The 54658-nt window shown below is 67.8% G+C and carries 56 protein-coding genes and 1 pseudogene (2 of these 57 running past the window's edge); 27 read left to right on the top strand and 30 right to left on the bottom strand.

Annotation, left to right across the window (positions count from 1 at the left end; all coding sequences use genetic code 11):
• Positions 1 to 1197 carry the 5' portion of an amidase gene (locus tag G6N32_RS14075; protein ID WP_115320120.1) on the bottom strand. The gene continues 273 nt to the left of window position 1, outside the view, so only the first 1197 of its 1470 coding nucleotides appear in the window; it begins with the start codon at positions 1195 to 1197; its stop codon lies beyond the left edge, outside the window.
• Positions 1198 to 1248: 51 nt separating this feature from the next.
• Entirely contained in the window at positions 1249 to 1686 is a 438-nt protein-coding gene (locus G6N32_RS14070) for a hypothetical protein (RefSeq protein ID WP_115320119.1), read from the bottom strand.
• 218 nt (positions 1687 to 1904) lie between these two features.
• On the opposite strand from G6N32_RS14070, the gene G6N32_RS14065 reads away from it, so the two are divergent.
• The gene (locus G6N32_RS14065) at positions 1905 to 2531 is read left to right on the top strand and encodes a hypothetical protein (protein ID WP_115320118.1); all 627 of its coding nucleotides are present in this window, start codon (positions 1905 to 1907) and stop codon (positions 2529 to 2531) included.
• Between the two features lie 203 nt (positions 2532 to 2734).
• Here G6N32_RS14065 and G6N32_RS14060 read toward each other — a convergent pair whose 3' ends face one another.
• Complete coding sequence (locus tag G6N32_RS14060; RefSeq protein WP_115320117.1) at positions 2735 to 3622, bottom strand: AraC family transcriptional regulator; 888 nt, start codon at positions 3620 to 3622, stop codon at positions 2735 to 2737.
• Positions 3623 to 3647: 25 nt separating this feature from the next.
• Between G6N32_RS14060 and G6N32_RS14055 the strand changes: the two genes are divergently transcribed.
• Positions 3648 to 4910: an amidohydrolase family protein gene (locus G6N32_RS14055; protein WP_115320116.1), complete on the top strand. Its 1263-nt coding sequence runs from the start codon at positions 3648 to 3650 to the stop codon at positions 4908 to 4910.
• Between the two features lie 47 nt (positions 4911 to 4957).
• Here the strand turns inward: G6N32_RS14055 and G6N32_RS14050 are convergent, their stop codons facing one another.
• Complete coding sequence (locus G6N32_RS14050) at positions 4958 to 5815, bottom strand: type IV toxin-antitoxin system AbiEi family antitoxin (RefSeq protein WP_115320115.1); 858 nt, start codon at positions 5813 to 5815, stop codon at positions 4958 to 4960.
• A 184-nt stretch (positions 5816 to 5999) separates the two neighbouring features.
• Between G6N32_RS14050 and G6N32_RS14045 the strand changes: the two genes are divergently transcribed.
• The 3 genes from G6N32_RS14045 (at position 6000) to G6N32_RS14035 (ending at position 9635) form a co-directional block, all read left to right on the top strand.
• On the top strand, positions 6000 to 6497 hold the full coding sequence (locus tag G6N32_RS14045; RefSeq protein ID WP_115320114.1) for a lipoprotein LpqH: 498 nt from the start codon (positions 6000 to 6002) through the stop codon (positions 6495 to 6497).
• Positions 6498 to 6597: 100 nt separating this feature from the next.
• Positions 6598 to 8280: a hypothetical protein gene (locus G6N32_RS14040; protein ID WP_163789263.1), complete on the top strand. Its 1683-nt coding sequence runs from the start codon at positions 6598 to 6600 to the stop codon at positions 8278 to 8280.
• Positions 8277 to 9635, top strand: a complete 1359-nt coding sequence (locus tag G6N32_RS14035; protein ID WP_115321177.1) for a CHAT domain-containing protein — start codon at positions 8277 to 8279, stop codon at positions 9633 to 9635. The genes G6N32_RS14040 and G6N32_RS14035 overlap by 4 nt, the downstream gene beginning before the upstream one ends.
• 62 nt (positions 9636 to 9697) lie before the next feature.
• On the opposite strand, the gene G6N32_RS14030 is transcribed toward G6N32_RS14035, so the two are convergent.
• A complete protein-coding gene (locus tag G6N32_RS14030; RefSeq protein ID WP_115320112.1) occupies positions 9698 to 10357 on the bottom strand; it encodes a hypothetical protein in 660 nt (219 codons plus the stop codon).
• 66 nt (positions 10358 to 10423) lie between these two features.
• Between G6N32_RS14030 and G6N32_RS14025 the strand changes: the two genes are divergently transcribed.
• Positions 10424 to 11743: a hypothetical protein gene (locus G6N32_RS14025; protein ID WP_115320111.1), complete on the top strand. Its 1320-nt coding sequence runs from the start codon at positions 10424 to 10426 to the stop codon at positions 11741 to 11743.
• The gene (locus G6N32_RS14020; protein ID WP_115320110.1) at positions 11740 to 12870 is read left to right on the top strand and encodes a hypothetical protein; all 1131 of its coding nucleotides are present in this window, start codon (positions 11740 to 11742) and stop codon (positions 12868 to 12870) included. The genes G6N32_RS14025 and G6N32_RS14020 overlap by 4 nt, the downstream gene beginning before the upstream one ends.
• On the opposite strand, the gene speB is transcribed toward G6N32_RS14020, so the two are convergent.
• Complete coding sequence (speB, locus tag G6N32_RS14015) at positions 12867 to 13862, bottom strand: agmatinase (RefSeq protein WP_115321176.1); 996 nt, start codon at positions 13860 to 13862, stop codon at positions 12867 to 12869. The genes G6N32_RS14020 and speB overlap by 4 nt on opposite strands.
• A gap of 118 nt (positions 13863 to 13980) precedes the next feature.
• Here speB and G6N32_RS14010 point away from each other — a divergent pair, with 118 nt between their 5' ends.
• Positions 13981 to 14376, top strand: a complete 396-nt coding sequence (locus G6N32_RS14010) for a nuclear transport factor 2 family protein (protein ID WP_115320109.1) — start codon at positions 13981 to 13983, stop codon at positions 14374 to 14376.
• A 3-nt stretch (positions 14377 to 14379) separates the two neighbouring features.
• On the opposite strand, the gene G6N32_RS14005 is transcribed toward G6N32_RS14010, so the two are convergent.
• Complete coding sequence (locus G6N32_RS14005; RefSeq protein ID WP_115320108.1) at positions 14380 to 15504, bottom strand: diguanylate cyclase domain-containing protein; 1125 nt, start codon at positions 15502 to 15504, stop codon at positions 14380 to 14382.
• 176 nt (positions 15505 to 15680) lie between these two features.
• Positions 15681 to 16427: a peroxide stress protein YaaA gene (gene yaaA, locus G6N32_RS14000; RefSeq protein WP_115320107.1), complete on the bottom strand. Its 747-nt coding sequence runs from the start codon at positions 16425 to 16427 to the stop codon at positions 15681 to 15683.
• 126 nt (positions 16428 to 16553) lie between these two features.
• Between yaaA and G6N32_RS13995 the strand changes: the two genes are divergently transcribed.
• Complete coding sequence (locus tag G6N32_RS13995) at positions 16554 to 17834, top strand: diguanylate cyclase domain-containing protein (RefSeq protein ID WP_115320106.1); 1281 nt, start codon at positions 16554 to 16556, stop codon at positions 17832 to 17834.
• A 9-nt stretch (positions 17835 to 17843) separates the two neighbouring features.
• Here G6N32_RS13995 and G6N32_RS13990 read toward each other — a convergent pair whose 3' ends face one another.
• From G6N32_RS13990 to G6N32_RS13980, 3 genes are read right to left on the bottom strand one after another with little or no spacing between them, the layout of a single operon-like run.
• Positions 17844 to 18980, bottom strand: a complete 1137-nt coding sequence (locus tag G6N32_RS13990) for an alkaline phosphatase family protein (RefSeq protein ID WP_115320105.1) — start codon at positions 18978 to 18980, stop codon at positions 17844 to 17846.
• A gap of 21 nt (positions 18981 to 19001) precedes the next feature.
• Entirely contained in the window at positions 19002 to 19772 is a 771-nt protein-coding gene (gene modA / locus G6N32_RS13985; protein WP_115321175.1) for a molybdate ABC transporter substrate-binding protein, read from the bottom strand.
• Positions 19772 to 20176 (bottom strand): TOBE domain-containing protein, encoded by a 405-nt coding sequence (locus tag G6N32_RS13980; RefSeq protein WP_115320104.1) that lies wholly within the window; start codon positions 20174 to 20176, stop codon positions 19772 to 19774. The genes modA and G6N32_RS13980 overlap by 1 nt, the downstream gene beginning before the upstream one ends.
• Positions 20177 to 20302: 126 nt before the next feature.
• Between G6N32_RS13980 and G6N32_RS13975 the strand changes: the two genes are divergently transcribed.
• On the top strand, positions 20303 to 21082 hold the full coding sequence (locus tag G6N32_RS13975) for a CDP-diacylglycerol diphosphatase (protein WP_115321174.1): 780 nt from the start codon (positions 20303 to 20305) through the stop codon (positions 21080 to 21082).
• A gap of 10 nt (positions 21083 to 21092) precedes the next feature.
• Here the strand turns inward: G6N32_RS13975 and G6N32_RS13970 are convergent, their stop codons facing one another.
• A complete protein-coding gene (locus G6N32_RS13970) occupies positions 21093 to 21689 on the bottom strand; it encodes an Rv1352/Rv1906c domain-containing protein (protein ID WP_115320103.1) in 597 nt (198 codons plus the stop codon).
• A gap of 59 nt (positions 21690 to 21748) precedes the next feature.
• Here G6N32_RS13970 and G6N32_RS13965 point away from each other — a divergent pair, with 59 nt between their 5' ends.
• The gene (locus G6N32_RS13965) at positions 21749 to 22675 is read left to right on the top strand and encodes a homocysteine S-methyltransferase family protein (protein WP_115320102.1); all 927 of its coding nucleotides are present in this window, start codon (positions 21749 to 21751) and stop codon (positions 22673 to 22675) included.
• A 10-nt stretch (positions 22676 to 22685) separates the two neighbouring features.
• On the opposite strand, the gene G6N32_RS13960 is transcribed toward G6N32_RS13965, so the two are convergent.
• Together G6N32_RS13960 and G6N32_RS13955 are read right to left on the bottom strand one after the other, a co-directional pair.
• Entirely contained in the window at positions 22686 to 23117 is a 432-nt protein-coding gene (locus tag G6N32_RS13960) for an STAS domain-containing protein (protein ID WP_115320101.1), read from the bottom strand.
• A 172-nt stretch (positions 23118 to 23289) separates the two neighbouring features.
• Complete coding sequence (locus G6N32_RS13955; protein ID WP_115320100.1) at positions 23290 to 24252, bottom strand: LLM class flavin-dependent oxidoreductase; 963 nt, start codon at positions 24250 to 24252, stop codon at positions 23290 to 23292.
• Between the two features lie 112 nt (positions 24253 to 24364).
• On the opposite strand from G6N32_RS13955, the gene G6N32_RS13950 reads away from it, so the two are divergent.
• Positions 24365 to 24940 (top strand): restriction endonuclease, encoded by a 576-nt coding sequence (locus G6N32_RS13950; RefSeq protein WP_147292028.1) that lies wholly within the window; start codon positions 24365 to 24367, stop codon positions 24938 to 24940.
• Positions 24941 to 24943: 3 nt separating this feature from the next.
• Here the strand turns inward: G6N32_RS13950 and G6N32_RS13945 are convergent, their stop codons facing one another.
• A complete protein-coding gene (locus G6N32_RS13945; RefSeq protein ID WP_115320098.1) occupies positions 24944 to 25813 on the bottom strand; it encodes an aldo/keto reductase in 870 nt (289 codons plus the stop codon).
• A gap of 94 nt (positions 25814 to 25907) precedes the next feature.
• On the opposite strand from G6N32_RS13945, the gene mug reads away from it, so the two are divergent.
• Positions 25908 to 26486: a G/U mismatch-specific DNA glycosylase gene (gene mug / locus G6N32_RS13940; RefSeq protein WP_115320097.1), complete on the top strand. Its 579-nt coding sequence runs from the start codon at positions 25908 to 25910 to the stop codon at positions 26484 to 26486.
• On the opposite strand, the gene G6N32_RS13935 is transcribed toward mug, so the two are convergent.
• Genes G6N32_RS13935 through G6N32_RS13925 form a run of 3 tightly spaced genes read right to left on the bottom strand, consistent with a single transcriptional unit; the run spans position 26402 to position 29351 of the window.
• Positions 26402 to 27649, bottom strand: a complete 1248-nt coding sequence (locus G6N32_RS13935) for a sulfotransferase family protein (RefSeq protein WP_115320096.1) — start codon at positions 27647 to 27649, stop codon at positions 26402 to 26404. The genes mug and G6N32_RS13935 overlap by 85 nt on opposite strands.
• Positions 27646 to 28725: a DUF1214 domain-containing protein gene (locus G6N32_RS13930; protein WP_115321173.1), complete on the bottom strand. Its 1080-nt coding sequence runs from the start codon at positions 28723 to 28725 to the stop codon at positions 27646 to 27648. The genes G6N32_RS13935 and G6N32_RS13930 overlap by 4 nt, the downstream gene beginning before the upstream one ends.
• A gap of 2 nt (positions 28726 to 28727) precedes the next feature.
• Positions 28728 to 29351, bottom strand: a complete 624-nt coding sequence (locus G6N32_RS13925; protein ID WP_115320095.1) for a TetR/AcrR family transcriptional regulator — start codon at positions 29349 to 29351, stop codon at positions 28728 to 28730.
• Between the two features lie 133 nt (positions 29352 to 29484).
• Here G6N32_RS13925 and G6N32_RS13920 point away from each other — a divergent pair, with 133 nt between their 5' ends.
• The 3 genes from G6N32_RS13920 to G6N32_RS13910 all read left to right on the top strand — a co-directional run bounded on the left by G6N32_RS13920 (position 29485) and on the right by G6N32_RS13910 (position 31215).
• Positions 29485 to 29964, top strand: coding sequence for a protein disulfide oxidoreductase (locus G6N32_RS13920; protein ID WP_232077776.1), 480 nt, complete (start codon positions 29485 to 29487; stop codon positions 29962 to 29964).
• A 9-nt stretch (positions 29965 to 29973) separates the two neighbouring features.
• Positions 29974 to 30831 (top strand): cytochrome c biogenesis CcdA family protein, encoded by an 858-nt coding sequence (locus tag G6N32_RS13915; protein ID WP_115320093.1) that lies wholly within the window; start codon positions 29974 to 29976, stop codon positions 30829 to 30831.
• A gap of 69 nt (positions 30832 to 30900) precedes the next feature.
• The gene (locus G6N32_RS13910; protein WP_115320092.1) at positions 30901 to 31215 is read left to right on the top strand and encodes a hypothetical protein; all 315 of its coding nucleotides are present in this window, start codon (positions 30901 to 30903) and stop codon (positions 31213 to 31215) included.
• A gap of 70 nt (positions 31216 to 31285) precedes the next feature.
• On the opposite strand, the gene katG is transcribed toward G6N32_RS13910, so the two are convergent.
• The 3 genes from katG to G6N32_RS13895 all read right to left on the bottom strand — a co-directional run bounded on the left by katG (position 31286) and on the right by G6N32_RS13895 (position 34246).
• Positions 31286 to 33484, bottom strand: coding sequence for a catalase/peroxidase HPI (gene katG, locus G6N32_RS13905; RefSeq protein WP_115320091.1), 2199 nt, complete (start codon positions 33482 to 33484; stop codon positions 31286 to 31288).
• A 23-nt stretch (positions 33485 to 33507) separates the two neighbouring features.
• Positions 33508 to 33948 (bottom strand): Fur family transcriptional regulator, encoded by a 441-nt coding sequence (locus tag G6N32_RS13900; protein ID WP_036345178.1) that lies wholly within the window; start codon positions 33946 to 33948, stop codon positions 33508 to 33510.
• Positions 33949 to 34015: 67 nt separating this feature from the next.
• Positions 34016 to 34246, bottom strand: a complete 231-nt coding sequence (locus G6N32_RS13895) for a hypothetical protein (protein WP_147292027.1) — start codon at positions 34244 to 34246, stop codon at positions 34016 to 34018.
• Positions 34247 to 34377: 131 nt separating this feature from the next.
• Between G6N32_RS13895 and G6N32_RS13890 the strand changes: the two genes are divergently transcribed.
• Both G6N32_RS13890 and G6N32_RS13885 read left to right on the top strand, forming a co-directional pair.
• Positions 34378 to 35277: a mycobacterial-type methylenetetrahydrofolate reductase gene (locus G6N32_RS13890; protein ID WP_115320089.1), complete on the top strand. Its 900-nt coding sequence runs from the start codon at positions 34378 to 34380 to the stop codon at positions 35275 to 35277.
• 12 nt (positions 35278 to 35289) lie between these two features.
• The gene (locus G6N32_RS13885; protein WP_115320088.1) at positions 35290 to 36246 is read left to right on the top strand and encodes an enolase C-terminal domain-like protein; all 957 of its coding nucleotides are present in this window, start codon (positions 35290 to 35292) and stop codon (positions 36244 to 36246) included.
• Between the two features lie 9 nt (positions 36247 to 36255).
• Here the strand turns inward: G6N32_RS13885 and G6N32_RS13880 are convergent, their stop codons facing one another.
• Genes G6N32_RS13880 through G6N32_RS13870 form a run of 3 tightly spaced genes read right to left on the bottom strand, consistent with a single transcriptional unit; the run spans position 36256 to position 38449 of the window.
• The gene (locus G6N32_RS13880) at positions 36256 to 36441 is read right to left on the bottom strand and encodes a hypothetical protein (protein WP_115321172.1); all 186 of its coding nucleotides are present in this window, start codon (positions 36439 to 36441) and stop codon (positions 36256 to 36258) included.
• A 2-nt stretch (positions 36442 to 36443) separates the two neighbouring features.
• Positions 36444 to 37424: an MOSC domain-containing protein gene (locus tag G6N32_RS13875; protein WP_115320087.1), complete on the bottom strand. Its 981-nt coding sequence runs from the start codon at positions 37422 to 37424 to the stop codon at positions 36444 to 36446.
• A 17-nt stretch (positions 37425 to 37441) separates the two neighbouring features.
• A complete protein-coding gene (locus G6N32_RS13870) occupies positions 37442 to 38449 on the bottom strand; it encodes a DUF3533 domain-containing protein (protein ID WP_232077656.1) in 1008 nt (335 codons plus the stop codon).
• A gap of 179 nt (positions 38450 to 38628) precedes the next feature.
• Between G6N32_RS13870 and qcrB the strand changes: the two genes are divergently transcribed.
• Entirely contained in the window at positions 38629 to 40251 is a 1623-nt protein-coding gene (gene qcrB / locus G6N32_RS13865) for a cytochrome bc1 complex cytochrome b subunit (protein ID WP_115320086.1), read from the top strand.
• 34 nt (positions 40252 to 40285) lie between these two features.
• Positions 40286 to 41236, top strand: a complete 951-nt coding sequence (locus G6N32_RS13860) for a zinc-dependent alcohol dehydrogenase (protein ID WP_197935837.1) — start codon at positions 40286 to 40288, stop codon at positions 41234 to 41236.
• Here G6N32_RS13860 and G6N32_RS13855 read toward each other — a convergent pair.
• Complete coding sequence (locus G6N32_RS13855) at positions 41233 to 43761, bottom strand: glycogen/starch/alpha-glucan phosphorylase (protein WP_115321169.1); 2529 nt, start codon at positions 43759 to 43761, stop codon at positions 41233 to 41235. The two genes, G6N32_RS13860 and G6N32_RS13855, sit on opposite strands and share 4 nt — an antisense overlap.
• 132 nt (positions 43762 to 43893) lie before the next feature.
• On the opposite strand from G6N32_RS13855, the gene G6N32_RS13850 reads away from it, so the two are divergent.
• From G6N32_RS13850 to G6N32_RS13840, 3 genes are all read left to right on the top strand, one after another.
• A complete protein-coding gene (locus G6N32_RS13850) occupies positions 43894 to 44442 on the top strand; it encodes a cysteine hydrolase family protein (RefSeq protein WP_115320085.1) in 549 nt (182 codons plus the stop codon).
• Positions 44443 to 44522: 80 nt separating this feature from the next.
• The gene (locus tag G6N32_RS13845) at positions 44523 to 45707 is read left to right on the top strand and encodes an acyl-CoA dehydrogenase family protein (RefSeq protein WP_115321168.1); all 1185 of its coding nucleotides are present in this window, start codon (positions 44523 to 44525) and stop codon (positions 45705 to 45707) included.
• Between the two features lie 54 nt (positions 45708 to 45761).
• Positions 45762 to 46106, top strand: a complete 345-nt coding sequence (locus G6N32_RS13840; RefSeq protein WP_115320084.1) for a hypothetical protein — start codon at positions 45762 to 45764, stop codon at positions 46104 to 46106.
• Between the two features lie 20 nt (positions 46107 to 46126).
• Here G6N32_RS13840 and G6N32_RS13835 read toward each other — a convergent pair whose 3' ends face one another.
• Both G6N32_RS13835 and G6N32_RS13830 read right to left on the bottom strand, forming a co-directional pair.
• Complete coding sequence (locus tag G6N32_RS13835) at positions 46127 to 47512, bottom strand: aspartate aminotransferase family protein (protein WP_115320083.1); 1386 nt, start codon at positions 47510 to 47512, stop codon at positions 46127 to 46129.
• A gap of 27 nt (positions 47513 to 47539) precedes the next feature.
• Positions 47540 to 49057: a CoA-acylating methylmalonate-semialdehyde dehydrogenase gene (locus G6N32_RS13830; protein ID WP_115320082.1), complete on the bottom strand. Its 1518-nt coding sequence runs from the start codon at positions 49055 to 49057 to the stop codon at positions 47540 to 47542.
• A gap of 81 nt (positions 49058 to 49138) precedes the next feature.
• Here G6N32_RS13830 and G6N32_RS13825 point away from each other — a divergent pair, with 81 nt between their 5' ends.
• Positions 49139 to 50725, top strand: coding sequence for a PucR family transcriptional regulator (locus G6N32_RS13825; RefSeq protein ID WP_115320081.1), 1587 nt, complete (start codon positions 49139 to 49141; stop codon positions 50723 to 50725).
• On the opposite strand, the gene G6N32_RS13820 is transcribed toward G6N32_RS13825, so the two are convergent.
• Complete coding sequence (locus G6N32_RS13820; protein WP_115320080.1) at positions 50722 to 51549, bottom strand: formate/nitrite transporter family protein; 828 nt, start codon at positions 51547 to 51549, stop codon at positions 50722 to 50724. The genes G6N32_RS13825 and G6N32_RS13820 overlap by 4 nt on opposite strands.
• 82 nt (positions 51550 to 51631) lie before the next feature.
• On the opposite strand from G6N32_RS13820, the gene G6N32_RS13815 reads away from it, so the two are divergent.
• Both G6N32_RS13815 and ripD read left to right on the top strand, forming a co-directional pair.
• Positions 51632 to 52411 carry a hypothetical protein gene (locus tag G6N32_RS13815; RefSeq protein ID WP_115320079.1) on the top strand — a complete coding sequence of 260 codons (780 nt, stop codon included), beginning with the start codon at positions 51632 to 51634 and terminating at the stop codon, positions 52409 to 52411.
• Between the two features lie 222 nt (positions 52412 to 52633).
• A pseudogene (gene ripD / locus G6N32_RS13810) lies at positions 52634 to 53119 on the top strand (NlpC/P60 family peptidoglycan-binding protein RipD); the annotation flags it as partial.
• Between the two features lie 102 nt (positions 53120 to 53221).
• Here the strand turns inward: ripD and G6N32_RS13805 are convergent.
• Both G6N32_RS13805 and G6N32_RS13800 read right to left on the bottom strand, forming a co-directional pair.
• Positions 53222 to 53512 carry a DUF4193 domain-containing protein gene (locus tag G6N32_RS13805; RefSeq protein ID WP_115321166.1) on the bottom strand — a complete coding sequence of 97 codons (291 nt, stop codon included), beginning with the start codon at positions 53510 to 53512 and terminating at the stop codon, positions 53222 to 53224.
• A 170-nt stretch (positions 53513 to 53682) separates the two neighbouring features.
• Positions 53683 to 54468 (bottom strand): acyl-CoA thioesterase, encoded by a 786-nt coding sequence (locus G6N32_RS13800; protein ID WP_115320078.1) that lies wholly within the window; start codon positions 54466 to 54468, stop codon positions 53683 to 53685.
• A gap of 59 nt (positions 54469 to 54527) precedes the next feature.
• On the opposite strand from G6N32_RS13800, the gene G6N32_RS13795 reads away from it, so the two are divergent.
• Positions 54528 to 54658 carry the start of a fatty acyl-AMP ligase gene (locus G6N32_RS13795; RefSeq protein ID WP_115320077.1) on the top strand. Its footprint extends 1723 nt past the window's final position, so only the first 131 of its 1854 coding nucleotides appear in the window; the start codon lies at positions 54528 to 54530; the stop codon falls past the right edge of the window.

Below are 54658 nucleotides of genomic sequence, written 5' to 3'. Positions count from 1 at the left end.
CGGCGGTGCCAGCAACGTCGGTACCAGTAACACGTCGTGGGCGCCCATTCCCGCGACGAACCGGCGGGTCTGGGCGTGGATGGCCTCGATCGCGTCGGCGTAGTCGACGCCGGCGGTGGTGAATCCCTCGCGCATCATCACCCAGCTGCTGGGCTCGAACTCGTCCTCGCGGGGATCGCGGCTCAGATGGGCCTTCGCGAAGTTGTACAGCTGCACGTTGCTGACGTTGTGCAGCACGGCGATCGCGTCGGCGACCACATCGGGGTCGAACGACGGCGCCCCCGGTTCGATGTGGTGACCGGCCGATTCCAATGCGCGCCCGGCAGATTCGACGGCGGCGGCGACGAGCGGGTCGGTCGGCGGAGCCGGGAAAGGGGAGTGCGTGGCGATCAGGATGCGCTGGCGCGGCGGCGGCTCACCGATGGCGCGCAGATAGGCCTGGGCGGGCGGTGCGGCGTTGTACGGATCGCCGGGAGCGCCACCGGTGACCGCGTCGAGGAGAGCGGCGCTGTCGCGCACCGTGCGCGTCAGTGCGTGTTCGACGGCCAATCCCTCCAGCAGCTGCCCGGACGGCGCGAACGAGGTGCGGGCACGTCGCGGTTTGAGCCCGACCAGGCCGCAGCACGACGCAGGCACCCGGATCGACCCGGTGCCATCCCCGCCCGAGGCCGCCGGGACGACACCGGCGGCCACCGCCGAGGCAGACCCGCCACTGGAACCACCGGGGGTGATGTCCGGCGACCACGGATTGCCGGTGCGGCCGAACAGGGACGGCTCGGTGGTGCAGTGATTGCCCCACTCCGGGGTGTTGGTCTTGCCGAACACCACCAGTCCCGCGGCCAGATAACGCTCCACGATCCACGCGGTCTCCGGCGCGATGTGGTCGCGCAATGCCCGCGAACCCATCGCCTCGCGGGCGCCGGCCAGCGAGGCACCAAGATCCTTGAGCAGGAAGGGAACCCCGGCCACCGGCCCGGCGGTCCCGCCGCGTAGCGCACCGCTTCGGTCGAGGGCGACGGCCTGGTCGCGTCCCCGCTCGAACAGGTCGGTGATGACGGCGTTGAGCCCGCGGGCCGCGTCGAGTCGCAGGATCGCCGCGTCGAGCAGCTCGGCGGCGGACACGTCTCCGGAAGCGGCTAACGCGGCCTGCCCGATGGCATCGAGGTCGGCGAGCTCAGCGGCGAATGTGGGATCCATTGTCACGGATCCTCGCCGCCGGACCCGGCACCGGCAAGTTGGCGCGCGGAACTACCCGTTACCGCCGGGGGTGGCCAGCTCGCTCGATTGGCTCTGCTGGGCGGCGGCGTCCTTGGCCGCCTGCTCCTCTTCGGCCGCCTTTTCCGCCTGGCCCTCCGGGCTCGCCAGCGAGTTGCCGGGCTTGCCCGCGGTGGCAAGCTTGGCGTTGCAGTTCAAGTAGAGAAGCACGGTGTCGGTGACGGGGGAGAAGTTGTCGCCCTTGAGCCAGTCGGCCTTCTGTGACCGCGTCACCACACAGTCGCCCTGGTCGGTGGAATCGCCGACGGATGTCGCGATGACAGCCTTCTGCCCGGCATCGCCGATCGCCTTGGAGGCGTCGGAGTAGGACTGACCGGCGTAGTCGTCGGCCAGCGCCACCCCGGATCCGAGCGTGAGTGACATCGCACCGAGCGTGAGTGCCCCGAGTCCGAACCGAACAAGCTTGGTCATCTGTGTTCCTCCACGGCAGGTCCCCGAACAAGGCAGCGTCACAGGCGCCGGGACGCGGAAATTGAGAATAAGACGACTTACTGGCAACTAACTGGGTGACAGCTGGTGGCATGCTGGCAGCCGCCAGGGGTCGTGCCGCACCGTCTCTTTGCCTTCCGGAGCCCGGCCTGTCACGTCGCCGATATCGTCCGGTCGGCCCGGACTAGTTGACTGGCCGCATGTCTGAGACCACGACCGAGCCCGAAACAGCCGCCGTGCAGGCCGCCGCCGAGCAGCCACAGGAGCGGACCACCATCGTCGTCCGCCATGTCCTCGAGCGGCAGATCGCCGCGGGTCAGGCGCTGAGCAGCCAATTGCTCGATGTCGCAACAGATGTCACCACCGCGATCGCGCACGCCCCCGCTGCCTTCGCGGGTGCCATCCAAGACGGGGAGACCATCGCCGCGGCCTGGGAACGCACCGGCACCGGCGTGCAGGATGTGGTCGACGACGCTCGCGGCCGGTTGCGCGCCGCGGTCGTCAGTTACGTCGGTCATCAGGCCACCTTGCCGGTGGCCGTCCTGGGCTACGCCGGTGAGGTCGCCGGTTCGGTGGCCTCCGCGCAGGGCACCCTCGCTGGGTCCGCACTCGACGGTGCGTTCGCCGTCGCAGCCGCCGCAACCCAGGGCGATGACGTGCGGGCAGCACTCGGCCGCAACATCGAGGAACTGCGGGCCACCGCGACCGCGGCCCGGGGCGACGTCAACGAGTCGGTCAAGCGGGCCGGCCGCGAGGTTCGCGAGGCCGTCGGCGGCGATGTCGAACCGCTGGTTGCCGCGATCACCGGTGCCGGCGAGGATTCTTGACAGACAACGAACTTCAGGTGACAAGCCGCACACTGCGACGTGTGTCGCGGCGGCCGGCGCCGATCGGCTGGCACAGTGGTGGTGTGGCACAAACACGGCGGACACGATCGGGCTCCTGGCGGCATCCGTTGTCGCTGGGGTTCGAAGCGCACCGCGGCCTGCTGTTGCTGCGCCTGCGCTGGCACGAGCGGCGCGCGCCCACCTCACATACCGGTGCTGGTGACCCGTCGTCGGTATGACGACGGGGTTTCCCCGCAGAACTGGCTGAAGGCCCTGGTGAACGACCCGACGCTGTCGAAGCCCACCGCGGTGGCGGTTTGCTGCACGCTCTGGGCGGGGGCGGCCAACAAAGCCATTGCCCGCAGCATCCTGGCGTGCAAAAGGTAAGTGCGCCAAGGCATCTGCGCCTCGCTATGGAACTGCCTGCGTAGCGTTCGCTCCGACACGGCCACCGCGCGGCAGACGTCGGCGAGCGTCACCGACTGCAGGTGCTCCTTGGTGTAGGCCATCGCGGCGGCGACCACCGGATCGTGGGAGCTCGGAAGGCTCAGCGGCGCTTCGTGATCCAGCGCCTCGGCCACCAGATTGGCCAGTGTGCGGAAAAACCCGTCGGACGTGTCGTCGCCGGCGTCGCGGTAGATGGGCCAGCGCAGGGCGTAGAGCATCATCTCCCGGATCAGTGGGGAGACCGCCAAGATCCGGGCACGGTTACCGGCGCTCGGAATCAGTGCCGGGTCGAACATCACCGCCAGAGTCTTGACGGCGGGATTCATGGTGGCCTGATGCTCCAGCCCGGCCGGAATCCAGGCGGCCTGCTGGGGTGGCAGCAAATAGTGCGCCGACGCGGTCTCGACCTCGACCACCCCGCCGATCGCATATTCGATCTGATGCACGTCGTGGAAATGCCAGCCGGTGACCAGTAGCTCGCCCTCGTACAGATAGCTGCCGGCCAGAACGCGTCCACCACGGCGCAGCTCGACCTGGCCGATAGTGGCCGGTCGAGGCTCCGGTCTGGATTTGGCCGGTCCGGCGCTCAGTCCATTGTTGGCCGTTCCGGCCAAGTGTCTGGCCGAATGTGCGGAGACGGTCATGATTATCGAGGGTACAACTGAGGCCATGAATGTCGACGACCTCATCCTGGTGAGCATTGACGATCACGTCGTGGAGCCCCCCGACATGTTTCTCAATCATGTTCCGGCCAAGTACAAGCCCGAGGCCCCGATCGTCGTCACCGACGACAAAGGCGTGGACCAGTGGATGTACCAGGGCCGCCCGCAGGGTGTCAGCGGCCTGAACGCCGTCGTCTCGTGGCCGGCCGAGGAGTGGGGCCGCGACCCGGCGGGCTTCGCCGAGATGCGCCCCGGCGTCTACGACGTCCACGAGCGGGTGCGCGACATGAACCGCAACGGCATCCTCGCCTCGATGTGCTTCCCGACCTTCACCGGTTTCTCCGCCCGGCACCTCAACATGACTCGTGAAGACGTCACGTTGGTGATGGTGTCGGCTTATAACGACTGGCACATCGACGAGTGGGCCGGGACGTACCCGGACCGCTTCATCCCGATCGCGATCCTGCCGACGTGGACGCCGGAAGGGATGTGCAACGAGATTCGCCGCGTCGCGGCCAAGGGCTGCCGGGCCGTCACCATGCCCGAGCTGCCGCACCTGGAGGGCCTGCCCAGCTACCACGACGAGGACTACTGGGGTCCGGTCTTCCGGACGCTGTCCGAGGAGAACGTGGTGATGTGCCTGCACATCGGCACCGGATTCGGGGCGATCAGCATGGCGCCCAACGCTCCGATCGACAACATGATCATCCTGGCCACCCAGGTATCGGCGATGTGTGCCCAGGATCTGTTGTGGGGACCGGCGATGCGCAACTACCCGGATCTGAAGTTCGCGTTCTCCGAGGGTGGTATCGGCTGGATTCCGTTCTACCTGGATCGCAGCGACCGGCACTACACCAACCAGAAGTGGCTTCGCCGCGACTTCGGCTCTCAGCTGCCCAGTGAGGTGTTCCGGGACCACTCGCTGGCCTGCTACGTCACCGACAAGACGTCGCTGAAACTGCGGCACGAGATCGGCATCGACATCATCGCCTGGGAGTGCGACTACCCGCATTCGGATTGCTTCTGGCCGGACGCACCCGAGCAGGTGCTGGCCGAGCTGAATGCGGCGGGCGCGTCGGATTCCGACATCAACAAGATCACCTGGGAGAACTCCTGCCGGTTCTTCAGCTGGGATCCGTTCGCGCGCACCACAAGGGACGAGGCGACGGTGAAGAGCCTGCGCGCCAAGGGCGCTGACGTCGATGTGTCCATCCGGTCGCGAGCGGAGTGGGCCGCCCGCTTCGCCGAGAAGCAGCTCGCGCAGACCTAAGCCACGTCATCGAGATCGACGCCAGCGTGCGAAAGTGCGAGTAACCCTCACGCCACCGTCGATCTCGGTGACGTTCGACGCCGGATTGCCTCGCGCACCTGCCGGACGACATCCTCAGGGCGGTCCTCTGCGATCACCCGGATGACGATCCAACCCAGCTGTTCGAGTCTGCGTATCCGGCGTTGGTCCTTGACGTATTGGGCTCGGTTCGTCCGGTGATGATCGCCGTCGTACTCGACGGCCACTTTGATGTCGTCCCAACCCATATCGAGGACGGCCAGTATCCGCCAGCCATCCGTGACGGGTATCTGTGTGGTCGGCGGCGGAAAACCCGCATCGATCAACAGCATTCGTAGCCAGGTCTCCTTGGGGGACGCCGCTCCGCCATCGACGAGCGGAAGAATCGCTGTGAGCTGCCGCAGGCCGCGTGCGCCCGGGTGCGCGCGCGCCAGCTGCACGACGTCGTCGATCGAGAAGAAGGTGGCCCACTTGAGCGCGTCAAGGCGGGCAATCGCCGTCTCGGCGGGCAGGTGACGACCAAGATCGAATGCGGTTCGCACCGGGGTGGTCACCGGCAGACCTGAGACCTGCCCAACCTCGCCGGCTCTGAGTGTTTCGTTTCGGACGATCAGCCCGTCGTGCGGGCGGGAGTTGCGGCCGATCAATTCGATCGGCTCGTGGACGTCGACCCACTGCGAGCCGTGCAACGCGGCGGCCGCCACACCCGATATCACGGCCCGTCGCCTGGACCACAACCACGCCGCCCAGGTCCGATCGGCCAATGACGGGTCGACGGACGCCGCGACGTAAACATCGCGATAGATGGGCCGGTACCAGCGGCGTAACTCGTGCTCGGTCAGCTGCTCGGCGGCGAGCGCTTCACTACCGATGAACACGCGATTCATCCCCGCATGCTGGCGTATGCCACCGACAATCCATCGAGATCGACGCTGGCGCGCGAAAGTGCGGGAGGCGGGCACGCTGGCGTCGATCTCGGCGGGAGAAGTTTGGGATCGGTAGCCGCGAGCCCCAGTTGTACTTCCCTCGTGACGGCGCCACCGAGGCGCCGCGCGAACGAAGGGAACACAGGTGAAGCGAATCCTCGCGGTCGGTGTCGGCGTGCTCGGCTGCAGCATGCTGCTCATGGCTTGCTCCGACAACAACAGCAGCAGCAAGGGCTCCAGCTCGGCGACGGGCGCCGCGCCCACCAGTGTCTCGGTGGCCTCCAGCGGGAAGACGTCGGTGAAGGTCGAGGGGAATGACCTCCAGGGCCTGGACCTGAACTCCGTGACATGCGTGAAGCAGGGCGGCACGATCAACATCGCCAGCGGCGCGGTGGGCGGTCAGCAAGGGCTCGGTGTGGTCATGAAAGACGGCCAGCCGCCGACCGTGCAGTCTCTCGGGATGGTCGTCGACGGCAACGCGCTCGCGGTCAGCGACAACATGGGCATGAAGACCGGTTCTGCCGATGTGAAGGTGGACGGCAGCACCTACACCATCACCGGTGAGGCGGCCGGCGCCGACATGAAGAACCCGATGGCCGGCATGATCAGCAAGAAGTTCGAAATCTCCGTCACCTGCAAGTGACGTGACCAACCGTTCGGGCGACGGACGGCGGACGTGCCGAGCACGTCCGCCGTCTCGCCGTTATCCGTATCGGCGGCGGTGGCCGACTTATGATCCAGCCGTGTCCATCACCGGCGATCTGCAACGGGCTCGCCAGCTCGCCCTCGCCGCTCAGGAGGAGAAGGCCAAGGACCTCCTGCTGTCGCTGATGCCGCAGATCGAGAGCGAGGACCGCGACGACCTCGCACTTGAGGCCTTCGCCCAGCTCGGCGAAATCTATCTCACCCGAACGGCTTACGACGGCACGCGGGAATGCCTCAAGCGCATGACCGACTGCCTCGCCGCCTACCCCGCCCGCGGGGCAGGCACCGACCGGATGGTCGCGCGCTACACCCTGCGAGCACGTTTCCTGCGCACCGGTCTGGCGGCAGCAGCCGGGGAACACGAACACGCCGCGGCCGAGCTCACCGGACTGCGCGACGACGACAGCGGGCAGCGGTTCGCCGACCTCGATCCCGAGCAGCGCCATCTCGCGACGTTGGCCGGGGTGCTGTGCGCAACCGCGCTGTGCGACGACGACCTGCATGTGCCGGCAGCGCAGTTGTGGCAGGACATCATTCCGGTCATCGACGAGCTGGCCGACGGCACTGACGACGCCGACCAGCTGTTGGTCGCCGCCGGGCTGGCGTACGGCCGGTTCTGCGTGGAGACCGGCAGGGTCGACGAAGGGGAGCAGTGGTTGCGTCGGGCCGGTGCCCGTGCGCAGCGCCGCGAGTGGAAACTGTATTGGGCCAGAGCCGAACTGGAGACCGCCGCGGCCATGTGGATGCGCGGCGACCATGAATCCACCGAACGTCTCGTCGGGTCGGCCTACCCGGTGATCGCCGAGCATTCCCGCGCTCACGATGTCGCCCGCTGCTGGCTGTATTTCGGGCTGACCCGGCTCGGTGTCGGCTGGCTCAAAGAGGCCGACGAATCCTGGGGCCACGCCGAGACGCAGTGGCGCGAGTTGGGCCGTCCGCTGTTCGTCCACCGCATTCTGTTGCAGCGCAGCTGGATATCGGTGTTCCGCGGCCGGTTCGATGAGGCTGTCGAACAGGTGGCGGAGGCACGACGGTTCCTCGACGGCTGGCCGCGATCGAGTTGGCTGCAGTATGCGCGGCTCGACGACCACCTCGGTTCGATCTGGCGGGCCGACGCGTTGGCCGATCTGAACTTCGACGGGATCGGCGATCCCTCGGATAGCTGGCAGGCGCACAAGGAGCGCCAGGTCGCCTCCCACGGAGTCACGCGGTTCGACTCCGGGAGCGACCGCCACCGCAGTGCGCTGGCCAAGCTGGAGAAGGCCGCCGAACTCAAGATTCCGGCAGCGCTCGCGGTCGACTCGGTGCGCTACGCCATGACCGATGCGGACGCACGATGGCGGTGGGCCTCTCAGGTGTCGGCGCGCATGCTGGCCGGTGCCTTCTCGGTGGCCTGGGAATGGGAGAACGACGAACTGCTCAGTGAGCTCATCGAATACCACTGCGCACGTGGAACTTTCGCCAGTCAGCCGCGGGGCGAAGCCGGCGGCTGGGAAGCGTCGGCCACGGTGACGGTCCCCGTCGAGACGTTCGACGAGGAAGCCCTGGCCGCCGGCGGCTATTCGGTCGACGCCCTGACACAGACGACGCTCGGGGCGCTGCCGCCACTGCAGATGGATCCCGACGGCTCACCGATCCTGGCGCGCTATCGGCTTCTTGCGCAGAACCGCTACGGCCAAGCCGTGACCTCCGACGGCCCCGTCTGGTCGACGTGGCCATGACCACGACCCTGGTGCTGCGCTACGCCGACGTCGGCGTGGCGACCTATGCCAGCCTGCGCGTGGTCAGCCAACCGCAGCGCACGGTGACGTGGGTGGTGCACGAGCCGATCGTGCTGGCCGCGCTGGAGGAACTGCGCGCGGCACTGCCCGATCCCGACGGTGACGAGAGTTTGGCCGACGCGCTCGACCGGGCGTTGACCCGCGGCCCGTTCGCCACGCAGACCGGCGAGTTGACCCTCGCGTACATCCTCGGTGTGTTGCTGATCTCCGGGCCGGGGTGGCAGCTGATCGCCGATGCGACCCGGGACGCGGCATCTGCCGCCGGTCCGCGCCCGGTCCTGTTCGTCTCACCGAGCGCGCGCCTGGCCCGCATCCCGTGGGCGGCCATGGCTGTCCCGCTGACCGGGCCGAGTCCCGAGGAACTGGTCGCCGCCCGCAAGGAGGCGGTCACCTTCACCGGGACCACTGCGGCGCGAATTCCGTGGCAGCTCGCCGACATCGATGCCGTCACCGAGGGTGTGCGACTGATGGAGCTGGTCGACGTGGTCATGGCGGTACCGCCCAACATCGCGCATGCCCCGCGCACACCGGCGCGATGGAACGAAAGACGAGGTGCGCCAGCACTTCTCGTGGTCGATCCCCGCGTACCGGGCCAGCGGCCCGATTCCGCCCTGGGGTCGGTGCTGGGCCGGCCGTCGAGCGAGGGCGCTTTGTCCCGCCATTTCGGCGAGCTGTTCGCGCACCGCGCGGTGCTGCCCGACGTCAGCGCCCCCGTGGAGTTGTTCCGCCGAAGCGACGCCGACCGGAGCTGGCTGGCTGCACATCTGCAGCGGGCTCCGAGCCGGATGCTGTTCGTCGGTCATGCCAGTGCCGCCGACCGTGCGCACGGGTACGCCGACCGTGCTGCGCTGCACCTGGCATGCACGTCCGCGGCGGAGGGCGGGGCCGAGCCGGTCGGCGATCACCGCCCGCTGCTGGCCTCGGACCTGATGGCCGCGCATCTGCCGCTGCCTCCACGGGTGGCGCTGCTCGCATGCGGTTCCGGCGGTGACTATCAGTTCGACGAAGCGACCGGGCTGGTCGCCGCGATGGTTCTCTGCGGCAGTGAGCTGGTGACTGCCACGCTGTGGTCGCTGCCGACGACCGCCGGCTATCGCCGGTTCACCGGGCGTGCCGAGGATCCGATGGCCGAGGTGGTGATGGCCGTCGACGACGCCCACGAGACCGACGACGCGGTGGCGAGCGTGAATCGCTGGCAGCGGTCCCAGATGCGCCGGTGGCGCGACGGCGATGCCGGAGCGAGCCCGTTGTATTGGGCTGCGGTGGTCACCTTCGCGGTCGGGGGCGCCCGGTGAGCGGCGGCGGCCGCGACAGAGCGGAGGTGATCAGCTGCGGTGTCGATGAACGCGCCGAGCGCTTAGGCAGGGGGCACGCACACCGCGATCGCGGACTCGTCCTCCGGCAGGTAGTAGGTGTCGATGATGCTGCCGGGGGAGACCTTGGCGAGCGCGGTCTGCGGCACCAGGGTGATCTCCCGGGCCGGGAACTGGCCGCCGCCCCGTCGGGTGACGATCAGATCCAGTTCGACCTCACAGAGCTCCTCGCGCTGACGACCGGTGGCCCGCATGCCGGTCACCACACCGCAGGAGCGGGTGCCGAACCGGATCAGATCGAGCTGGTCATGGGTGAGCACGCCCTGGCGCAGCAGTGTGTGGTCGGCGGTGGCCCGGACTGCGACCGCGTCGTCGGCCAGCGAGAGCTGCTTGCGGCTGGCCGGGTCGAAGGACACCAGCACGATCACCCCGGGGCGCAGCGCAGAGAGCACCTCGTCGTCGGCGCCGTGGCACAGTCGACCGGTGAAGCGCTGGCCGGCAACACTTTCCACTTCGATCACGATCACGGGATCGTCGGATCCCGCCACCATCTGCACGGTGCCAACGCCGATCGAGCGCGGGCAGCGGGTGCTGCGTGGGCGCCGCCTGCGCGGCGGCTGTCCGGAGAGGCCGGCGGCGACGATGATCGAGGCGAGTGCGATGGCGGAGACGACGGCGATGGCGCCCAGGAGTGCATCAGACATGGTGTGCAGCGTGCCGACCGTCGGCGGCTACCGAACCCAACTTTGCGCTGGCCTTATTCTGTCCCGATGAGCGCCGGCTCGGACACGGTCGCAGGTGTCGGCACGTCGCAACCGCGACGGGCCGTGATCGACCGTGCGTGGCGGATGATCGGCCCCGGCGTGGAGGTTCTCAGCGGTGACGACGGTGGCCCGCTGCGCAGGACGGTGAAGCGGATCATCGATCCGCTGGTGCTGCGGCTGCGCAGCAATCCCGGCTACTCCGCACCGTTCGTCGACGCCGAGGTGGCGGCTGAGATGGCCGACGTGATCGGCGACCATGCGGACCGGCTGCGGTGGGCCGCGGCATGGTTCGAGTTGATGAAGCAGGAACGCCGCCGTCTTCGAATCACCACCGGAAACGCCCAAGACCTCTATTTCCCAGTGTGTTTCGAGCTCGCCGTCACCGACGGGGCGCCCGGCGGGGATGGGCCCGACGTGGCGTCGGCGGCGCTGCGTGCCGTTCACGACGACCGCGACCGTACCGCCGTCGAGGTGCTCAACGCGCACGTCGCCTCACCGCAGGTGATGGCTCGCCTGTCGGCCCAATTGCACCGCAGCTGGGCCGATGTTCGCGCCGACGACAGCATCAGCGGACCGTTCCTGGCCGGCCTGACAACGGTGCTGGGTCCAGCCGAGGGGCATCGTGGCGCCGTTGCGCGCCAACGGGTGTGGTCGGCGCTGATTGCCGACGCAACGCCGCACAACCTCGGCGCCCGCGCTCGCAGTCAACCGTCATCATTGCCGTGGTCGCTGGTCGACCTCGGTCTGACCGCGGCACTGCCGCTGGCGCCGCCGCCGTTGACCGGCGGGCCGGAGCGTGACCGCCCGCTGGACCGCAGCGTGGTGGACCGGGTGCGGGCCACGCTGCGCCGCGCGCTGGATCGTGACGAGTTGCCAGACGTGCCGCTGCTGTGCGCCGAGGAGGTCGACCGCGCCTGTGCCCCATGGGGTTTCCTGGGGGAGGACAAGCAGGCTGCGCTGGTGGCGGGTATCGAGGTGGCCGGCCAGCTGGCACCGCTGGACGAACGGGCCGCGACCACCTATCAGGTGGCGACGATCATCCAGGCCCGGCTGCGCAAGGAGGCGTACGTACTGCATGCACGCCGGGTACTGGCCGGGGCCGATCCGGTGCACCCGCGTCAGCTCCGGGTCATCGAGGACCTCGCATGCTTCGCCCAGCCCTACCTGAGCCGGCTGTGGGCGCGGCTGCATGGCCGCGACGTGTGGCAGGAACCTTGTGCCGATGTCGACGACCTGCGCGCCCTGCTCGAGGGGGTCGCCCGTTCGGTGAGCCTCGACCACCGGCAGCGGATCAAGGCGATGCTGGAAGTGCAGGTGCTCCAATGAGACTCGTAGCCGACTCGGGATTGTGGCGGATCGGGCCCGCGGTGGCTGCGGTGCCGCTGGTCGCGGTCCTCGAGGTCGACGGCGCGGTGCTGGCCTGGACCGTCGACGAGTCCGTGGATGCATCCGGTGCACAGATCACCCTGACCGACGCCGCCCGTGCGGACTGGCTGTGGCGGGTTCTCGGCGAAGACGGCCATCAGGCGCTGGCCGCCGCCACCGCGGTTGCGCCGGATCACGAAGCCGCAGTGGATCTTTCGGGCATCGAGCTGCGGCCCGGCGCGGTGGACGGGTTGCGCAGGCTGGCGGTTGGGCATTGGCTGCGCCGGTGGTGGCCTGCCAGTGTGCGCGACGGCATCCTCGGCCTCGATCCGGCGCTGCTGGATGCCGAGATCGCGCTGCTGACCTCCGATGCCGAGGACTTCGTCGGAGAGGACAGCCTGGACGCCGACATCGGTGCGCTGCTGGCCCCGCACGCCGGAGCCCTCGCGATGCATCTGCTCGTCGGTGACCCGCGGGTGGTCGAGCTGGTCCGCAAGTCCGTCCGGCTGGCCGAGGACATCGGTGTCGACGCACCGGGCTGGGCCGACCTGAGCGATGCCGTCGACAACCTCCAGCTGCAGCCGGCGGCGGTGCACCAGGACGACTATGCGCTGGCCGCCGGTCGCGACACCGGACCGGCTCCACCGGGACTCATCGCCCGCGGGGCGGCGTCGATCGCCTGGTCGGGGGTACCCGGTGGCGTGTTCGACGCCGCGGAGGACACCGTGGGCTGGGCGGTGGCCGCCGACGGCGACGCGGCGACCGCGACGCTACACACCGCGGTGATCGGACCCGGCTCACCCGCCGGTGTCCCGGTGGCGCTGCGCTGCGGGGACATCACCGGTGTGGGCGTACTCGACGCATCGGGCCGCGCGACGATCCCGCTGCTCGATCGGTCGAACGCTGCGCTGACCGCCGCCGGCGGGTGGGACCAGGACTGGTCGGCGACCGCCGTCACCGTGGGGGCGGAGGTGGCGGAGACCGCCGACGCGCGGGAACGGGTTCGGCGGTTCGCCCGGCGGCGACTCGCGTTACCGGGGCCCGACGCGTTCCTCGCCGAGACCCTGGCCGCGGAGTCCGACTACTAGGCCAGCGGCGACGGCGGCCCGGGCTTGGCGTTTGCCGCGTCGCGGCGGCGGGCCGCCATCCCGGCCAGCGCCTCGAACACCACCCGGTGGGCGGCATTGACGGTCAACTCGGCGTGGTCGTAGGCGGGGGCGACCTCCACCACGTCGACGCCGGCGACGTCGTGCTCGTAACAGAGTTGGCGGACCATGCGCAGCAGGTCGGCACTGGTGATCCCGCCCGGCTCAGGTGTGCCGGTTCCGGGTGCATGGGCGGGATCCAGAACGTCGATATCGACTGACACATAAAGCTTGTCGGCCTTGTCGAGGGCTTCGGAGACGGCGCGCCGCATCACTTCCTTGAAGCCGTGGTCCCAGATCTCCTGCATGGTGTGCCAGGTCATGCCCTGTTCCTGCATCCATTCGAAGGTGTCCTGGGGCGGCCAGTACCCGCGCAACCCGACCTGAACGAAATGCGTTCCGGGAACGGCCCCCGACTCGATCAGCCGTCGCATCGGGGTGCCGTGGCTGGCCAGGTTGCCGTCGATGATGTCAGCGGTGTCGGCGTGGGCATCGAAATGCACGATCCCGACATTGCCGTACCCGTGCACGTCGGCGACCGCGGTGGCCGACGGCCAGGTGATCGAGTGGTCGCCGCCCAGCACCACCGGCACGATGCCCCGCGATGCGACGGTGTGCACCCGCTCGCGGATGTTGGCATGCGACACCTCGGTCAGCCCATGCGGGCAATGGGCGTCACCGAAGTCGACGACCTCGAGCCAGTCGAAGATCTCCAGCCCGAGATCCATGTGATACGTGCCCGGTTCGTAAGCGGTGGCCCGGATGGCGCGCGGGCCGAACCGGGCACCCGGACGGTTGGTGGTGGCGATATCGAACGGGGCGCCGACGATCGCCACGTCCGGGCGCCAGCTGTCCAACTGCTCCGGCTCGGTCAGGAACGGGCGATGCCCGAACGAGGCCAGGCCCGCATAGGGCAGATCCAGTTGCCCGGCCATGCCGGGAGGCAGATCACGCGCGGGCTGGTGGTCATGACCGGAACTCATTGGCCAGACATTACCGCCGTCGAGCCGGCCGGGTTAGCCTCAACGGAAGAGCATCAGATGGGAGTTGGCCGTGGGTGAATCGACCCGAGCCGAGATTGCCCGCGCGTTCGCCCAGCACCGATTCGACGACGCGCTCGGGCACCTGGCCCGCGATGTCGTATGGACGATCGTCGGCTACTCGGTGCTCGAGGGCGCCGACGCCGTCGCCTCGACGTGCCGTGACACCGCGGGCGGTCTCGCCGCGACCGTGGCCACCTGGGACCGGTGCCTCACGGTGGAACAGGACGACACCGTCGTCGTCGAGGTGCTGGGCCGGTACCGGCGCCAGGATGGCGTCACGATCGTGTCGAGTTGCCACATCATCGAATTCGCCGACGCCGAGATCGCCTCGATCACCTCCTACGGCGTTGAAGTCGACCCGGACTCGGTGGGCGCGCCCAGCGGCGTCCGGCAGGCCAGCCGCTGAGGGTCAGAGCATCGGGGTGTCGTGCTCGTCGTTGTCGCCATCGGAGATGCTGAGGTTCGGGCTCACCACATAGCGGGCCTGATTGCCGCCGGCCCGCCGTGCCTCGTACATCGCGGTGGTGGCCAACGCCACGATTTCGTCGAGGATCTCGTGGGGCGGGTGCTCCACGAGTGGCTGAAGCGGGGTGCTCACCACACCGATACTGGCCGTCATCCCGGCCGGCGAGGAGGCCACCGCACCGCGGATCCGCTCGATCAGCGGTGACGAATCGGGCGTCGTGAAGCAGTCGGCGACAAGGAATTCCGCTTCGCTGACATGTCCGAGGATCGCGTCACGGCGTACCGTCTCACGCAGAGCCTGACCCGCGGCCACCCGTGCCCGGTTGGCGCCGCGGTTGCCTGCGACGGCGACCATCGCCGCGAAGCTGTCGATGTTGACGACCGCGATCACCAGATAGCGGTCGTCGCCGCGGTTGCGCGAGGCCAGAAGCGTGGCCGTCTGGAGATAGAACGCGTCGCGGTTGAGCAGTCCGGTGAGCGGCTCGACGGCGTCGGCGCCGTCCTCGGCGCCGGTCAGCCACACCACCATCCGGCAGGAGAACGCCGCGAAGACATACAGCAGCAGGATCAGCGCGACACCGGCCAGCGTCAGCGGCAGGTCGTCGCCGGCCATCTGTACCGCCAGGTAGAGCAGGGTGCCCAGAGCGATCGCCAGGACCGTCGCCAACAAACGCGGCCCGTGAAAGAGCGCCGTGTATCCGACGATCAACGCGAACGACGATGCACCCAGCAGTCCGTAGAGCGGCACCACCGGAATGATGGATCCGATCGCGATGGACACCGCCGCGACGGCGACCAGCAACGCCGACTCGTTACGAGTCGGCCACCGGTGCCGCAACCAGATGAACGTCGATGTGAAGCACAGAGCCGACACCACGATCAGCAGCGCTCGGCTGAACGGCCACTGCAGCGTCGCCGAGCTGCCGATGGTCGACAACGTGATCAGGCCCAGCGTGAAGACGCAGCCGGCGATCACCCGGGAGGTGTAGGTCTGTGCGCCACGGGCGGCCAGCAGGGCGGTCAAGGTGTAGTACTGATTTGCGGATCGAGGGGACAGCGCCAGACGCATTACCCCACCCTTCGTGATCGCACCGCTGCTGCACGACGTGTCAGCAACGAAATCGCGCGTGCGCTACCGATGCCGGGTTCCGAGCCTAGCGAACGCTTTCTGCACTGGCCACCCCCGGTTTTCTCAGTTTTTCCGCATACGACAATTCGACCGGTGTGGCGAATGGCCGGATTCGGTCACGCCGGGACGACGACGGTGAGCTCGTTGCCTGCCCGCTCGACATGCATCCCGGCGCGGCGGGCCACCGCGGCGACCGCGGCCGCGTCGCCGGGTTCGGACCGCGATGTCGCGAGGGCCCTGGCGAACCGGCCCTTGTGCGCCTTGTTGAAATGCGTGACGACGGTTCGGCGGCCATCCGGATGTTCGGCGAGAACGTCGACCCGTACCGCGTCGGGCAGCCGGCCCAGCGCGGCGTACGAGCCCGAGCGCAGGTCGACGATCAGCTCGGCGGCGGCCATCTCCGCCAGGACGGGCTCCAGGACCGGACGCCACCGGGCCGCGAGCGTCGCGCTGCCGGGAAGTTTGGAGCCGGCCGACAGCCGGTAGGCCGGAATCGGGTCGTCGGCACGCAGCACTCCGAACAAGGCGGATCCCACCGCCAGCCGAGCGTGCGCCCGCGCCTTCGCGGCGCCGCGCAGCGACTCCACATCCAGCGCGTCGTAGAGCACGCCGGTGTAGCGGACGATGGCGGGCAGCGTGGGGGAGCTCAGCAGCGCGGCATTGCGGTCGATCTCGGCGTCCTGCGCGGGGGAGATCCCCAGCGCCGCCCGGCACGCCTCGCGATCGGCGGCCAGCGTGACGAGTTCGTCGAGCAGGTCCCGGCGCAGCGGACCCAGTGCCGGATAGCTCAGACCGTCGAGTCGCAGCGGGGGCCCGTCCCCGCCACTGCATTTGGTTTCCGACGGCGGAAGCAGAACGATCACGGTCCAGAACGGTAGCGGGGACTCCGCGACGCCAGTACCTGGCCCCGGCGCGACGCTGATAAATTTGGCGGTCAGTGTTTTGACACAACAGGACACGACTCACCAGCAGCGCATCGAGGGGTATGGGTGGCGTCGGCCGAACAGCCGAACCCTGACGACGAACTCCGGCAACTGTGGCAACTCATCAACCATCTGCCGGGCATCGTCGGATATTGGGATCGCAATCTCCGCAACGTGATTGCCAATGATGCCTACCTGCAGTACTTCGCGATGGCGCCGGATCAGGTGCACGGCCGGCATATCCGCGAAGTGTTGGGCGAAGCCGTCTACACGCTGAACCTGCCCTACATCATGGGCGCCCTCGCCGGCCACGAGCAGCTGTTCGAGCGCGAGCTGGTGGGCCTGGGCGGCGCCACGCGGCGCACCCTGCTCTCCTACGTCCCCAACATCGTCGACGGCGAAGTGCACGGCTTCTACGTTCAGGGCACCGACCTCACCGAGGAGGCCCAAGCCGAGCGCACCCTCGATGACGCACGCCGGCTGTTCGAGGTCAGCATGGCCAACGCTCCGTACGGTAAAGCGGTCGCGATGAAGACCGGCGAGGTGTTGCTCGCCAACCCGGCGTTGTGCGAATTGATCGGCTACGGCGCACCCGAACTCGTCGGCCGCGACTACCGCGAGTTCGTCCACCCCGACGACGTTGCCGCCGGTGAGCAGGAGATGGCGGCGCTGCTGGCCGGGACGGTCACCCAGATCTCCTCTGAGCGCCGGTATATCCGCCGCGACGGCAGCGTGATCTGGATGCAGCGCAGCGCAGTACTGGTGCCGGGCCGATTGCCGGGAGCCGAGGACCTCGTCATCGCGCAGTTCCAGGACGTCACCGCGCGGCGGGTCGCCGAAGCCGAGCTGGCCCGGCTGGCCGTCACCGATCAACTCACCGGGCTCCACAACCGGCGTGCTCTGGTCAGTCGCGTCGCCCAACAGCAGAGCGCCCGGCCGGCGACTCCGGTCGGCATGATCTTCATCGACCTGGACGGCTTCAAACATGTCAACGACTCGCACGGGCACGCCACCGGTGACGTCGTTCTCGCCGAGGTGGCTCGACGACTGAGAAATGCTGTCGAAGAACCGAATTCGGCGTATCGCCTGGGCGGCGACGAGTTCGTCGTCTTGTTGCCGGAAGCCGCGCGGGACGAACAGGTGCGCGCCCTGTCGGTAGCCGTGCGCTCGGCGCTGACCGGCCGCTACACCGCCGACTCGAGCGAGTTCGACCTCACCGCATCGGTGGGGTGGACGTGGGGGCACGCCGACACCGCCGAGGAGCTCATTCGCCAAGCCGACATCGACATGTACCGGCACAAGGCACGGCTTCACCAATCCGCCGTCCGGAGCGACCGCGACGTCTGATGGATCGCCTCAGCCGTAGGCGAGCAGCAGCGGCACCCGCTGTTCGGCGCCCGTCAGCGAGCCGTGCTGGCCGATCAGCGATGACTCCATCGGTTCGGCGGTCCGTCGCACCAAGGCGGCGCGGTCGCGCGTGGCAGCCACCACGTCACCGATGCGGGTGCGCACCCGGTCGTCGACCGCGTCGCCGAACCAGCCAGCGGTGATCGCCTCCTCACGCGATACCACCCAGGCATGCTCGGCCAGCGTCTCGCGCCAGGTGGCCAGTACGTCGGCGCCGGCGCCGTCGCGCACGTAGACGTGACGGGCCCGCGCCTCGCCGCCGATCGCGGCCACACCGTCGAGCAGATCCGCGGCGGCGTCGAGGTCCACGGTGGCCGCGCCGTCGACGGTAACCATGCCGTGATCGGCGACCACCGCGAGCAGCCCGCCGGCCGGCAGGGCCTCCACGACGGACTCCACCAGCCGGTCCACCTGCCGCAGTTCCATCCGCCACGCCGGCGAGCCGGGTCCGTAGAGATGACCCATCAGGTCGAGGTCCGCGTGGTAGCCGTAGCAGAAACCACCGCCGGCGACCGTCGCGCGGACTTCGGCGGCCAGGTCGCCGAGCCCGATCACTCCGACGTAGCGGCCGCCGCGCAGCACCGCCCGGGTCAGCCCGGAGCCGGTGAATTCGGCACCGGAGATCACGCTGACCGCCAGGCCCGCTGATGCGGCACGCTCAAAGTTCGTTGGTAGTGGCTGAATCTCCTCCGGGACAGCCTGGTCGCGCGCGTCATCGCCCCACGGGTGCGGACGCCACCGCAGTGCGTTCATGATGCCCACCTCGGGCAGCCGGAAGGACAGGCCGACCATGCCGTGCCCGCCCGACGGCAGCCCGGTGCCCACCGCCGCCAGTCCCGCCGCGGTGGTCGACGGGAATCCCACATGCAGGGTGCGGCCGCGCAGCCCGGCCAGAACCGGGGCGTCCGCCGCGTAGGTGTCGAGCAGTTCGGCGCCCAGACCGTCGATCAGCAGCACGCAGGCTCCGGCGACGGGTCCGGCCAATCCGATGCGCGGTTCGAAGCCGGCCACGCCCATCGCGGCCAACACCGATGGCACCACGTCGGCCAGGTGCGGGGTGTCAGCATCGATGCGTGGCAGGTTCACGGCGTCGAGCCTGCCATGCCCTCAGGGTTTGCCGAAACCGGCTTTCGTCAGGATTTCCTGGCCGGCCGGACTGGTCACGAGATCCACGAATTTGCCTGCCAGAGTGGGATTACCGGCATGGGCGAGGGTGGCGATCGGGTAGGTGTTGACCGCGCCGGCCGCTTCGGGGAACGACACCGCGAGAACCTTGTCGGCGGCGCCCGCGGTATCGGTGACATAGACCAGCCCCGCGTCGGCCTGACCGCTGGTGATCTTGTTCAGCACGTCGGTGACCGAGGATTCCTCGCTCACCGGAGTCAGCGTCACCCCGGTCTTGTTCTCCACGTTCTGGGTGGCCGATCCGCACGGCACCTGTGGGGCGCACACCACGACATTGAGGCCCGGTTTGGCAAGGTCTTGAAACGTCTTGATGCCCTTCGGGTTTCCGGGAGCGACGGCGATTGTCAGGGTGTTGGAGGCGAAGTTGACCGGTGCCCCGGCAAGTAGACCGGCCTGGCGGGCTTTGTCCATGTTCTTGGTGTCGGCGGAGGCGAAGACATCGGCGGGCGCACCCTGGGTCAGCTGGGTGACCAGATCCGAGGAACCCGCAAACGAGAACTCCACGGAGGCACCGGGATTGTCCTTGTTGAACTGATCGCCGATTGCGGTGAAGGTCTTCTTCAGGGACGCGGCGGCGAACACGATGATCTTCTGGTCACCCGACGAGGTCGTCGACGACGTTTGCTGGGACGAGGAACTGCAGCCGGCGATGAGAAGCAGACCGGCGGTCAGTGCCGCAATCGGACGTGTGATCACTTCGCTCCTGAGGTTTCGACGATGACCGTGGTGGCCTTGACGACAGCCACTGCAACGCTTCCCGGTTCCAGGTTCAGGTCCCGCACGGACTCACTGCTCATCAGCGAGACCACGGTGAACGGCCCGCACTGCATCTCCACCTGAGCCATCACGGTGTCGGCGACCACCTTCGTGACGAGTCCGGCGAATCGATTCCGGGCGGAGCTGGCGACCGAGAGCGGGTCCTTGGGGCCCGCGGCGGCACTCTTGCGGGAGTGGGCGGCCAGCGCCGCGCCGTCGACGGTCTTGCGGCCGGACTGGTCGCTGCCGGTCGGTAGACCGCCGTCGTCGATCCAGCGCCGGATGGTGTCGTCACTGACGCCGAGCAGCTCGGCGGCCTCTCGAATTCGCAACATCGGCACGGCGGAACACTAGCCGATTTCATCCGCACTCGCGGATTCAACGACTTGTTTCAGCCGCAGTTGAGGAAACAGCGTGCGTCGGCCGGCTCGGTTACACCGGCGTCGTAGGGTGTGGCCGTGCGACTCATGCGCGGTGGCGCACCGCTGGCGGCGGCACTGGCGCTGGGACTGCTCGCTCCGCAGACCGCCAACGCCGATCCGAATGCGTTGTGGCGGATCGTCCACGACCAGTGCGTCGTCGACGTCCAACAGCATCGCGACCCGGCGCCGTGTTCGCGAGTCGACCTCAGCCGCGGCGAAGGCGGCGGCTACGCGGTGCTCAAGGACATCGTCGGCGACCGGCAGTACCTGCTGATACCGACCGCCCGCATCCCGGGTATCGAAAGCCCCGAGCTGCGAGAGCCCAACGCCACCAACTACTTCGGCGCGGCCTGGCAGGCGCGGTCATTCGTCGAACAGCGGGCCGGCGGCACCATCCCGCGAGATTGGATGAGCCTGGCGATCAATTCGGCGATCGCGCGGACGCAGAACCAGCTGCACATCCACATCGACTGTCTGCGCGCCGACGTCCACGACGCGCTGCGCGCGGCCGCCGGTGCGATTAGTACGACGTGGGCACCGGTCCCGGTTCCGCTGAGCGGCCACACCTATTGGGCGAGGGCGGTCGACGGCACCGATCTCGACGCGAACCCGTTCACGCTCCTTGCCGACGGCGTCGCCGGCGCCCGCGACGACATGGGGGAGTACACGCTGGTGGTCGTCGGCGCCACCGACTCCGCCGGCCGGTCGGGCTTCGTCGTCTTGGCCGACCGCGCCGACGACACCGGCAACGCCGGCGGTGAAGAGTTGCAGGATCACGACTCCTGCCCGCCGCCTGTTGCGGCGACGCCCGGTACCGCCAAATAACCTGGCCGGCTCAGTACGGCGGCATCTGTCCCTGGCCGGACGCCCCGGCCATCCCGTTGAGGGTGTCGAGCGCGTGGCGGAGCTGAAGTTGCGACAGCAGCGGTCCCGCGGGTGCCGGCGGCTGCTGATCGGTCAGCGTCCAGGGCTGGCAGCCGTCGGTCTTGAATGTGGTGTCGCCCGGATCGATCTGTACCACCGCGGGTTTCTTGGTCAGCGCGTTGTCGACGTTGGTCTGGCCGTCGGGTCCGCCGGTGCGCTTCCAGTAGCACGCCCCACCTTCCACAGGTCCTGCCGACGCATACGTGCCCGGCACGATGTCGACACCGACCTTGTAGGTGCCGTCGCTGTCGATGGTGGACTTCGGGGCGCCGGCCGGCGTCGCGCCGGGTGCCGGGGTTGCGCCGGGTGCCGGGGTTGCGCCGGGTGCCGGCGTTGCGTCCGGAGAGGGCGTCGGGGCTGACGCGTCGACCGGACCGGGTGCGGGCCCGGTCGGGGACGGCGTGGGCGCCGGGGTGGTGGTCGGGTCGGCGGCTGCGACACCCCCGCCGATGACGCCGGCTGCCACCGCCAGCGCACTGATCGCGATCACATGTGTTATTCGACCCACGTCAACTAGGGTAACCCGGCGCCGCACCCGGCCGATCCAGACTGAGTTAACGTCAGCTGATGTCCAGTTTCACCGATGTCGTCGCGAGCGGCATTCCGGTGCTCACCGACGGCGCGATCGAAACGCGCGTCATGTTCGAGACACCGATCGCGATGGATCCCGATGTCCAGGTCGCGGGACTGCTCGGCGACCCTCAAGGCGAGGCGGCACTCGCGGAGATCTATCGCAGTTATCTGGATGCGGCGGCCTCGACCGGTGTGCCGCTGGTGATCGGCACACCGACGTTTCGGGCGAGCCTGAACTACACCCGTCGCGCCGGACTCGGCGACACCGAGGCCGTGCGGCGGCTCAACAGCGCCGCGGTCGCGTTTCACCGGCAGCTGCTCGACGGCCACTCCGGGCCGCCGGTGTGGGTTGCCGGGGTGCTCGGCCCGGCCGGTGATGCCTACTTGCCCGCCGAGGCGCCCTCGGCGTCCGACGCCTTCGAGTACCACCGGCCGCAGGTCGACGCCCTCGCCGAGGCGGGAGTGGACTTTCTGTTCGCGGCCACGTTCCCGGCGGTCGGGGAGGCGGTCGGCGCCGCGCGCGCGATGGCCCAAACCGGATTGCCGTTCGTGGTGTCCTGGGTGCTCGGGGCGGACACCCGGCTGCTGGACGGAACCCCGCTGGCCGAGGCCATCCGGCAGGTCGATGACGCAGCAGCGCCGACGTACTTCTCGCTGTCGTGCATCCATCCCACCGTCGCCGCACGCGCCCTGGGGCACGGTGGCGACGCGGTCGACCGGATCAACGAGGTCAAGGCCAACGGTTCCACGCTGAGTCCCGCGGAATTGGTGGCATTGGATCACGCCGAAAGTGATCCGCCCGCCGAATTCGCCGCCGCCATGAACGTTCTGCGGCGCGATTACCGAATAGCCGTTGTCGGCGGATGCTGCGGCACCACCGACGAACACATGCGCGCCCTCGGAGCGCTGCTCGCCGAATAGCGAGCGTCGGTCAGGCGGTCTTGCTCAGCAGCGGAAGCAGCAGGCGACGACGGTTGAGAACCGCGTCGTCGAACTCATGCTCCGCCTCGGCGACCGAACCCACGATGGGGAACACGACATCGCTGTCCCGGCGCAGACGGCGGATCACCGCGTCGCTTCCGACCACGGCCCACTCCACGCCGGCGGCGGCGCACACATCGTCGATATCGCACAGCAACCGGATCGCCTGCGGAGCAAACGAGCTCACACCGGACAGGTCCAGAACGAACGGTTTCTCGGCGAGGACCAGCCGCTTGGCGCATTCGGTGACCCGGTCGACGTTCACCGAATCGATCCGTCCGCTGACCGCGACAACCGTTGCCATGTGCCGAGAATGAGCTCGAACGTGGGCACCCTCGAAGTCGACAGCCGGGTTGCCGTATCGCGACGTGAAGCTCGTCATGAGGTGCCTCGTTTCGGTCATGGTGCGTGTGTGACGGGTTATAGACCGCCTCAACTTGACCCAAACGTTATGCCGCAAATTTAAGGTCACCGGGAGCAGTGGCTAAATCCTTGTTAAGAACCCAACTTTCGGGTGCACCCCCGAAATCGGGCAACGTCAGCCACCGAAACGGCTATCGCAGAGCCGGTAGGACCTCGTCTGTAAGCAGAGTTACGGACTTCCACGCTTCCTCCACCGGCATGCCGCCAACCAGCGGATGCATCACGATCGGCCCGTAGTTTGCGGTTGCCCGCACCTCGTCGATCAGCTGGTCCGGGGTGAGGAACCGGTACCGGCCGGAGGCCCGCACCTCTTCCAGGGTCTGCACCCCCGGCAGGTGCATCGCCGACCGCGAAGGGTCATCGGACCACGCCCCGTAGGTGACCGCCTCCCACAGAATGTGGCTACCGAGTTCGGCCCAGGCCCGCTCGGGGTCGGAGTGCAGATAGATCATTCCCCGGTTGATCGCGGGCGGCATGAGGACGAATGGTTGCAGGCCGGCCTGCCGGCACAACTCGGTGTAGTACTCCGCCAGGTCGGGCCGGTGGTCGGGAAGGCTCAGCGGCAGGCCGAACCGCACCGCACGACGGACGGTGGCCCGGACGCCGCCGCCGACATAGAGCGGAGGGTGCGGTTTGGTCCAGGTGCCCGACACGACTCCGGAGTCACCCGTCCACGCGGCGAGCATGGTCTCCAGCAGCTGATCCATCAGCTCGCCGCGCTTGCCGAAGTCCACCCCGAGCGTCCGGTATTCCTCTTCTCGGTAACCCAGGCCGACCGTGGTGTGCAGCCGTCCGCCGCTCATGGCATCGACGAGCGCGATGTCCTCGGCCAGTCGGACCGGGTTCCACAGCGGCCCCAGTGCGCAGTCGATACTGGCGATCATGTTGGCCGTGCGGGCCAGGAACATCCCCGCGATCATCACGGGATTGCAGCTCCAGCCGTGGCCGGTGACGTGGTGTTCGTCGACGCTGATCGCCGCGATTCCGTGCCGGTCCCCGAACTGCGCCAACTCCATTGCAGCCGAAAGCAATTCACCCTGGACGCCGGGATCTCCGCCTGGGGAGGCGAAATTGAAGCGGAGAATTGCAAGCATCTGAGCACTGTATTGGGGTGATTGCGCCAAACTCGATGCGAACGGGTCACGATTTGGCGGCTGTACTCGGTCGCCGGGAGGGGCTGTCGGTGGCCGTCGCTACGGTGGCGGCGTGTACGAGGGCTCGGTCGCTTTGAGGACGGCAGTGCAGTGGCTGGGTCTGTGGGTGGTCGCCACCGCGCTGCTGGGGTTCGTCGGCATGCTCAACAGCCTGGGGTGGGTGCTGGCCGGGCTGAGCGCGGTGGCGGTCGTGGTGAGTGCGTGGCGGGCACTGCTGGCCTGGCTGGACCACCGCCGAAACCTCCGGCGCGATGCGCTCTACCGCGCCACCGGGCAGGCTGCCGTCGACGTGATGACCGGTGCCGAGTTCGAGCACTATGTGGCGGCAATCTTGCGCGGTCTCGGCTATATGGTCGAAATCACCAGGGCAACAGGTGATTTCGGCGTCGATCTGATCGCGACCCGCGACGACGTCCGGACCGCGGTTCAGTGCAAGCGGCAGAGTCGAGTGGTCAACGGCTCAGCGATCCAGCAGGTCGTCGCCGGTGCCGCCGTCCACGACTGCACGGCCACCATGGTGGTCTCCAATCACCGGTACACCAGGGCCGCCCAACAACTCGCCGAGGTACACGGGTGCGTGCTGGTCGACCGCACGCGGCTCGCGCGGCTGTCCCGCCTGCGGCGCTGACCGCTACGTGCCGGCGGTGGCCGCGTCGATGGCCGCGAACTCCTCCTCGGTCAGTTCGATCCCGGCGGCAGCGACGTTCGGTTCGAGGTGGTCGACGCGGGAGGTTCCGGGGATCGGCACGATTACCGGCGAGCGCTTGAGCAGCCACGCCAGCGCGAGCTGCGACGGGCTGGCGCCGTGATCGGCGGCCAACGAACTCAAGGGTCCGTCGGCGTCGGCGAGTGGCCCGGCTGCCAGCGGGAACCACGGAATGAACGCGATGCCCTGCGCCTGCGCCTCCTCGAGCAGCGGTTCGGCCGTGCGGGTGGTCAGGTTGTAGAGGTTCTGCACCGAGACGATGGGTGCAACTTTTTGGGCGGCCTTGAGCTGGTCGACGTCGACCTCGGAGAGTCCGATGTGCCGGATCTTGCCTTCTTGTTGCAACGCGGCGAGCTCGCCGACCTGGTCCTCGAGCGGAAAATTCGGGTCGACCCGGTGAAGCTGATGCAGATCGATTCGATCGACGCCGAGCCGGCGCAGGCTGAGTTCGACCTCCTGGCGGAGATAGCTGGGGTTGCCGAGCGGTATCCAGACGTCCGGTCCGGTGCGCAGCAGTCCGGCCTTGGTGGCGATCACGACGCCGTCGGCATACGGATGCAGTGCCTCGCGGATCAGATCTTCGGCGACGTAGGGACCGTACGAGTCGGCGGTATCGATGAAGTTGACGCCGAGTTCGACGGCGCGACGCAGAACCCGTATGGCTTCGTCATGATCCTGCGGCGGACCCCAGACACCTTTACCGGTAAGTCGCATCGATCCGAAGCCGAGTCGGTTCACGGTCAGCTCGCCGATGGTGATCGTGCCGGCTGCCGCTGCGTTCGTCTCGTCCGCCATGGTGCTCCGTTCGTCGGTGGTTGACTCTCTATCGAGAGTGGCACCGGTGCCCGGACCTGTCGAATAGCGGCGATGATGCTTGACTGGTTTTCTGATGCGGACATATCAGCCGGACATCCTGGCCCAGGGTCTGGACGTCGTTTTCTGCGGTATCAATCCGGCGCTGACGGCGCAGGCCGACGGATACAACTTCTCCAGCGCAACGAACCGCTTCTGGGCGGCGATCCACCGTGCCGGATTCACCGACCGGCAGTTGGCCCCGTCGGAGGAACGAAGCCTGCTGGACTACGGATGCGGGATCACCGCCGTCGTGACCCGGCCGACGTCGGCCGCGCATGAAGTGTCGACTCGCGAGATCCGGCAGTCACTCACGGCGTTCGAGACCACGATGCGGGCGGCCTCCCCGCACGTCCTGGCCTTCCTCGGTAAGCCGGCGATCTCGGTGGTGCTCGGAACCCGTGCGGTGAAGTGGGGGCTTCAGCGCGACCCGGTTGCGGGCATCGCGGCGTGGGTCCTTCCCAACCCCAGCGGCCGTAACCGGCGTTTCACCCTCGACGGCCTTGTGACGGCGTATGCCGAATTGCACGACTATGTCTCGATGAACCGTTCCCGGTATCCGCTGAGTCGCTCGGCGACCTCGCCGGCGTCGAGTCCCACATCGGCGAGGTCGTAGATCACCTCGCCGTAGCGGCCGCGGGGATGCTCGGCGATGAAGCCGGCCATCGCGGCGCGCACCTCGTCGTCGAACGGCTGATCGGCCACGCCGTAGATCGCCGCCAGGGTGCCCTGCTCGTCGGCCATGAACTCGGTGAACCGCACGTCGATCGACTGATCGGCCGGGAGTACGTCGCGGTCGCGCAGGCAGCCGCTGAACAGGTCGTCGGCCCGGTCCAGCCAGTACCGCGCGATCGTCACCGGATCGGGTGCGGCGCTGGCCATTCGGGAGGCGTAGGCGATCATCGTGACCATCGAGCGCGTCACCTCGACCGGATCTCGATGCGTAACAACGAAAGTCGCGTCCGGGAAGGTGGCATACAGGGTGGGGAACTGCTCGAGGTGCTGCGGTGACTTCAATACCCAGCGGGTGCCCCCGCGCAGCCACTGCATGGCTTGCAGCTGACGTTTGAGGTAGGCGTACGACGGCGCCTGGTCGTGGGACTTGTAGTGCGCGGCGAACGACGGCAGATAGTAGGTCGTTTCGAAGAGCATGCCGGAGATGTCGTTGGCCAGCAGCTGGATCTCTTCGTGCGCGTGGTCGACGGTCATATCGTGCATGCGCTTGAATTCCGGCATCGACGCATCGACCAGATCGAGCCCCGCCGTACATCGGTCGCGCCGTGCTTGGTCCTCTTCGCCTGGCGCGGGGAAGGGTTCCAGGCTCTCCCAGTAAGGCAGGTATCGCATGTTCGGGTCGGCGGCGATCAGGTTGTGCAGGTGAGTGGTGCCGGTGCGGGGCAGCCCGCAGATGATGATCGGACGCGCAATCTCGATGTCCTCGATCTCGGGGTGCTCGGCGATCAGCGCCTCCAGCCGCAGCCGGTTGACCAGGTTGCCGACCAGTTGTTCGAAGACCACGGCGGTGCCGACGTCGGAGAGCCCGGCCTCCTCGCGCAGGGACGCCGTCAGCACGTCCAGTCGTTCCCGGAAGCCGTCGTCACCCCAGCCGGTCAGCCCGGTGCGTTCGGTTGCGTTGGCCAGCAACGCTTCTGAGGTCAGCGCGAGGGTGGATCCGTAGCCGGCGAGCGCATCCCGCATCGGCTGGGCGGCCTCGGGGAACAACGGCTGCGCGAGATCAGTCAATCGGATCGGCTGGGGGCGCTGCACGTCGGCGGTCATGCCAGACCCCCGGCGACCTGAGCGACGTCGACGACCCGGCAGGTGGGCCGTTTCGGGGTCTCCTCGGGCAGGAACCAGCGCAGCCAGATCAGGCCCTTGGAGCGCCCGGCCGTCGACACCCAGTTGGGGTGGCCGGGATCGATGTCGCAGACCACGATTCGCCAGGACCCATCGGGTTCGTAGGTGACGTGTGCGCCGTTGATCGTGACCCGCTCGTAGGTGTAGTCGTAGGTGTGCAGGAACGGATTCCACAGGCACAGGTTCCAGAACACGCAGTTCGGCGATGTGCCGTCGATGATCAGTGCCTGGCCGGGCTGCAGTTCATAGGCGCCCATCGCGTACGCCGCGTCGCCGGCAGCCCATCCGTAGGTCTGCTGCGGAACCGGGTAGGGCTCGGCGATCTCATTGGGCGGCTCGACCGTGGTGGGGATGAACGAGTACTGCTCGGCGAGCCAGGTCCGCGCGGCGCGTAATCGGCGGATCAGGTCGGCGCGATCGTCGCGCTTGCGGGCCGGGGGATCGATGGCCTCGATCTTCCACTGCGCCCGGCGATCGGTTTCGGGGTTGTCCAGGTAGTCGCGGGTCAGGGCGACGACGGCGTCGTCCTCCAGTCTGAGCCAGGCGCCTGCCTGCGGGTCGGGGCTGATGGTGAAGTCGAAGTTGCCGTCGGCGTCGAAGTGCAGGGAGCGATCGTTCATCGTTCCGACGATGCGGTTGCTGTAGTGGCCGTCGTCGGGTCCGCCGTAGACGGTGATCGACAGGTACACCGAATCACCCCGGTTCCCGGTCACCCGGTAGGTGCGGGTGGGATCGATCGGCGCCAGTTGATAGAACGCGTCCGAGTTGTCACCGCCCCAACGCTGATACGGCCCGATCACGTCGACGAACCGCGGGTTGTCCTTGTCGCCCCAGACATAAGTGTCGACCGCGACGCGCAGCAGGCTGAACGTCAGTCGATAGCCGTCGAGGATGTCGGCTTCCGGCAGCGGCGGATCGCTGGCCAGGAACTTGCGTTCGATCCCGCCGAGTTCGTCGAGCAACTCGTGGAAAGCGGTCGACAATTCATCGCCTGCCATGTTCATTCCTTTTCTCGTGTCTGCGCGCCGTGCATGATCAGAGAGCAGAGGGTGTCGACCAGGTGGTCGGTGTCGGCGCGCCCGTCGACGAGGGCGCCGTAGAACGTGGTGCCGACGAGCACGTTGAACAATGTGTCGGTGTCGACGTCGGCGCGCACCACACCTTGGTCAGCGGCGGTCCGAACCAGTTCGGCGAGCTCGGCCCGAATCTTGTCGTCGAGCAATTGCTGTGTGCGGATGTGCAATTCGGAGTCGCGGCGCCGTTCGGCGAGGATGCCCAACGTCGCGGCCTCAACCACCGGCTCGCGCCAGAAAGCCACCGCGCCGCGAACGAATTCCCGCAGATCGGTTTCGAAGTCGCCCGACCGCGGCAGTTCGGCTGTGTCACCGTCGATTGCGAAAGCGGCTTCGAAGACGACATGGGCCTTGGACGACCAGCGGCGGTAGATGGTCGGGCGACTGACGCCGGCGGCCCGGGCGATCGACTCCATGGAGACCTGGTCGTAGCCGACGTCGGTGAGCAGCCGGCGGGTTGCCGCCATGATCGCGGAGTCGGTGCGCGGGTCCCGCGGCCGGCCTCGCACCGGTTCCAGTCCTGCCGTCGCATCGCGGTCGGGAGCGGCCATGGCGAATTATGTTCCGTTACGTCACGTAAAGTGTCAAGACTGTGACGTCCGGATTGAACCGGTTCACCCACGGGAATCGTGCTTACACAATTGAGTGCACCCCGACAGCCCTGGAGGTCATGGGATGAAAGTCATGCTTCGAATGCTGGCCATGGTGCTGTGTGCGCTGAGTATCGCGGTCGCAGCGCCGCCGACAGCCAGCGCCGACGACCAACTGGCGTTCACCGGCACCACACTGAGCGGCGCGCCGTTCAACGGCGAGAGCCTCAAAGGCAAGCCGGCGGTGCTGTGGTTCTGGACCCCGTGGTGCCCGTTCTGCAACGCCGAAGCCCCCAACGTCAGTCAGGTGGCTGCGGCCAATCCCACGGTCACGTTCGTCGGTGTCGCCGCACGCTCCGATGCCGGGCAGATGCAGGCCTTCGTGTCGAAGTACAACCTGAACTTCACCAACCTCAACGACGCCGACGGATCCATCTGGGCCCGGTTCAACGTGCCGTGGCAGCCGGCGTATGTGTTCCTGCGTCCCGACGGCACGTCGACGTTCGTCAACAACCCCACCTCGGCCATGTCGGAACAGGAACTCAGCGACCGAGTGCGCGCGCTGGTGTCCTGAGCCCCGACAGTGGATGCAAATCTGACCGGCCTGGCACTGGCCGCGGGGATGGTGGCTGCGCTCAACCCGTGCGGATTCGCGATGCTGCCGGCCTACCTCACGCTCGTAGTGCGCGGTGAGGACGCGGATCCCGGTCGGACCGCAGCGGTGGGGCGCGCCTTGGCGGCGACCGCGGCGATGGCGCTGGGCTTCCTGGCGGTGTTCGGACTGTTCGGGCTGCTGACGGTGCCGGTCGCCACCGCGGTCCAGCGCTACCTGCCCTACGCGACCATCGGTATCGGGATAGTCCTTGTCGCCCTTGGCATCTGGCTGGCCGCAGGCCGGGAATTGACCTGGCAGACAGCCGGACAGCGGTGGCGGTCGGCGCCGACGGCGCGGCTGGGATCGATGTTCGGCTACGGCGTGGGCTATGCGGTGGCGTCGCTGTCGTGCACGATCGGGCCGTTCCTCGCCGTCACCGGCGCCACGCTGCGCGCCGGTTCTCCCGTCGACGGTGTGCTCGTCTATGCCGCCTACGCCGCGGGGCTGGCCCTGGTGGTCGGTGTGCTCGCCGTCGGAATCGCCTTGACCAGTACAGCTTTGGTGGACCGGGTGCGCCGGCTGTTGCCCTACATCAATCGGATCAGCGGCGTCGTGCTGATCGCGGTGGGGGCCTACGTGAGTTATTACGGCCTCTACGAGATCCGGTTGTTCAGCGCACAGGGGGATCCGTCGGATCCCGTGATCGCCGCCGCCGGCCGACTACAGGGCGCGGTGGCCGGCTGGGTTTACCGCACCAGCGCCTGGACCTGGGTGGTGGCGCTGGCGGTGCTGGTCGCAGCGGCCGCGCTGGTGCGGGTTCGACGCAGCCGTCACCAGCGGCGCTGATCGCCCGAATCCGCGCCCCGCGCGTGGATATACTCCGCTGCACGTTCGATGCAGGGGAGAGGCAACGCGATGAAGCGACAGTCGATGCGAACCTGGGGGGCTGCCGGGGCGGCAGTCCTGGCGCTCACCGGGGTGCCCGCCGCGATCGTGACGATCCAGCCCAGCGGTCAGGCCCACGCCGACGTCTGCGCCAGCGCAGGCCGCCGGGTCACGGTCAGCGGATGCGCCAACCTGTCCGACGTGATGGCACCCTACGTGCCGCCGCCGTCGTACTACGCGCCGCTGCCGGAGGACTACCCGCCGCCACCGCCGCCGCCGCCCCCGCCGGTGACCGGCTGCGTGGGGTACAACGGCCGCTGGGTCAGCGCCGGCGGCTGCCGCTAGCCCACACCACACCCCACTACGACGAAACCCCGCGGGCAGTGCCCGCGGGGTTTCGCTTACTGCAACAGATCTAGGTCAGGTCGTACCGGTCGGCATTCATGACCTTGACCCATGCCGCGACGAAGTCCTCGACGAACTTGCCGGCGTTGTCGTCCTGGGCGTAGACCTCGACCAGGGCGCGCAGGATCGAGTTCGAACCGAACACCAGATCGTTGGCGGTCGCCGTCCACTTGAGCGCCCCGGTGGTGCGGTCGGTGCCCTCGTAGACGTTCTCGGAGTTCTCCGACGGCTTCCACTCCGTGCCCATGTCGAGCAGGTTGGTGAAGAAGTCGTTCGAGAGCACGCCGACCCGGTCGGTGAACACGCCGTGCTTGGTGCCGCCGTGGTTGGCGCCGAGCACCCGCAGACCGCCCAGCAACACCGTCATCTCCGGAGCGGTGACACCCACCAGGTAGGCCTTCTCGATCAGCAGCTCCTCCAACGCAGCCTTCTCGCCGGGCCGCACGTAGTTGCGGAACCCGTCGGCCCGCGGCTCGAGAACCGCGAACGACTCCACGTCGGTCTGCACCTGAGTGGCGTCCGTGCGGCCGGGTGCGAAGTGAACGTCGATCGCATAGCCGGCTTCCTTGGCCGCCTTCTCGATCGCGGCGTTGCCGCCGAGCACGATAACGTCGGCCAGCGACACGGTCTTGCCACCCGCGGCGTTGAACTCCTGCTGGATCTTCTCCAGCACCGGAAGCACCTTGGCCAGCTCGGCGGGCTCGTTGGCCTCCCAGCTGCGCTGCGGCTCCAGCCGCAGCCGGGCGCCGTTGGCGCCGCCGCGCTTGTCGGTGTTGCGGTAGCTCGATGCCGACGCCCATGCCGTCTTGACCAGCTGCTGAACCGTCAGGCCGGACTCCAGGATCCTGGCCTTCAGCGTCGCGGCATCGGAGTCGTCGATCAGCTCACCCTGCACCGGCGGCACCGGGTCCTGCCAGAGCTGCGGCTCGGCAACCCAGGGGCCCAGGTAGCGGGTGATCGGACCGAGGTCGCGGTGCAGCAGCTTGTACCAGGCCTTGGCGAACGCCTCGTTGAGCTCCTCGGGGTGGTCGAGCCAACGCCGCGTGATTGCCCCGAACTCCGGGTCGACCCGCATCGAGACGTCGGTCACCAGCATCGTGGGCTTGCGGTTCGGGCCGCCGAACGGATCGGGGATGATCGCCTCGGCGTCCTTGGCCTGGAACTGCCACGCGCCCGCCGGGCTCTTGACCAGCTCCCACTCGTAGCCGTAGAGGATCTCCAGGAACGAGTTGCTCCACTTGGTCGGGGTGGTTGTCCACACCACCTCCAGACCGCTGGTGATGGTGTCGCCGGCCTTGCCCGAACCGAACGGGCACTTCCAGCCCAGACCCTGCTGCTCGATCGGGGCGCCTTCGGGCTCAGGTCCCATGCCCTCGTCGGAGCCGGCACCGTGGGTCTTGCCCAGCGTGTGCCCGCCGACGATCAGCGCAGCGGTCTCCTCGACGTTCATCGCCATCCGGCCGAAGGTTTCCTTGATATCGATGGCCGCCTTCAGCGGATCCGGATTGCCCTCCGGCCCTTCGGGATTGACGTAGATCAGACCCATGGTGGTGGCGCCGTACGGCTCTGCCAGCGTGCGCTCATCGGAGTAACGCTTGTTGGTGCCCAGCCATTCGTCTTCCTCGCCGAACAGGATCTCTTCGGGCTCCCAGATGTCAGGGCGGCCGAAGCCGAAACCGAAGGTCTTGAAGCCGGCCGACTCCAGCGCGACGTTGCCCGCGAACACCAGCAGGTCGGCCCAGGAGATCTTGTTGCCGTACTTCTTCTTGACCGGCCACAGCAGCCGGCGCGCCTTATCCAGGTTGGCGTTGTCGGGCCAGCTGTTGAGCGGGGCGAAACGCTGCATGCCCTGACCGCCGCCGCCACGGCCGTCGAAGATGCGGTAGGTGCCGGCCGCATGCCAGCTCATCCGGATGAAGAGTCCGGCGTAGCTGCCGTAATCGGCGGGCCACCAGTCCTGCGAGGTGGTGATCACCGAAAGGAGGTCAGCCTTGAGCGCCTCGGGGTCGAGCTTGGCGAATTCGGTGGCGTAATCGAAGTCGTCGCCGAGCGGGTTGGAGTACGGCGAGTGCGGGTGCAGCTTGGTGACGTCGACCTGATTCGGCCACCAATCCTGATTGGTGCGGGGGCCGTGGGCTTTCGGCTCCGGCGCGTCGATGACCGGATTCTCGCTCTCGGACACTTTTTGCCTTTCCATTCCATATTTCATTGGGGTGATTGGGCTGTGATCACTTATGTGATCGCAGAAGGTTCATTCGGTGAGCAGTCGGGACACAGTCCCCAGTAGATGACTTCGGCTTCGTCGAGCACGAAACCGTTGTGCTCAGACGGCGTCAAACAGGGTGCCTCGCCGACAGCACAGTCGACGTCGCCGATGACACCGCACGACCGGCACACCACGTGGTGGTGGTTGTCGCCCACCCGCGCCTCGTATCGGGCCACCGAGCCCGACGGCTGGATGCGCCGCACCAGACCGGCCGCGGTCAACGCGTGCAACACGTCGTACACCGCCTGGCGGGACACGTCGGGCAGGCCCGTTCGGACCGCTCCGAAGATGGTGTCGGTGTCGGCATGCGGGTGCGTGTGCACCGCGTCCAGTACGGCGAGGCGAGGGCGGGTGACCCGCAGCTGCGCTGCCCGCAGCTGGTCGGAGAGATCCGAGACGGAGGTCACGTTTTGATAGTCGTCTCTTTTCTGGAACGAGTCAAGAGTTGTCCCGAAATGAAAACTGAGGTGCAGGTCAGGGGCTTTGTGCTGGATCGTTCTTCGGGTTGACGGTGGGGTTCAGCGGCGCGATCGGGGCCGGGCTGAAGCTGTTCGGCCCGGGCAGGGTGGCCTTGCTGGTGGGCTGCACCGAAGAACTCGACGGAGTGGGCGCCGGAGCACTGTCGGTGGATCCGCACGCCGGGAACACCATGGCGCCGGCGCCGGCCAGCGTGACCAGCCAGATCGCTCTCCTGGGACCCTGCATCGATAGAAAGCTACCGCGTTTGGCGGCGAAGTAAGGCCACGACCGCGCTTTCTGTATGGTGATCGGCGGATCGCGTCCGGCGGCCACCTCGGACCGCACCCGAAATCAGTCGTCTCGTCAGGAGCAGTTTCGTGCCCCTCAACACCGTTGCGCTCGAACTCGTGCCGCCCAACGTCGACCGCACGCCGGACGAAATGCTGGAGGAAGCGCGCAAGGTCGTGCAATTGTCCGCCGAGACCGGACTCGACGGCCGGATCCGGCACGTGATGATCCCGGGGATGATCGAAGAGGACAGCGGCCGGCCGGTCGAGATGAAGCCCAAGCTCGACGTGCTCGATTACTGGTCTCGCATTTCACCGGAGCTGCCCGGCGTGCGCGGGTTGTGCACTCAGGTCACCGCGTTCATGGATGAGCCGACGCTGGTGAGCCGGCTGACCGCCCTGCTCGACGCCGGCATGGAGGGTGTGGCCTTCGTCGGTGTTCCCCGGACCATGAACGACGGCGAGGGCGCCGGCGTGGCACCCACCGACGCGTTGACGATCTTCTCCGAGCTGGTCCCGAATCGGGGCGCGATCCTGATTCCGACCCGGGCCGAGGAAGCCGGCCGGTTCGGGTTCAAATGCGGCCGGGGCGCCACCTACGGGATGACGCAGCTGCTCTATTCCGACGCGATCGTCGGCTTCCTGACCGAGTTCGCCGCCACCACCGACTACCGCCCGGAGATCCTGTTGTCGTTCGGCTTCGTGCCGAAGGTCGAGTCCCGGGTCGGCCTGATCAACTGGCTGATCCAGGACCCGGGCAATGCTGCCGTCGCCGCCGAGCAGGACTTTGTCCGCACGCTCGCCGACAGCGAGCCGCCGGTCAAGCGGCAGCTGCTGGTGGACCTCTACAAGCGGGTCATCGACGGCGTCGCCGACCTCGGGTTCCCGCTGAGCATCCACTTCGAAGCCACCTACGGGATGTCCCGCCCGGCCTTCGACACCTTCGCCGAGATGCTGGCGTACTGGTCGCCGGCCCCATCCGCATCCTGACGGCCGCGGCCCATGAAGGAAATGATTGACTTCGACGGCGCACCGATTTTCGCGATCCCGGCGCGCGAGGACTATCCCGGCTTCGGTGGCTGCGAGGGCATGCTGCTCGAAGGCCCGCAGGGGTGGGGTGAGTTCTGCCCGCCCCGCACCGGCAGTGATCTGATGGCGGCCCGCTGGCTGACCTCGGCCATCGAAGGCGGGACCGTCGGCTGGCCGGACCCGATCCGCGGCCGGGTGCCGGTCGCGGTCGCGGTGCCCGCGGTCGGAGCCGAGGAGGCGGCCGCGATCGCCGTCGCCAGCGGGTGCCAGACCGCCGACGTGATGGTCACCGGTCTGTCCGACGATGCCGACCGGCTCGCGGCGGTGCGCTGCGCCCTCGGACCGGACGCGTCAATCCGCTGCCTGGTCGACGGGTGGTGGGACCTCGACACCGCCGCCGCGACGATGCCCAGGCTGGACACCGCGGCCGGCGGTCTGCAGTTCGTGCAACAGCCGTGCGCGAGCTCGACAGAGCTGGCCGCGCTGCGGCGCCGGATCGACGTGCGGGTGGCGGTCGACGTCTCCGACCTCAGCAGCGACGGGCTGACCCTGGCCGAAGTCGCCGACATCCTGGTGCTGGACGCCGCCCCGCTGGGCGGGGTGCGCCGGGCATTGCGGTTCGCCGAGAAGTGCGACCTTCCCGTTGTGGTCTCCGGCGCCGGTCAAACCAGCATGGGGCTGGCCAGCGGCTTGGCGCTGGCCGGTGTGCTGCCCGAGCTTTCCTTCGCCTGCGGACTCGGGACCGCCGCGGCCCTGGCCGGCGACATCGTGCCTGCAGGACGCGCACTGATCACCGCCGACGGTTATCTGCCGGTGGCGCCGTCGGCCCCGGCGCCCGACCTGCATCGCCTCGCGGAATTCACCGTCGACGACGCCGAGCGCATCGCGTGGTGGCGCGAGCGGCTGCGCACCGCCCGGGAACTTCTCTGACGCCGCGGTTCAGCGGCGCGGACGCCAGGCCGCGACGGCCAGCACGACGCCGACCAGCACGACGATCGGGCCCAGCACCGACCACGTCGTGGTGTTGCTCATCGGGCTGCCCTGAACCGCTCCGAAACCCTGCAGGGTGAACAACAGTCCGAACAGCGCGACCAGCACGCCGAGACCGCCGAGGACGTGACGCATGGTCATCCCTTCTTTCCGCTGGGCATGGCTGCCGACACCGCCCGCATGACGGCCCGCTTCACTGTCGCCGCGCCGCCACCGGCGGCGGCACTGCGCGCAGTCCGGTTGGGTGGATTCAACTGCAGCACATCACCTTCGGCGATTCGGCCGGCGCGCGTGACATTGCCGTAGACGCCGAGGCAACGGCGGGTGTGCGCGGCGATGGTCCGGGTGATCTCCTTGTCCCGCTTGAGTTCGGGCTGCTCGTGGGACGGCATCACGCAGCGGATGGTCGGGATCATCGGCGCAAGTTCGGCGTGTGGGGCGTGCAGTCGTCCGCCGCACCACTCCCATTCCGGGTGAGCCGCCGTGCTGGGGGAGTCCACCACGAGCGTCGGGCGGAACCGTCGCACGTCGAAATCGGAGTCCGGCGCCAATGACCCGAGGGTGGCCAGGCTCTGTTCGGTGATGATGTGCACGGGATAGGCGTCCACGTAGCTGCCGACCGGCGTCGCATAGCGGCTGATCTCCGCCAGCTTGCGCACCGGGAACATCGACAGATCGGGCAGCGGCTCGTCATCGTCGAGTCCGAAGATCGTGCGCAGGTCGGTTTTGGTGGCCATCGGTCCGCGATACTCACTGCGACGGTCGATCGGCGGTAACGGCCGAAGCTCCACCTCATGCTCGAGGTAGCGCGAGAGTGCCTGGTGCACAGTCGGATCCGAGCTGGATACTTCCGTACCGTCCGGGAAGCCGATCAGCACTTCCGGTGCGTGTCCGGGCCCGGCGTCAGGGCCGGGCGGCTGCGCGTAGCGCGCCGTCAACCACAACAGACCGGGCAGTCGCTTGGCGCTGGTGGTGGCGTCGGACTCGATGTCCCGCACCGCCCAGGTCCGGTCGGCGTGTACGCCGAGGTCGCCGACTTGGGCTTCGGCCACCTGCTCGCCTTGCATCGATTTCACCGGATAGCGCCAGATCGAGGTGATACGGCCGGCCTGAATCATCTGCTCAGCCTAGAACCTCACTCCGCCGGCGAACGGCGAAGCATCTTCGACGCCACGATCAGCGCGGCCAGGCTGACCACCAGCCACAGCCCGAGCACGATGAACGGCAGCGGCCGCTGGTTGTGCGGGAAGTAGGTCGCGGCGTGGATCGCCGACACCGTCGCGCCGCTGGGCAGCGCATGGTTGAAGAACGCGAACGGCTGCGGCAGCAGCGACGCCGACACCGCCCCGCCCGACGAGGTATTGCCCAGCAGGATGAACACCAGCCAGGTCGGAATGATCGCCCATCGGTGGATCAACACCAGCATGGTCGAGTTGAACGACGCCGCGACCGCGATCTGGACCGAGATCAGCAGCCACAGCTGAGGAAACGGTGTGCTCAGCGCGCCCAGCACCGGCCCGGTCACCACGGCCAACGCTGCGCCGCCGACGACGGCGAGCACCGCCATGCTGAGCAGCCAGCGTCGCAAGGTGAGAGTTTTGACGTTGGCTCGCAGCTGGAACATCGTGATGAAGCCCAGGATCGTGGCGGCGATGACGAGATAGAAGGTGGCCAGCCCGGCCGGGTCGGACGGCGGCAGCGGATGCAGGTCGACGATCGGCAGGATGAATTGTCCCGGCTGCGTCTGGTCGAGCTGGATCAGCGCGCGCGTCCCTGACGGATCGCTGGCGCTGGACAACAACAGCTGCGGCGGCTTCGAGGTCGCGTCGATGGCCGCGGTGATGCGTTGCTGGTTGATCGCGGCGACCGCCGCCTCCCGCGTCGCGTACTCGTGGACGTCGAACTCATTGGGGTTGGTGCGCAACGCTTTCTCGAACGGTGCGGTGTCAGCCGTCAATCCGATGACGCCGACGGGCAGGTTGCGCGGGGAGGGCCGGCCCAGCGCGACGGTGTAGGCCGCGGCGAAGCTCGACGCCAGCACGATGGCGATCGCAAGCACGGTGGCGACCTCGCGGATCTCCAGCGGGATGCGCCGAAATCCGCGCAGGGGAGCGCCCGGCGATTCCTCGGTCACTGCGGCCACAGCACTCCTCGTCCTGGCGATGGCAGATCAACCTACCTCGGTGTCGCGGCCGCTGACCGCGAGCGCGAGAAGTCTGACGTAAGAATGACCAACAATGTGTGCGGCCATCCGCAACGCACACGGCTCCGAACCACTCACGCCTGCTCAATTGCGCCCGGGCGCAGCTTCGGAGGATCGCTATGAAATCAGCCGCCACGCTCGCCGCATCCCAAGGCGATGCGATCGACTCCCGCTATCACCCATCGGCCGCGGTCCGGCGGCAGCTGAACAAGGTCTTTCCCACCCACTGGTCGTTCCTGCTGGGCGAGGTCGCGCTGTACAGCTTCATCGTTCTTCTGATCACGGGCGTCTATCTGACGTTGTTCTTCGACCCGTCGATGACGGAGGTCACCTACAACGGCGTGTACCAACCGCTGCGCGGCATCGAGATGTCGAAGGCGTACGCCTCCACCCTCGACATCACCTTCGAGGTGCGCGGCGGGCTGTTCGTCCGCCAGGTACACCATTGGGCGGCGCTGCTGTTCGCCGCGGCGATCATGGTGCACCTCGCGCGGATCTTCTTCACCGGCGCCTTCCGCCGGCCGCGCGAAGCCAACTGGGTGATCGGCTCACTGCTGTTGATCCTGGCCATGTTCGAAGGGTTCTTCGGCTACTCGCTGCCCGACGACCTGCTGTCGGGCACCGGAATCCGGGCCGCGCTGTCCTCCATCACGCTGGGGATTCCGGTGATCGGCACCTGGATGCACTGGGCGCTGTTCGGCGGCGACTTCCCCGGCGATGTCCTGATCCCGCGGCTCTACGCCATCCACATCCTGATCTTCCCCGGAATCATGTTGGCGCTCATCGGTCTTCACCTGGCGCTGGTGTGGTTCCAGAAGCACACCCAGTTCCCCGGGCCCGGCCGCACCGAGAAGAACGTCGTCGGCGTGCGGGTCATGCCGGTCTTCGCGGTCAAGTCCGGTGCGTTCTTCGCGATGACGGTCGGCATCCTCGGCTTGATGGGGGGCCTGCTGCAGATCAACCCGATCTGGCAGCTCGGCCCGTACAAGCCGGCCCAGGTGTCGGCGGGCAGCCAGCCCGACTTCTACCTGATGTGGACCGACGGGCTGATCCGGTTGTGGCCGGCGTGGGAGATCTACATCGGCAACCACACCATCCCGGCGGCGGTGGCGGTCGCCGTCCTGATGGGCGTGATCTTCCTGCTGCTCATCGCCTACCCGTTCCTGGAGAAGAAGTTCACCGGGGACACCGCGCACCACAATCTGCTGCAGCGGCCGCGCGACGCCCCGGTGCGAACGGGCATCGGCGCCATGGCGATTGCCTTCTACATCGTGCTGACCTACAGCGCGATGAACGACATCATCGCCTACAAGTTCCACATCTCGCTGAACGCGACGACCTGGATCGGGCGGATCGGGATGGTGGTGCTGCCGCCGCTGGTGTTCTTCATCACCTACCGCTGGGCCATCGCGTTGCAGCGCAGCGACCGGGAGGTGCTCGAGCACGGCGTCGAGACCGGCATTCTCAAGCGGCTGCCGCACGGCGCCTATGTCGAGCTGCATCAGCCGCTGGGGCCGCTCGACGCCGACGGCCACCCGATCGCGCTGGAGTACCAGGGCGCTCCGGTGCCCAAGCGGATGAATAAATTGGGTCTCGGCGGTGCACCCGGCCGGGGCAGCTTCCTGACCGCCGATCCTGCCGACGAGGACGCCGCGCTCACCGAGGCCGCCCACGCCGCCGAACAGCGGGCGCGCACCGCGCTCGAGGAGCGGCAGGCAATCGAATCGTCGACGGGGCGCTGACGGCGGGTCGTCGCCGGGTCGGGACAATCGAACGATGATGCGCGCCGTCCGCTCGATCCAGGGATCAGCCACCGTCGTCACCGTCGACGAGCCCGCCGGTGACTGGCCGATCCTCGACGTCGGATCGGCCAGCATCTGCGGAAGCGACCTCGGCATGCTGTCGTTCGGCTTGCCGGTCACGATTGGCCACGAGATCGCCGGCACGGTGGACGGCCGAACGTACTGTGTCGAACCGACGGTGGGCTGCGGGCAGTGCGATCAGTGCACGGGCGGGTCACCTCAGCGGTGCCGGGGGAGCGCGCCGCACGGGCTGCTCGGGGTGGCGTTCGACGGCGGCCTGGCCGACCGGGTCCGGGTGCCCGCCGAGTGCCTCGTGCCACTGCCCGACGCTCTGCCCGTTGCCGACGCCTGCCTGGTGGAGCCGCTCGCGGTCTCCTGGCATGCGTTGCGCAAGGTCGGCGCCGCCGCAGCCGATCGTGTCCTGGTCGTCGGTGGCGGAAGTGTCGGGTTGCTGGCCGTCGCCGCGGCCCGCGCCATGGGCCTCGACGTCGACCTGCACGCCCGCCACCCCCATCAGATCGAGGCAGGCGAGCGACTCGGCGCGGGCCGCCCGGAGGTCTCTGGGACACCACAGGGCGAGTACGACGTCGTGGTGGAGGCGGTGGGCACCGACGAGGCGGTGGCCGAGTGCGTGCGGCGGGCAGCGCCGGGCGGCCGGATCGCGATAGTCGGTGTGTCGCACGGCAACCGAGCGGTTCCCGGCATCCCGTGGATGCTCAAGGAACTCTCGCTGACCGCCTCGATGTGCTACGACCGCAAGCAAGACACCCGCGAATTCATCGACGCGGCAGCGGCTTTGGCCGGCGATCCGGAGATCGCGGCCACCGTCGTCACGCACCGCTTCCCGCTGGCCGACGCGGCGGAGGCGTTCCGGGTTGCCTCCGACCGGCGAAGCGGGGCCATCAAGGTCGTGCTGGAGCCCTAGAGCTGCACCGGCATCGCGCCGACATGCCAGATCTCGTCGGAATACTCGGCGATCGCGCGATCCGAGGAGAACTTGCCGCTGCGGGCCGCGTTGAGGATCGACATCCGCGACCACGTGTCGGAGTCCTGCCACGCGGCGCTGACCCGGGCCTGGCAGTCGACGTAGGAGCGGTAGTCGGCCAGCACCAGGAACGGGTCATGGTGCAGCAGGTTGTCCACCAGCGGACGCAGCACCTCGGTGTCACCGTGCGTGAAGGTGCCATCGACGATCAGCTCGAGCACCTCGGCCAGCTCCGGGTCGCGCTCGACGAAACTGGTCGGCCGGTAGCCCCCGGCCTTGAGCTCCTCCACCTCGTCGACGGTGAGACCGAACAGGAAGAAGTTCTCCGGTCCGGCCTCCTCGCGGATCTCGACATTCGCGCCATCGAGGGTCCCGATGGTCAGCGCCCCGTTGATCATGAACTTCATGTTGCCGGTGCCCGAGGCTTCCTTGCCCGCGGTGGAGATCTGCTCGGACAGGTTGGCCGCGGGGTAGATCAGGTGCGCGTTCTTGACATTGAAGTTCGGCAGGAACACCACCCGCATGAACCGGTTGACGTCGGGGTCGTTGTTGACGGTGGCGCCGACAGCGGTGATCAACCGGATCATCCGCTTGGCGATGAAATATCCGGGCGCGGCCTTGCCGCCGAAGATGAATGCTCGCGGCGCGATCGCGAATCCCGGGTTGCGCTTGAGCCGGTTGTACAGAGTGATGATGTGCAGCACGTTGAGGTGCTGACGTTTGTACTCGTGGATGCGCTTGACCTGGACGTCGAACATCCAGGTCGGGTCGAGCTCGATGCCAGTCGAGGCATGCACATATTCGGCGAGCCGGCTCTTGTTGGCGCGCTTCATATCCCGCCAGCGCTCGCGGAACGCCGGGTCGTCGGCGTAGGGCTCCAGCCGGCGCAGCTGGTCCAGGTCGGTCAGCCAGCCGTCGCCGACAGTCTCGTCGAGCAGCGTGCGAAGGCCCGGGTTGGACAGCGCCAGGAAGCGTCGCGGCGTGACTCCGTTGGTCACGTTGCCGAACCGCTCCGGCCACATCTCGTAAAAGTCCTTCAGCACACTGGCTTTCAGAAGCTCGGAGTGCAGCGCGGCCACCCCGTTGACCGCGTGGCTGCCGACGGTGGCCAGGTGCGCCATCCGCACGCTCTTGCCGCCGTCCTCACCGATCAGCGACATCCGCCGCTCCCGCTCGGGGTCGCCGGGGAACTTGTCGCGCACCTCCTCGAGGAACCGGTTGTTGATCTCATAGATGATCTCCAGGTGCCGGGGGAGTGACTCGCCGAAGATGCCCAGCGGCCAGGTCTCCAGTGCCTCGGGCAACAACGTGTGATTGGTGTAGGCGAAGGTCGCGACGGTGATGTCCCAGGCCTCGTCCCAGCCCATGTGGTGTTCGTCGATCAGCAGGCGCATCAGTTCGGCGACCGCGATCGACGGGTGGGTGTCGTTGAGCTGGATCGCCCACTTGTCGGGCAGCGCGCTCAACGGCAGCCGGGCCCGCTCGGTGTGGATGCGCAAGATGTCCTGCAGCGACGAGCTGACGAAGAAGTACTGCTGCTGCAGTCGAAGCCGCTTGCCCGCCTCGGGTTCGTCGTTGGGGTAGAGGACCTTGGAGATCTTCTCGGAAAGGACTTCGTCCTCGACCGCCTTGTAGAAATCGCCGGTGTTGAACGCGTCCAGTGCGAACGAGGACACCGATCGGGCGCTCCACAGGGTCAGCGTGTTGCAGGTGTTGACCCCGTAACCCTGGATCGGGGTGTCATAGGAGACGCCCTTGATCACCCGCCGCGGAATCCAGCGCACCCGGTGATTGCCCGCGACGTCCTCGTACTGCTCGGTGCGGCCGCCCCAGTTGACCAGATAGCTGGCGTCGGGTTTGTCGATCTCCCAGGGGTTTCCGGCCACCAGCCAGTTGTCGGTCTTCTCGACCTGCCAGCCGTCCTGGATCTCCTGATCGAAAATGCCGAACTCATAGCGGATTCCGTAGCCGATCGACGGCCGCTGCAGCGTGGCCATCGAGTCCAGATAGCAGGCGGCCAGCCGGCCGAGGCCGCCGTTGCCCAGCCCGGGCTCCTCCTCGCACTCCAGGATCGCGTCGAGATCCTGCCCGAGTGCGGCGAGTGCCTCGCGGGCCTGACGCTCGATGCGTAGGTTGAGCAGGTTGTTGCCGAGCTGGGGACCCATCAGGAATTCGGCGGACAAGTAGCAGGTCACCTTGGCAGGCCCGTGCAGCAGATCCTGGGTGGTGGCCATCCAGCGCTGCTGCATGCGGTCGCGCACCGCAAGCGCCAGCGCACGGTAGTAGTGCTCCGGGGTCAGCACGCTCGGCGGCCGGGCAATCGAGTACGCCAGGTGATCGGCGATCGCCCGGTGCAGCGCATCGGCCGACAATCCCGTCCGGCTGTGTTCGTGCGGTTGCGCGCGGCTCATGCCACCGTCACGGTCGGCGACGTCACCGGGTGCACTGCTCACCACATCGGTCATTGCGTTCTCCTGGTCCCAGACCACTTCTCGATCTCGTACGGGCCAGCAGTCTGGCACCGCCGTATTTCAGCGAGGCGAGGTCTGTGAGTCGGTCCCGTGAACTGTTGGCCCGCTCGTCCTACGATCGCTGGCATGACCACGTTGGCGCATCGGCCGAACACAGCCCTGCTCGTCATCGACGTGCAAAACGGTGTCGTGGCCCACGCCCACGACCGGGACGCCATCGTGGCCCGGATCGCCGGGCTCGTCGACCGCGCCCGCGATGCCGGCATCCCGGTTGTGTGGATTCAGCACGCCGACGCGGAATTACCCGCGCGCAGCGACCAGTGGCAGATCGTCGCCGAACTGACCCCGGCGGAGACCGAGCCGCTGATCGCCAAGAACTACGGCGACTCATTCGAGGACACCACGCTGGAGGCCACGCTCGCCGGCCTCGGCGCCGGACACCTGGTCGTGGCCGGCGCCCAGACCGACCAGTGCATCCGCTCGACGATCCACGGCGGCTTCGTGCGCGGCTACGACGTCACCCTGGTCGCCGATGCCCACACCACCGAGGACCTCTCGCAGTGGGGCGCCCCGCCGCCCGAGCAGGTGATCGCCCACACCAATCTGTATTGGTCGCACCAGAGCGCGCCGGGGCGAACAGCGCAGTCGGCACTCGCCGATGACATCGTCTGGTAATCGCTTCCGCCGAGCGCAGCCGCGCTATACATTCTTTGAAAAGTGTTCACTGCCGTGCTGAAGCCAGATCGGAAATGACGATGACGTCGACAATTGACTCGAAGACCCGGCCGCTCGGGTTGGCCCGCGGGATGCGCGAGCTGGTGGTGGCGCAGGCCGGAGAGTCCGAGCGGCTGCGCACCATCGCCCCGTCGATCGTGGACGAGATGTGGGCCAGCGGCCTGATGTCGTCGTTCAATCCCGTCGCGGCCGGCGGGGTGGAGCCGTCGTTCGCCGAGATGATCGAGACCTGGATCGAGATGGCCTGGCAGGACGGCTCGTTCGGCTGGATCGGGATCGCGAACCTGCCGTCGTCGTTCGCGGCCGCGGCCTATCTCTCCGACGACGGTTTCGCCGAGGTCTTCACCGCGAACGACAATCGCGTCACGATGGGTGGCCAGTTCTTCCCCAACGGACAGGGCGTTGTGGTCGACGGCGGCTACCGGGTGACCGGATCGTGGAGCTTCGGCTCGGGCACCGGCCATGCCGAGTACGTCTGCGCCGGCTTCTTCCCGATGGTGGACGGCCAGCCGGTGATGGGACCCGGCGGCCTGCCGGAGATGCATGTGGCCGTCATCCCGCGCGAGCAGATCGTGTTCAAGGACGGCTGGCATGTCCAGGGCCTCAAGGGAACCGGGTCCTACGACTACGGTGTCGAGGACGTGTTCGTGCCGGCGGCCCGGACCTTCCCGCTGTTCTCCAGCTCACCGCACCGGGGAAGCTCGCCGGCGACCCGGATGGGGTTGATGCCGGTCACCGCGGCAGGCCACGCCGCGTGGGCCCTCGGCGTCGCCAAGAGCATGCTCGACGACGTCGAGGAACTGGCGGCCACCAAGTTCCGGATGAGCGACATGGCCTCACTGGCCAGCCGGCCGACCTTCCAGAAGGGGCTGGCACACCACGTCGCGGCATGGCGGGCGGCGCGGCTGCTGGTGCTGGATGCGTTCGGCACCGCCGAGGCCGCGGTCGCTGCCGGCGAGGACCTGACCCCCGGCTTGCGCGCCGACATGCGGGTGGCCGCGGTGTACGCCACCGACGTGGCACGTGAAGCCGCCGAGTGGGCGCACCTGGCGGCGGGCACCACGTCGATCCGGGAGGGCAGCCGTCTCGAGCGGGCGTTCCGCGACATCTACACCGGCACCCAGCACGCGTTCATCAGCGAGAAGGTCGCCATCGACGTGGCCCAGATCTGGCTCGGCATCATCTCCGACCAGCCGGGGTTGTGACGCCCCGGCATTTCCCACGCGGCGCCGGTCCGGCCGCACTAATGTCCAACGGTTATGACCGACTGGTCCGATCCGCGGCTGCCGACGAACGCGAGTAGTCCCCGACAGCTCAAACGGTTGAGCCGGAATTTCGCCGGCGTCGGCGTCGGGATCCCGCCCGAGCGTCTGCAGCAGATCGCCATGGGGCAGGCGGCCACCGAGGACGAGTTCGTCGACGTGACGTTCGCGCTGACCGCAACGCAGCTTCGCAGCGAGCAGCGACGGTCCAAAGTCGGACGCGCACAACGTCGTTGCGTGCGGGGCGCCATCGTGTTCGTCGCGATCCTGATCGCAATCAACGTACTGATGTGTCTGGGCCTGTTCCTGTTCGTCCTGACCCAGCACACCACCCCGTTTTAGGGCCCTATTAGGCCGCCGGCCTAGCCCGTCACGTACCCGTCGGCGACATCGAGCGCCTTGTCCAGAATGGCCAGTCCCTCGGCCACCTCGGCGTCGCTGATGTTGCAGGCCGGCACCGCGTGGATCCGGTTGAAGTTCGCGAACGGCAGCAGCCCGCCGGACTTGCACGCGGCCAGCACCGCGTTCATGGCCGGGCTCGAGCCGCCGTAGGGCGCCAGCGGTTCGCGGGTCTGCTGGTTGGCCACCAGCTCGATCGCCCAGAACACGCCGAGTCCGCGGACCTCACCGACCGACGGGTGGCGGGCTGCCAGCTCGCGCAGCCCCGGGCCGAGCACCTGCTCACCGAGCCGGGCGGCGTTGGCCACCATGCCTTCGTCTTCCATCGCGTTGATCGTCGCGACCGCGGCACCGCAGGCCAGCGGATGCCCCGAATAGGTCAGCCCACCGGGGTAGGCACGGTCGGCGAACGTCGAGTAGATCGCGTCGTTGATGGCCACGCCACCCAGCGGCACATACCCCGATGTCACACCCTTGGCGAACGTCATGAGATCGGGCACCACGTCGAAGTTCTGGATTGCGAACCACTTTCCGGTCCGGCCGAAGCCCGCCATCACCTCGTCGGCGATGAACACGATGCCGTAGCGGTCGCAGATCTCGCGCACGCCGGCCATGTAGCCGGGCGGCGGCACCATGATGCCGGCGGTCCCCGGCACCGATTCCAGGATGATCGCGGCGATCGAGTCCGCGCCCTCGTGCTGGATCAGCCGCTCCAGGTAGTCCAGCGCACGCTCGGACTCCTGCTGCTCGGTCTCGGCGAAGAACGACGAGCGGTACAGGAACGGGCCGTTGAAGTGCACGACACCGGAACTGGCGTAGTCGTTGGGGTAGCGCCGCGGGTCGCCGGTGAGGTTGACCGCGGTGTCGGTGCCGCCGTGGTACGAGCGGTAGCGGGACAGCACCTTGTAGCGCCCGGTGTGCAGCCGCGCCATCCGGACGGCGTGCTCGACGGCGTCGGCACCGCCGTTGGTGAAGAACACCCGGTTGAGGTCACCGGGCGTGCGCTCGGCGATCAGCCGGGCCGCCTCGGAACGGGCGGCGTTGGCGTGCTGCGGCGCGATCGTGCACAGCTTCGCGGCCTGCTCGGCGATCGCGGCGACGACCTTGGGGTGCTGGTGTCCGATATTGGTGAACACCAGCTGCGAGGAGAAGTCGAGCAGCTTGTTGCCGTCGCCGTCCCAGACATAGGAGCCGTCCGACGCGACGATCGTCATCGGCTTGATCTGTGCCTGCGCCGACCACGAGTGGAAGACGTGCGCACGGTCCAGTTCGTAGGCCCGGCCAGCTTCGGCGCGGGCGGTGTCGAGGTCCTGACCGTTGGGCAGGAGGTGAGATTCGGTCGTCGTCATGCGTGCCTCTTTCGAGCTCAGTGGTGCTCAGTGGTTCTGGGGGAAGCCGAGGTTGATGCCGCCGTGGGAGGGATCGAGCCACCGCGTCGTCACCACTTTGCCACGGGTGAAGAATCCCACGCCCTCCGTGCCGTGGGCGTGGGTGTCGCCGAACAGGGAGCTCTTCCAGCCACCGAAGCTGTAGTAGGCGGTCGGAACCGGGATCGGCACGTTGATGCCGACCATGCCGACCTCGACCTCGTTCTGGAAACGCCGTGCGGCGCCACCGTCATTGGTGAAGATCGCGGTGCCGTTGCCGTACGGGTTGGAGTTGATGAGGTCCAGAGCTTCGTCGTAAGTGTCGACGCGGACCACCGACAGCACCGGGCCGAAGATCTCGTCGGTGTAGACGCTCATGTCGGGGGTGACGTTGTCGATCAGGGTGGGGCCCAACCAGAAGCCGTCTGCTTCCCCGTCCACCTGGGTGCCGCGTCCGTCGACGACGATGGTGGCACCGTCTGCTTCGCCCGCGTCGATGTAGGAGGCGACCTTGTCGCGGTGGGCCTTGGTCACCAGCGGGCCCATGTCGGTGTTGCGGGTGCCGTCGCCGATCTTCAGCGTCGTTGTGCGCTCGGCGATCTTGGCGACCAGTTCGTCGGCGATCGGGCCGACCGCGACGGCCGCCGAGATCGCCATGCAGCGCTCACCGGCCGAACCGAAACCGGCGTTGACCATCGCGTCGGCGGCCAGGTCGAGGTCGGCGTCGGGCAGGATCACCGCGTGGTTCTTGGCGCCGCCCAGCGCCTGCACCCGCTTGCCGTGCAGGGTCGCGGTCGAGTAGATGTACTGCGCGATCGGGGTGGAGCCGACGAACGACACGGCCTTGATCGACTTGTTGGTCAGCAGCTCATCGACGGCGACCTTGTCGCCCTGCAGCACGTTGAAGACACCGGCAGGAAGGCCGGCTTCGGCCCACAGGTTGGCAATCCACAGCGCGGCCGACGGGTCCTTCTCAGAAGGCTTGAGCACCACGGTGTTTCCTGCGGCGATGGCGATGGGGAAGAACCACATCGGCACCATTGCGGGGAAGTTGAACGGGCTGATGACGGCCACCGGGCCGAGCGGCTGGCGGATCGAGGCGACGTCGACGTTGGTCGAGGCGTTCTCGGTCATCCCGCCCTTGAGCAGATGCGATATGCCGCAGGCGAATTCGACGACTTCCTGGCCGCGGCTGACCTCACCGAGGGCGTCGGAGAGCACCTTGCCGTGTTCGGCGGTGATGATCGCCGCGAGCTCTTCCTTGCGGGCGTTGAGCAGCTCCCTGAATGCGAACAGGATCGTGGTGCGCTTGGCCAGCGAGGTGTCGCGCCAGGCCGGGAACGCAGCGGCCGCGGCGGCGATGACCGCCTGCGCGTCGGCGACGTCGGCCAGCGCGACCTGTCCGGTGACCTGGCCGGTGGCGGGGTTGGTCACCGGGGCTGTCCGGTCACTGCCGCCTGCGAAGTTCTTTCCGTCGGCCCAGTGGGCGATGGTCCGGACGCGGGTATTGGGCGCTGTGAGGGTCATACCTGCGATTCTGGTGCAGGATCGCCCAGGTCGCGGCCGACGACATGTCAATGAAGTGATGTCTTCTCTTACACTGTGTTAATGCAGTTGACCCTTGCCGAGATCCTCGAACTGCCGTCGGTGCGGCGCGGCGATCCGGAGGTGGTGTGCGCCGGACCGATGGACCAGCCGGTGCGCTGGGTGCACGTCAGCGATCTCGCCGACCTGTCCGGCCTGCTGACCGGCGGGGAGCTGGTGCTCACGACAGGCCAGGCATTGGCCGATCCGGCGCGCCGGGACGCGTATCTGCCCGGCCTCGCGAAGGCCGGCGCGGTGGGCGTGGTGATCGAACTCGGACTGCACATCGACCGGCTCCCGGAGTCCGTGCGCGCCATCGGCTCTGCGCTGTCCCTTCCGGTGATCGTGCTGCACCGGACGGTGCGCTTCATCGATGTCACCGAAGAGGTGCACCGCCGGATCGTGGCCGACCAGTACGCCGAGGTCGAGTACGCCCAACGAGTACACGAAGAGTTCACCGCATTGAGCATGCGGCGGGCGTCGATCGACCAGATCGTCACTGCGACAGCCCGGATGCTCGACACCCCGGTGGTGTTGGAGGACCTCAACCGACAGGTGCTGGCGTTCGACGGCCGGGATGTCTCGGCGGCAGCACTGCTGGTCGACTGGGAGCGGCGGTCTCGGTTGGCGGGCGGCGACGCGTGGACCGCGTGTCCGGTTGGCCCGCACCGCGAGGAATGGGGCCGGTTGATCGCGCCGCGGATGACCGCGGCCGACGGCCGTTCGGTGATGACGTTGGAGCGTGCGGCACAGGCCCTGGCCTTGAACCGGATGGTCGAGCAGAACCGCAGCTCGCTGGAGCTGCGCGCGCAGAGCGGACTTGTCGACGACCTGCGCCGCGGTCGCATCACCGACGAGGCCGAGGCCACCGCCCGCGCGCACGCGCTGGGGTTGCGGCCTGCGCTGACGTATGTGCCGATGGCGGTCCGGCTGCGGGAAAGTCCGGGGGCCGATCAGGTCGCGATCGCCCAACGGCGGGTCCGCACCCTGGACGCGATCATGCACACCGTGCGTGCGGCCGGCCATACCGGTTTGGCCGCCACCCGTGACGACGGGCAGATCGACGTGGTGTTGGCGCCGCAGCGCACCAGCCGGGCCCCCGGTTCCCTCGATACCGTGCTGGGCGAGGTGTGTTCGGCCACCCGGCGGGCGGTCGCCCACTTGGACGGGGTGAGCGGATGCGCCATCGGCGTGGGGCCCGAGAACAGCCGGCTGGTCGACGCGGTGGGCGGCCTGCGTGAAGCGGGGCACGTCGCCGAGGTGGCGATGTCGATGCCCTTGCAGGACAAGCCGTTTCATCGGGCTGCTGATGTCCGCTTGCGCGGTCTGCTGTCGCTGATCCGTAGTGATCCTCGCGTACAGGCGTTCGCCGAGACCGAGCTGGCCGGGCTGCTGGCGGATCGGGCCAAGCACGGTGACGAGGCGTTCGACCTGCTATGGCACTACCTGTCGGCCGGCGGCAACAAAGCCGAGCTCGCCAGGACGCTGCACATGTCGCGACCCACGCTGTACGCCCGGTTGGAGGCCCTGCAGCGGATCGTCGGACTCGACCTCGACGACGCCGAGTCCCGGACGTCCTTGCACGTGGCGATGTTGATCCTGAACGTCTAGTCCGTCGCGGGATCGTCGGCGTCGCGACGCTCGTCCTTGAGCCGCTCCTTGCTCCGCAGGAGTCGCAGCAGCGTCACCAGCACCAAGCCGCCGACGATGTTGCCGACCAGCGTGTACCAGAACCACCCCAGCCAATCGAGGTAGCCGAAGGGCGCCTCACCGGTCGACAGGGCACCAAAGATCAACAGCGAGTCCAGGATCGAGTGAAACAGCTGCAGTCCGGCCAGGACGAACGCACCGGCCACGGCGGCCGCGATCTTGCCGGGTACCGAGTCGGTGCCGTGCTGCATCCGGGTCATCAACGTGATCACCATGCCGCCCAGCACGGCCAGCGACATCGTCTGCACCGACAGCGGTTCGCCGACGAAATGCTCGGCGGAGGTGATGGTTTGGCTCCTGAGTTTGGGGAACGCCGCGATGATCAGCGCCATGATCACCCACCCGCCGACCAGGTTGGACACCAGCGTGCCGCTCCACAGCTTGGCCAGCTGACCCACGCTGGCACGCTTGGCGGCCACCGTCGTGACGGGAACCAGGAATCCTTCGGTGAACAGCTCGCTTCGGCCGAGCAGCAGTGCCAGGAACCCGATGGAGAACGCCACTCCGGCGAGCAGTTGGTTATGGGTCTCATGCAGCACGGACAGGTAGGCCAGCACCCCCACCGCGACCTCGGTGCCGCCGAAGAATCCGGTGACCAGGACTTCGCGCCAGCTGCGGTGCAGCCGCTGACCGCCCTCGTCGACCATGCGGTTGAAGGCGGCCTCGAGTTCATCCTCGATCGGGCTGTCTGAATCGCCCAGCTGGCGCTGGCTCGTTGAACTCACGATTCCGTATACCCATCGGCGGCCAACCCGACACCGGACGCCGCTGAGCAGTCGCTCAACGTCCGCCCATAGACTGGCCGCCGTGGGCATTCTCGTTGGCTTTGCGCCGTGGATCGTCTATTGGGTACTGGTGGGCAACGCGCCATTCACGACGGCCGTCCTGGTCGCCCTAATCGTCGCGATACTCGGGCTGGTGATGAGCCGCACCCGCAAGGCGGCCGGCCTGACCTTCGAAATCGGTTCTGTCGCAGCATTCTTCGTTCTGACAGTGCTGACCTTCGTGGCGAGCCAAGCGTTCTTGGAGCAGTGGATACTGCCGCTGAGCACTGCGGGCATCCTGCTCATCACACTGGTCGGGACGCTGGCCGGCACGCCCTTCGTGCGGGAATTCGCCGCGGCAGGCCGGTCTGAGGAGATCGTCACCAGCGAGCCGTTCAGGAAGATCACGTCGCTGCTGACCTGGATCTGGATCGCCGCTTTCGCGGGGATGACCGTGTCCTCGGCGATCCCACCCATCGCCGCGAGCGAGGCAACGATTCTCGACACCGCGAACGCGCTGTCCGTGTTGTGTTACTGGGTCATCCCGTTCGCGCTGCTGGGCCTGGCCGCGGTCGCCGCGCGCATCCTGCCCGACACCATGGTGCTCAGCGACGACGTGGTGCGCGAGACGTCCTTTGTCGCGTACAGCGAAGCCGCGATCGACGAGCTGTACTACCTGGCTCAGGAGCACGCCAACCGCGAGGTCGGCGCGGGAAAGGAAGCCTACGACGTCAAAGTCGGCGGGATGGGGATGACCCTGACCGGCGACGAGTCCCGCAAGTCGTGGCCGTCGACCTACCGGGTGCGCGACCGTCGCCGCTGAGCGGTCCCGGCGCCGTTGCTGACGGCGGCGGGACGATCGCAACCGATCGGGCAAGGATGCACACCGCTTTGGACACCTTTGCGTCACGGATCGGCTAAAAGCCCTGGTCAGGCCGTGAGCGTGGTAAGCGGCTGTCAGCTGATTGCGGTAGAAAGTGACAGAAGTGACCTCTGTGAAGAGGACGGAGCTTTGCTCAGAGGCGCCCGGAAGGTGGAAATCATGATGAAGAAGCGCGTGTATGCCCTGGCGATCAGCCTGGTGATGCTGTTCGCCATTCCCGGCCTGCTGGCCCCGACGGCGACCGCCGCTCCGGTGGGCCGGGATCAGTACGTCAACCTGGTGATCCAGCGCGGGCTCGCCCAGCGGGGCGTGCCCTACGCCTGGGCCGGCGGCGACATCAACGGACCCACCCTGGGCAAAGGGCCGAGCGCGGCCGTCGTCGGCTTCGACTCCTCGGGTCTGATCCAGTACATCTACGCCGGCGTGGGAGCCAAGCTGCCGCGTTCCTCGGGAGATATGTACAAGGTCGGCCAGCACGTCACCGCTGACCAGGCGTTGCCGGGCGATCTGATCTTCTACGGGCCGGACGGCACCCAGAGCGTCGCGATGTTTCTGGGCAACAACCAGATGCTGGAAGTCACCGACACGGTCGTCGCGGTATCAGCGGTGCGGGCCAAAGACATGGCGCCCTACCTGGTCCGCGTCATCGCCTGAGCGTCACGCCGGGGGCGTGCCGTTGACCCGCCGTGCAGATTCACGGCGCGACGACGGACACGCCCACCGTCGGGCGAGACCGGGCAGGCCTGCCGGCTAGGCGCAGTCGGTGCAGACCAGGCTGGTGGCGTCTGCCAGCCGGCTGCGGTGGTGCACCAGAAAGCAGCTGCTGCAGGTGAACTCGTCAGCCTGCTTGGGCACGACCCGCACCGTGAGCTCTTCGTCTGACAGGTCGGCACCGGGCAGCTCGAAGGAATCCGCCGCTTCCGCTTCATCGATATCTATTACGGCTGTAGCCGTGTCCTTGCGCCGTCCCGCCAAGTCTTCGAGAGACTCTTCCTCAGGCTCGGCCTGGGTGCGGCGGGGGGCGTCGTAATCAACCGTCATGATCCGTGCCTTTCGTTTCCGCATTCGACGTCGCGTCAACGCGGTCGAATGCGAGTTTGTTCCCGTAGCCGGTCTCTGCTAAACACCGTTGTTTCCGGCTGTGTCTGCGCTGGGTCCTGCCTGGCTGTGGCCTGCGGATTCGCCTGCCGTAGGCACGTAAAAAGCTGGGCTCAGGTTCGCCAGAGAGATTCCTGGGCGACGCTGGCGATCAGGGTACCGTCATCACGCTGAAATGAGCCGTGCGCCAACCCCCGCGCGTCGCTGTGACTCACCGCGGTGGCGTCGTAGAGGTGCCACCGGTGGGGGTCGGACGGCCGGTGCAGCCACAGCGCGTGGTCGAGGCTGGCGGCTCCGCCCGGACCGGGGAATTCCGGGCCCGGCGGACGTGCCGAGGACACCATGCCCAGGTCCGAGATGAAGGTCAGTGCGCAGGCTCGCAGCAGGGGATCGTCCTCGACCGGTTCGCGGGTGCGGAACCAGAACGGCTGGGTGGGCCACTCGACGCGGCTCTGCGGACCCGGTGCGAGCCGGATGTCGAAGTGATCGGCCCACTCGACCGGCAGTCGTGTGAGAATCGTCGCCTCCGTCAGCGGCACCCGCGGCTCCTGCGGTAGCTGCCAGTCGGTGGTCGTCTCGGGTTGATGAAACGACGCCAGCATTTCGAATATCGCGACACCGTCCTGCGTCGCGGTGACGCGGCGGGTGTTGAAAGAGCGGCCGTCCCGGGTGATCTCGACGGCGAAGTGGATGTCGACGCCGATCCGGCCGCCTTTGATGAAGTAGGCGTGCAACGACTGCGGCAGCCGGCCGGGATCTACGGTGGAGCCCGCGGCCGCCAGCGCCTGTGCGGCGATCAACCCGCCGAAGAGCCGGGGACCCGCACCATGGGCCGCCGATGCGCGAAAGGTGGGCCCGCTGCGGTCGAGTTGGACCAGCTCGGCGATCCAGCTCGACATGATCTCCTGTCGGGTCGTCGGTGAAAATCGCACTCACGATAGCGTCTTAGACTCCTGGCATGGACCGCGGCCACGTCGACGCACCAGAGGGCCTGCTTCGGATCGAAGACTGCTTGGACGCCGACGGAAACGTCGTCTTACCGGCGGGCGTGACGCTGATCTCGTTGATCGACCGCAACATCGCCAACGT

Origin of the sequence: Mycolicibacterium aichiense, assembly GCF_010726245.1 — a bacterium.
In the GTDB taxonomy this organism is placed as follows: domain Bacteria; phylum Actinomycetota; class Actinomycetes; order Mycobacteriales; family Mycobacteriaceae; genus Mycobacterium; species Mycobacterium aichiense.
This window is presented reverse-complemented; position numbering and strand designations above follow the sequence as displayed.

Excerpts from the sequence above, each read along its gene's own strand:
- G6N32_RS14070 (WP_115320119.1), bottom strand. The coding sequence starts at position 1,686 with ATGACCAAGCTTGTTCGGTTCGGACTCGGGGCACTCACGCTCGGTGCG.
- G6N32_RS14065 (WP_115320118.1), top strand. The coding sequence starts at position 1,905 with ATGTCTGAGACCACGACCGAGCCCGAAACAGCCGCCGTGCAGGCCGCC.
- G6N32_RS14060 (WP_115320117.1), bottom strand. The coding sequence starts at position 3,622 with ATGACCGTCTCCGCACATTCGGCCAGACACTTGGCCGGAACGGCCAAC.
- G6N32_RS14055 (WP_115320116.1), top strand. The coding sequence starts at position 3,648 with ATGAATGTCGACGACCTCATCCTGGTGAGCATTGACGATCACGTCGTG.
- G6N32_RS14050 (WP_115320115.1), bottom strand. The coding sequence starts at position 5,815 with ATGAATCGCGTGTTCATCGGTAGTGAAGCGCTCGCCGCCGAGCAGCTG.
- G6N32_RS14035 (WP_115321177.1), top strand. The coding sequence starts at position 8,277 with ATGACCACGACCCTGGTGCTGCGCTACGCCGACGTCGGCGTGGCGACC.
- G6N32_RS14030 (WP_115320112.1), bottom strand. The coding sequence starts at position 10,357 with ATGTCTGATGCACTCCTGGGCGCCATCGCCGTCGTCTCCGCCATCGCA.
- G6N32_RS14025 (WP_115320111.1), top strand. The coding sequence starts at position 10,424 with ATGAGCGCCGGCTCGGACACGGTCGCAGGTGTCGGCACGTCGCAACCG.
- G6N32_RS14020 (WP_115320110.1), top strand. The coding sequence starts at position 11,740 with ATGAGACTCGTAGCCGACTCGGGATTGTGGCGGATCGGGCCCGCGGTG.
- speB (WP_115321176.1), bottom strand. The coding sequence starts at position 13,862 with ATGGCCGGGCAACTGGATCTGCCCTATGCGGGCCTGGCCTCGTTCGGG.
- G6N32_RS14005 (WP_115320108.1), bottom strand. The coding sequence starts at position 15,504 with ATGCGTCTGGCGCTGTCCCCTCGATCCGCAAATCAGTACTACACCTTG.
- G6N32_RS13975 (WP_115321174.1), top strand. The coding sequence starts at position 20,303 with ATGCGCGGTGGCGCACCGCTGGCGGCGGCACTGGCGCTGGGACTGCTC.
- G6N32_RS13965 (WP_115320102.1), top strand. The coding sequence starts at position 21,749 with ATGTCCAGTTTCACCGATGTCGTCGCGAGCGGCATTCCGGTGCTCACC.
- G6N32_RS13960 (WP_115320101.1), bottom strand. The coding sequence starts at position 23,117 with ATGACGAGCTTCACGTCGCGATACGGCAACCCGGCTGTCGACTTCGAG.
- G6N32_RS13955 (WP_115320100.1), bottom strand. The coding sequence starts at position 24,252 with ATGCTTGCAATTCTCCGCTTCAATTTCGCCTCCCCAGGCGGAGATCCC.
- G6N32_RS13945 (WP_115320098.1), bottom strand. The coding sequence starts at position 25,813 with ATGGCGGACGAGACGAACGCAGCGGCAGCCGGCACGATCACCATCGGC.
- mug (WP_115320097.1), top strand. The coding sequence starts at position 25,908 with ATGCGGACATATCAGCCGGACATCCTGGCCCAGGGTCTGGACGTCGTT.
- G6N32_RS13935 (WP_115320096.1), bottom strand. The coding sequence starts at position 27,649 with ATGACCGCCGACGTGCAGCGCCCCCAGCCGATCCGATTGACTGATCTC.
- G6N32_RS13930 (WP_115321173.1), bottom strand. The coding sequence starts at position 28,725 with ATGGCAGGCGATGAATTGTCGACCGCTTTCCACGAGTTGCTCGACGAA.
- G6N32_RS13925 (WP_115320095.1), bottom strand. The coding sequence starts at position 29,351 with ATGGCCGCTCCCGACCGCGATGCGACGGCAGGACTGGAACCGGTGCGA.
- G6N32_RS13920 (WP_232077776.1), top strand. The coding sequence starts at position 29,485 with ATGCTTCGAATGCTGGCCATGGTGCTGTGTGCGCTGAGTATCGCGGTC.
- G6N32_RS13910 (WP_115320092.1), top strand. The coding sequence starts at position 30,901 with ATGAAGCGACAGTCGATGCGAACCTGGGGGGCTGCCGGGGCGGCAGTC.
- katG (WP_115320091.1), bottom strand. The coding sequence starts at position 33,484 with ATGAAATATGGAATGGAAAGGCAAAAAGTGTCCGAGAGCGAGAATCCG.
- G6N32_RS13895 (WP_147292027.1), bottom strand. The coding sequence starts at position 34,246 with ATGCAGGGTCCCAGGAGAGCGATCTGGCTGGTCACGCTGGCCGGCGCC.
- G6N32_RS13885 (WP_115320088.1), top strand. The coding sequence starts at position 35,290 with ATGAAGGAAATGATTGACTTCGACGGCGCACCGATTTTCGCGATCCCG.
- G6N32_RS13880 (WP_115321172.1), bottom strand. The coding sequence starts at position 36,441 with ATGCGTCACGTCCTCGGCGGTCTCGGCGTGCTGGTCGCGCTGTTCGGA.
- G6N32_RS13875 (WP_115320087.1), bottom strand. The coding sequence starts at position 37,424 with ATGATTCAGGCCGGCCGTATCACCTCGATCTGGCGCTATCCGGTGAAA.
- qcrB (WP_115320086.1), top strand. The coding sequence starts at position 38,629 with ATGAAATCAGCCGCCACGCTCGCCGCATCCCAAGGCGATGCGATCGAC.
- G6N32_RS13860 (WP_197935837.1), top strand. The coding sequence starts at position 40,286 with ATGATGCGCGCCGTCCGCTCGATCCAGGGATCAGCCACCGTCGTCACC.
- G6N32_RS13855 (WP_115321169.1), bottom strand. The coding sequence starts at position 43,761 with ATGACCGATGTGGTGAGCAGTGCACCCGGTGACGTCGCCGACCGTGAC.
- G6N32_RS13850 (WP_115320085.1), top strand. The coding sequence starts at position 43,894 with ATGACCACGTTGGCGCATCGGCCGAACACAGCCCTGCTCGTCATCGAC.
- G6N32_RS13845 (WP_115321168.1), top strand. The coding sequence starts at position 44,523 with ATGACGTCGACAATTGACTCGAAGACCCGGCCGCTCGGGTTGGCCCGC.
- G6N32_RS13840 (WP_115320084.1), top strand. The coding sequence starts at position 45,762 with ATGACCGACTGGTCCGATCCGCGGCTGCCGACGAACGCGAGTAGTCCC.
- G6N32_RS13835 (WP_115320083.1), bottom strand. The coding sequence starts at position 47,512 with ATGACGACGACCGAATCTCACCTCCTGCCCAACGGTCAGGACCTCGAC.
- G6N32_RS13830 (WP_115320082.1), bottom strand. The coding sequence starts at position 49,057 with ATGACCCTCACAGCGCCCAATACCCGCGTCCGGACCATCGCCCACTGG.
- G6N32_RS13825 (WP_115320081.1), top strand. The coding sequence starts at position 49,139 with ATGCAGTTGACCCTTGCCGAGATCCTCGAACTGCCGTCGGTGCGGCGC.
- G6N32_RS13805 (WP_115321166.1), bottom strand. The coding sequence starts at position 53,512 with ATGACGGTTGATTACGACGCCCCCCGCCGCACCCAGGCCGAGCCTGAG.
- G6N32_RS13800 (WP_115320078.1), bottom strand. The coding sequence starts at position 54,468 with ATGTCGAGCTGGATCGCCGAGCTGGTCCAACTCGACCGCAGCGGGCCC.